This window comes from Capnocytophaga cynodegmi DSM 19736 (genome assembly GCF_000379185.1).
Classification (GTDB): Bacteria; Bacteroidota; Bacteroidia; order Flavobacteriales; family Flavobacteriaceae; genus Capnocytophaga; species Capnocytophaga cynodegmi.
Map to the genome: position 1 here is coordinate 57,672 of NZ_KB900738.1, position 56,446 is coordinate 114,117.

Here is a 56,446-nt window from a genome sequence, read left to right on the forward strand (position 1 = left end):
ACAAAATACCCAATTCCACGTTTGTCAATGATAATTCCATTATTTTTTAAGAACTCATAACTTCGGGCTATCGTATTCGGATTGACACTAACCTGTATTGCCAATTCACGAACACTTGGTATTTTAGTTTCGGGCTGCCATTCATCTAATAATATCTTTTGGCAAACAAAATCAACGATTTGAAGGTAAATGGCTTGACCATTATTTTTAATTTCCATAGTCATCGTGCTTCTTTTTCTTTAAATTTAAAATAAGAAACCATATAAAATAGTAAAGGAAGCCCTACTACAAACAAATTACTCTTCAAAATATAAAAAGCATAAGATGCTTTATAATAAACTTCATAAGAACCGTATGAATCTATTGTTATTCTATCTGTAACAAAGAAAATATCTTCTCTGCCTAAAATACCTGTAAGATAAAGATTAAAGATTATAAATAAAAATATACTTAACGAAACTGCTAAAAGGGATTTTAAAAAGGTAAAACGTTTAAATGTAAGTATTGATGAATAGAAAAAAGATTGTATCATAAAATAAGTAATAATAGATGCGACAATAAAACCTTCCAACGAATCTTTATCAAAAACACTATAAGGTTCTATGCTAATATTATTTTTTTCTATTATAAAAATACCTATTTTATACATCAGAAAGAATAATAACGAATAAGATATCAAATGAAAAACAGTATATATAATAAATTTGACTAACCACTTTTGAAAAATACTTGCCGGAAGGCTTATTTCTGCAATAATTTTGTTTTTCTTTTCTACAAAACGAAATGCCAAATAAGAAGATAAGATTCCAATAATTAAAATTGTAAAGGGATATATTGATATAAAATTTACTTCATAAAAAACTTCTTCTTTTGCTCTTATAAAATAAGAATATGCCATAATAGCAGGTACTATTAAGGTTGTAGCAATGAAAATATAAGTCAAATTCTTTGCATTTTCATTTAATTCTTTCTTAAATAACTTGTAAAATTGTTTCATATTTTTGTAGCATTAGAGTTAAACCAATCATTTATCTTTTTAGGATTTGAAATAACAGCTTTATAAAGCAATTCCAAATCTACTCTGTTTTCAATATCATCTTCATTGGGCAAAACGAGGATATTTCCAAAGAAATTTTCCTCGGCATAGAAGGCTTTTTCCATTTCTGATTTTTCGGAAGCTATTTTGAATGCTAATCGCCTCGAAATTTGCTCCATAGATTCGTTAAAGAGTACATTTTTTTCATCTAAAACAATCACTCGATCGATGAGGCTTTCCAAATCCTTCGCCTGATGCGTACTGATGACAAAAGAACGCTCATCACCCATTATTTCAGCCATAATTTTCCGGAATTGGGTTTTTCCCATAATGTCGAGTCCATTAGTAGGCTCATCCATAAGTACTACTGAGGTATTTGTAGCTAAAGCAAGAGCAACGAGTACTTTTTTTCTTTGTCCGTAACTCAATTGGTGAAGTTTTGCATTTTTTTGGATTTCAAATCCTTCTAAAAATCTATGGAATTGCTCTAAGCTAAATTTCGGATAAAAACACGATAGCCTTTGTTGGTATTTTTCCACCGAGGTATCAGGCAGATAAACCTCATCAGGGATTACAAAAATTTCTTGTAAAAAGCTCGTTTTTCGCTCCTTTGGAACAAATCCTAAAACTTGAATTGTCCCTCGATTAGGGAAAAGCAACCCTGCGATGTTGTACAAAAACGTGGTTTTCCCTACTCCATTTTTCCCAAACAAACCACAGATTTGTCCTCGCTCAATATGCAAATTCAAATCTGTAAAGATGGTTTTCTTACGAAAAGAAAAATCTAAATTTTTAACCGTTATCATAAAAAAGTGTTTTGGTGTATTACTTTACTATTACACTGCAAAAGTAATACAAAAAATCATACCTACAAATTTTTGAGTAAAAAAATAGTTTTTATTCGCTTCCAACACCTCGAACAGAAAGATTATCAGCATATTATTTTCTACAAAGGTTAAAAAATAATTCAATAAATTTCATTTCAAATTTTAACTCATTTAACTTTTGTTTTGCATCAAACAAAAACATCAAACAACTAAAAACTAAACAGTTAAACAAAAACACGCAAACAATTTAAGATTAATTTTACGAAAAATTTAACTAAATACTTAATTATGAATGTTTTGGTTGTTACATTCCAAAAGAAAAAACTTATCAACAATGTGGGAAAAAGTGGTAGAATGTGGGATTTTTTTTCTACTTTTGTCCTGTGATTATTTAGAAATGTATTACAGTGGGAATTCTTATAGGCACATACGAATGTAAAATAGACGCAAAGGGACGGATAACACTTCCAGCTCCTCTCAAAAAACAATTGGGAGATTTGGAAGCGGGGTTCGTACTTAAACGCTCTGATTTTCAAAGATGTATAGACTTTTATACAATGACCGAATGGAATTTGGAAATGCAAAAAGTAAATAGCCTAAACAGATACGTAAAAGAGAATAATGATTTCATCAGAAAGTTTATGTCAGGTGTAAAACTCATTGAAATAGACTCTGTTGGAAGAATGTTAATTCCGAAGGATTTACTGGAATACGCACAAATTGACAAAGAAATCGTTATGTCAGCATTAGGAAACCGAGTTGAAATTTGGGACAAAATAGCTTATGAAAAAGCCATTTATACAAGTCCAGAGGATTTCTCGGCATTGGCTGAAAAAGTTATGGGAGGCTTAGGAAATGATTAATACAGAAGGATATCACAAACCTGTACTACTTACAGAAAGTATTGATGGGCTGTCAATTAAGAAAGATGGAATCTATGTAGATGTTACTTTTGGAGGTGGCGGACATTCGCGTGAAATCTTAAATCAACTGGGTGAAAACGGACGATTATACGCCTTTGACCAAGATGCCGATGCTGCTAACAATGTTATTGATGACGAGCGTTTTACACTTATAAATCAGAATTTCAGATACATAAAACGATTTTTGAAATTCTATGGAGTTAAAAAAGTAGATGGTATTTTAGGGGATTTTGGAGTTTCATCTCATCAGTTTGATGTTCCCGAGCGAGGATTTTCAACACGTTTTGACGGCGTTTTAGATATGCGAATGAACCAAAATGCGACAATTTCGGCTCAAAACATACTGAACGAATATTCTGAAAGCGAATTAGTTATTCTATTTTCAAAATATGGAGAGCTGAAAAATGCTAAAGCTATTGCCAAAGCCATTGTTACCGCTCGTGTAGAACAAAAAATAGTTACTGGCAATCAATTACAGCAAATTCTAAAGCCTTTCTTGCAGAAATTTAAAGAAAATAAAACTCTCGCTCAAATCTATCAAGCCATTCGCATTGAAGTAAATGAGGAAATACAGGTTTTGGAAGAATTCTTATTACAACTTCCTGATATTGTGAAAACAGGCGGACGTATTAGCCTCATCAGTTATCATTCGTTAGAAGACCGATTGGTAAAACGTTTCATTCGTGATGGGCAATTTGAAGGAAGTCCCGAGAAAGATTTTTACGGCAATGTTGCTGTTCCTTTTAAAAAAGTAGGCGGATTAATCGTCCCGACAGAGAGCGAAATTGCTGAAAATAGCCGTGCCAGAAGTGCTAAACTCCGAATAGCTGAAAGACAATAAAAAATGGGAAAAGCTACAAATGAAATAAAAAATATCCTCAGAGGAAAGTTTTTGGTGGAAGGCAAAGAAGCTACCAAGAATTGGACGTTCATCGCTTTTCTGTTTGTTTTAGGAGTAGTTATGATTACAAGTTCTCATAATGCAGATAATAAAGTACATCAAATTGCAAAACTCAATGAAGAGGTAAATGAACTGAAAAGTCAATTTGTTGATGTTCGTTCACAATTGCAAAAGGTAAAATTAGAGTCTTCATTACTTAACAAACTTAAAAACAAAGGATTAAAACAACCTGAAAAACCACCTCAAAAAATAAAAGTAATTATTAAAGAATAACATTTGAAATTTTAAACCAAACTTAATTCATACAAAAATGGCAACAAAAAATGACAAAAGGATATTATCTCGCACATACATTGTTGCGACTGCTATGCTTTTGTTAGCGATTGTCATTTCTGTAAAACTTGTAAAAATTCAGATTGAAGGTGATGAATATCGGGCAAAAGCAGATGAAACTACACTTCGAGAAGCTGAAATAATTCCTAATCAAGGAAATCTATATTCTGATGATGGAAGCCTACTTGCCACGTCAGTAGTACGTTATGATATCCGATGGGACGGAATTGCTCCTTCAGAAAAAAACTTCAATACGCACATAAAACCCCTAAGTGATTCTCTTTCAAAGATGTTTGGCAAACCAAGCTCATACTATCAAAATTTACTCAAAAAAGAACGCAAACTAAAAAATCGCTACCTACTAATTGCACCACAATTGGGGTATAGCGATTATCTGCGTATTAAAAAATTTCCTCTTTTTGAGAAAGGTCCATACAAAGGAGGCCTTATTATTGATAAAAAAGTAAAACGCGAATATCCTTTAGGTGGAATCGCTCACCGAAGTATTGGTTACGAACGAACTGATGAAAACGGATACACTATTCGTGTGGGATTAGAAGGAGCCTATTCTAACTATCTCTTGGGTACAAAAGGGCGTCGTTTGGAACAAAAAATAGCCAAAGGGCAATGGAAACTTGCTAGTGGTTTCAATATCATCGAGCCAAAAGATGGATACGATGTAGTTTCAACCATAAATATTAATATTCAAGACATTGCTCATCACGCTTTACTTGCTCAGTTGGAAAAATTTAAAGCAAAGCACGGCTGTGTGATAGTAATGGAAGTTAATTCAGGAGAAATAAAAGCTATTTCAAATTTAGAATTGAATTCAAAAACAAATACTTATTCAGAACGATACAATTACGCAATTGGAGAAGTTCACGAACCTGGTTCAATCTTTAAATTAATGTCGGTTGTCGCTGCTATCGAAGAGCGTGGCATTGACACTACATACGTGGTTGATATCAAAAACGGAAGAGCGAATTACTACAAAGAAACCGTTGATGATTCACAAAAAAGATTTACAGGAAAGATAAATATTGCTAAAGCCTTTGCTGTTTCGTCAAATGTTGGTATGACCGAAATGGTTCATCATTTATTTTCTAAAAATCCAAAAGAATTTACCGATAAGCTATCGCAAATGGGATTAGACCAACCTTTAGGATTACCCATCAAAGGTGAAAGGACTCCGTACATTCCAAAACCCAAGGACAAAAACTGGAGCGGTATTTCCCTCGAATGGATGGCTTTTGGCTATGGCTTACATTTAACTCCTTTGCAAACATTAGCTTTTTATAACGCAATTGCAAACAATGGAGTAATGGTTAAGCCTCGACTCATAAAGGAAGTACGTGAATGGAATAAAACCATCGAAAAATTCAATGTGGAAATCATCAACGGAAAAATTTGTTCAAAAGAAACCGCACAAAAAGCAAAAGGATTACTCGCCAGCGTTGTAGAAAAACCATACGGAACTGCACATAAATTATACTCTTCCGACTTTTCAATGGCAGGAAAAACAGGAACTGCAAGAAAAAATTATGGTAGCAACGACAAATCGAAATGGAGTTACATCTCCTCTTTTGCGGGATTTTTCCCTGTTGAAAACCCAAAGTATTCGTGCATCGTGGTAATTCACGAACCTGACAGAAACGTGGGATACTACGGAGCTGATGTTTCAGGACCCGTATTTAAAAGTATCGCTCAGAAAATTTACACAAATTCACTGCTTATTGATACAATCGAAGATGTAGACAACGCTTCAGAGAAAACCAACACAAACTACAATCAATATTATACAAAAGCTCAAAAATATAAAACCATAATGCCCGATGTTATAGGAATGGCTGCAATGGATGCCGTTGCTTTACTCGAAAATATGGGACTAAAAGTTCGATTAATTGGCGAAGGAAAAGTGACAAACCAGTCGATTACAAGTGGACAAAAAATAGGAACGAACAAAAATATCGTTCTTACGTTAGAAAATAGCTAATCTAATGTATTTTCATTAGAAAGGCTAAAAGTTCTTTGACATAATGGGAATTTAAAGTGATGCAAGACAGATTATTTATCGTGTTGGCTTATAACAAAATAGGCTAACACTATTCATTACACATATATAGAAATTAATTTTTAACTGCGGTTGGATAATTTCTGACCGCAGTTTTTTAATTTCAAGTCTTAAAAAGTAGAATTCTGAAAAAAAAGTAATGTTTTTCATCTTTATAGCTTCTACTTTATCAAATTTCATATGATTTTATATAGTAATTATTCCATTTCTATCAGATGATGCTCCATTTCTATCAGATGATGCTCCATTTCTATCAGATGATGCTCTATTTTTATTAGATGATGCTCCATTTCCATCGGATGATGCTTCATTTCCATCGGATGACGCTCCGTTTCTATTAGATGATGCTCCATTTCTATCAGATGACGCTCCATTTCTATTAGATAGAACTATATTTCTTTCAAAAGAAGTAAATTTAGCTTCAAAAAATACTATTATGACAACAAAATACTATAAATTTTTCAACAAGGAGCTTGATTTATATCCAAAATTTATTGAGTTGGATAAAGACTACTATTGTACTCGACAAATTGTTCAAAAAAATAATACATTGATTAATAGTTCCATTGACGTTGAAGGAAAGTTTTTTCTTCCTGAGGGAAGTTTTAAAGATTATTTGGAATTTCTGACAGAAGAAATCACACAAAACCAATTTGAAGAACTTTGGCAACTTTCAAAAATACCTTATTTACAGCACTGGGAAACCTTAAAACAATCTGATTATATAGGAAAAAAAGTAAATGGTCGTCTTATTTGCCTTTATCCACAAGGAATTATCTTTGATATTGGTCAAAAATTCTATGCTATTGCTAATTATGATGTTTGTAAAGCTATTTTTGGAACAGAAAAGCTCTATCCTCAGCAAATTTTACCTTTTCAGATAACCAATTTTGATAATTTACATCTATGGATACAATTAGTTCCAGCAAATGACATTCAATTTTAGAATAACATATAAAAAATACTATAGAAATAACAAGTTATAAGTAAAAAACTAAACGAAAACACATTAAAAATAACTGATATTGACACGTTACAACAATTTTGGAGAAATGAAGGGAAAAAATTACTTCCTATCAATTGTATTTTATATACCGATGGAATTGTAATTGCATTAGATTTTGTTATTTTTTATGGTTCTCTTTGATAAATCATCAGTGATTAAATTAAAAAATTATATAAAACAATGAAAAAAATAATTTTAGCAGCAACAAGTTTTGCTTTTTTAGTGGCGTGTAATACCACTCCCAAAAAATCTGACAACACCTTAACAGAAACTCCCCTATCGCAAGAGGAAATGATTCAAAAAGACTCTCACAATGCCGAAAATTCACTGGATTGGGCAGGAACTTACAAAGGAATAATTCCGGCGGCAAGTAGCCCTGGCATCGAAGTTACTTTGACATTAATGGACAACCATACTTACAAAAAAACGGAAATTTATTTGGAAGAAAAAGATGGAATCTTTAATGAAGAAGGAACCTTTACTTGGTCGGAGGACGGATTTAAAATCACCCTCAACACCAAAGATGGCAACAAGCAGAGTTACAAAGTTGTAGAGGGAAGTATTATTATGTTAGATACCAAAGGCAACGAAATCACAAGCGAATTGGCATCTCATTACGTACTAAAAAAAATGGACGAATAAAGTAGATATTCGTAATTGTAACTACAAATTCTAACAAATATAAGATATCCGAAGAGGAGATTCTGATTCGGATATTTTCTTTTACTTAAAAAAATAATATCGTAAAGAATATTTTGATTATTCTTTTATATTTTTTTAGACAAAACAATCAATATGAACACAGAACAACTACAAAACATTGCAGAAATGGAGGAAATCCTCAACAGAATAGAAAATTTCACCCCGAAAGCGGAAGAGTTTCTAAAACAATGGAAAGAATTACTTCCCGAAGTGCAAAAACTCAACACCTATTACGCAAGCGACCAATGGCGACAAGATTATGACGATGCTAACGCGGGTAAAATCCCTGAAGGAATGCCCCACGGAGTACTTTCCGAAGACCTCGCGTACAATGCTTTGGGCGACCAATATTTCTTGGCGGTGGATTTCTTGAAATTGGTAACCAAAATCATCTCGAGAGAAGAATAGTATGAAAAAAATCCTATTACTTTCAGAAAATCACACGGATTATCATTTAGGGTTTGAAGTACAATCGCCTGAACCGAAATTCCTTTCGTGGGACACTACCTACGAGGAAGTTATCGCATCACCTTTAGTGGAGTGGGAGAGCCCTTTTGATTTGGATTATGAGGTGTATGAGTATTACTATTTTAAATATCCGGTGCGGGTGGGCAATTTGCTATTTTCCAAATTTGAATTTCGCATACACAACACCCAGCGTAGGGATATAGCCGTACGAGAATTCTATGCCTATGGAGACAGACAAGTAGAAGAATTTGATTTTTGGCAAGTGCATCAGCAATTAGAAAAACATTTGCCCCTCAATGAACACTATAAAACTCGTGAAGACCTCTATTCATTTTTTCAGAAAGACGGAATGACATTTCTTAGCGTTTATTACGGAGAACCTCAGCATCAATATGTGTTTTTTAATATTATCAATGCTCGTAAATATCCCGAATTAATCACTCCAATTGAAAATGAGGAGAATATACAACTTACCGACCTTGTTTTATTTCCGAAAGAATATATTGAAATAAATACGAACTATCTAAAAAACGAAATCGTAAAACGTCGTCCGCCTATTTTGATAGAAAAATTTGGAGATAAAGCCGTATTGTGGCGAGATGAAGTAAATAAACAACTCGGGGTAAGTGTAGGTGAATTTTGCAATGTTTTTCCGCTATCGGATATTAAAAAAGTGGACATTGACCGAATGCTACCAGCCAAAGGCGGTGGTGCCGATACTTTGCGGGTGTATTACAAAAAAAGAAAATACCCAATAGCAATTCTCAGTACCAAAGAATATGATTTGGACAATTATTTGCCCCAATTGGAAAAATTCTTTGGTATGCGTATTGAAGTAACAGGGTTTTATTATAATTGTTAAATCTTGGAAAAATCATAAAAATGGAAATAAAAACACACCATAAAAATAGTTCAAAAATTGCTGAAATTCTTTCAGAAAAAGTAATATTGACATCGGTTGATGATACTTTGGACTTAATAGGCAATCTGTCTTATCAGGGATTTTCGCAAATCATTATTCACGAAAAAAATATCTCAACAGATTTTTTCGATTTAAAAACTAAAATTGCGGGTGATATTTTACAGAAATTCACTCAATATCAGATGCCTTTGATTATTGTTGGGGATTTTTCAAAATACGAAAGTAAAAGTCTCAATAATTTTATTTTTGAAAGTAATAAAGGAAGGCAAATCAATTTTATAACATCAATTTCAGATTTTTTTAGTGAAGGCGACCTCAGCGATAGGACAAATAATACTATGTAAAGGCAAAAAATATTTCGCCCCAACAAATCAACATTTGCCCGATGATAATAGGGCGAAAGATCTTTCGCCCCTACGGGGGACATCAAACACCATTGGTTCAATCGTGCGTGGTTTTAAAATTGGTGTAACCAAATGGGTGCGTTCCAATACAAATATCCATCAAATTTGGCAACGCAATTATTACGAACATATTATCCGAAATGAGGCATCGTATTTCAAAATTCACGAATACATCGAAAATAATCCTGCAAAATGGACAGAAGATTGTTTTTATGGATAATGATTGTATGGTATCAGAAAATTGTTCCTTTTAAATTTGAATATTTATTGTATATCTACCTTTATTTTATCATATTATAATGAAAGAAAACTTATTAAAAATCTACGAATTGATGCGTGATAACGACATCAGTAGAGAAAATATTTATAGCAGATTTGGTGCGTGGCTGGGTGATGTCAATTTTATGTATCTGCCTTTTGCATCCGCACCTGATGATGTGCCTGATGATTATGATTATAAAGAGGAAATCAAGCATCTTAATCACATTTTTAGTATTTTCGGATTTGGCGAAGTTGATGCACAAGACATAGAAGCCATTGGGCGTGGCGAGGGATTTATGCTGTTGCATTTTCTGTTCAAAGTGCGTAAAAATATGGGATTAGCAAAGACCTACTATGTTTCATTTTCGTTGATGCAAATCGGAGACGATTTTGTATATATCCATTGCGATGATGTAGATGCACACCGTATGACTTACCGCGAAATGATGTTGAACAGCCATTATTTCGACCCTGAAACCGCCAATGAAACCGAAAAATATCACTTTGACGAATTGCTAAAATTCAGCGAAGTAGCGTATGAAACCCTGCGAAAGAAAATACAGCAAACCGACCCTATTTCGGATGAAGAGGTATTTGATGAATTGGTTGGGTTGCTTAATCACGATAACTATCTTTCCGAAAAAGATATTGCCGAACTGAAAACCGATTGGAAAAACATCCTCGAAAATCGTGAAGCCTTTGCCCAAAGGCTCATCGATGAGGGCATTTGGTTTGAGGAAGATTTGGAATACCTTGATGATTATCAGACCGATTATTTACTTTACTGGGCTTTTGTTGAGAAGTTAGATGTATTTAAAGATGATTGGAAGTTTGGCGTTAAGGAGTTGTGTCGGTTCATTTCGGAGAAAATCGGTCAGCCTTTTAAAATGACCTTCAAGGAAGTAGGCAACGACTGGGAAATAGTCCGCGACAGATTAGAAAACTTAACCGATTACACCTTGCTCGACCTTAGCAGTGGCAACGACGATTGTAATTTCATTATCGCTAAAAAGCAGGACAAACAGCGTATTTACACCCTTGCTGACCAACTTGGCTTGTGGGTAGATTAGCAGAAACACCATTTGCCCCTAATACCTTATGGGATTGAAGCGATAAGAAAATAAACAATATGAAAGAAATGGACGAAGATTTACAACAAATGACCCGAGAGCAACTCATTTCGGAGGTCGAAAAATTACGCAATGCCATTCGTAAGCACCGTGATTGCAGCGAACACGATTTGTGTTGGTTTCATCCTGATTTATGGAATTTACTTCCTGAAAAATATGAGGTGGATATATCTGTTCCGCAGTGGGATAAGTTTATGCAAGGATGTATCCAGTATCGAAAATCATTAGACAAACAATTGCCTAACGCACCCAGAACTAGTACTGATTTTGATGAAGCTGAAAAAAGGCATACCCAAGCCATTGACAGCACAGATATAGAAAACACATTAAAAGAACCCCCCGAGGCATATGCCGTGTTTCAAAAACTGAGTCCGTCTCACAAAAACGAGTATATCCAATGGATAAATGAAGCCCAAAAGCAAGAAACCAAAGAAAGGCGTTTGGAGAAAATGATAAGTATGTTACTAAACAAAAAGGAAAACCAATGAAAAAACTCATCGTTGTTTCGGATTTATGGGGTGTAAAACAATCACAATGGTGGCAATATTACACCGAAACCTTATCCAAACATTTTGAGGTTATCTTTTATGACGCTTGTCAGTTAGGGCAGATAGATGTAAGTCAATATACCGAGGTGGCACTGCATCAGCAATTTATGGACGGTGGCGTTCTACAATCTGTACAAAACTTAACCCACAAAGAAAAAGAAACCTTCGCCATACTAGGTTTTAGCATAGGTGGCTATATTGCTTGGAGAGCCTTACACAGCGGATTAAAAGCCAAACATTTGGTAGCCGTATCTTCCACTCGATTGCGGTATGAAACAATACCTCCAAAAGCTCAGCTTCACCTATTTTATGGTAAAGAAGACCAACATCTGCCCAGTACTGCGTGGTATGATACAATGAAAACATCGCCATACCTGTTTGATGAGGCGTATCACAACTTTTACCAAAAAGAACATATCGCCCAGCAAATCTGTGAGTATATCCAAAATAAGATGCTATAAGTCCTGATAATTCAAAGATATAAAAATGAAAATCAATGCCGTATAATGCTTAAAAATATTATCTTTGTTAGCCATAGGACATACAAGGTATTCCTTAATGAATGTATCATTTCTAAAAATTTTCAATTATGAGCATCAAGTACAAAGTTATCGAGAAAGGGCAACCGGGCGTTGCCGGAGGCGGAACCAAAAAGTTTTATGCCAATGTAGTAACCGAAGGAGAGCTATCGGTAGATGATTTGGTAAAGCAAATCGAAAAGTTTTCCGCTCTTAGTGAGGCGGACATTCGCGGGGTGATTATCGCTTTGGAAAATGTAATTCAACAAGGATTAGCCGATAGCAAAATCATTCGTTTGGAAAAACTCGGCAGTCTATACCCTACGCTCAGCAGTAATGGAGTAGCTACCGAAAAGGAGTTTACGGCTAACCAGATAAAATCCGTTAGTGTGAATTATCGCCCAGGTACCCGCATTGTAGAAGCAATGAAAGCAGCAGGTTTCGAGAAGAAAAAATAGTTTTCATAAAAACCAGCAGCAGTATTTCTAAAAACCAAGCGTGGTTTCACCTAAAACCACACTTGGTTTTATTTCAAACCTGCCGTGCTTTTGCCCAAAACCTGCGGTGGTTTTTTCCGTATGGGTAAATTATTCTTTGCTAAGTGTCATTAGCAAAGAATATTTAAAAACGTTTAATATTTTAAAAGGAATAAGGTATGAATTACGACAATTTTTTTCTTCCCGCCGAAGATTTCGAAAAAAGCAAACATTTTTTTGCTGATGTTTTGGGTTTGGAAATCAAATTTGATTTCTCCCAAATGGGAATGATTGCCTTTAAAGTGGGCAATGAAGAGGCTGCTATTATCTTAAAAGACAAGAAAAAATTTCCGAATGTGAAACCTACCATTTGGCTGGAAGTAGATAATGTAACGGAAGTGTACGAAGATTTAAAAACTAAAGGCGTGGAATTTTTAACACCACCTTTCCCCATAAAAACAGGTTGGGCGGTGGAGTTTTTAGACCCTTCGGGCAATGTAATGGGCTTTACGGATTATCGTTCTAATAATTGAATTTTTAAAAATAAATAAATGATAAATAAGGACAAAAAATATTTTACCCCTCAATGTAAGGGCAAAAAATATTTTGCCCCAACGAAACTCTGGCTGTATTTCATCATCACAATGTCGGTGTACTTACTGATGGTTTTTATCACTATCCCTACACTGAACCGCCTTGCCAACGGATTGGAAATCATTGATGTCCTTCCCTTTTACGATGGCGAATATGTGGTGCGTCTTTTGGAGTATTTAGAAAGCGAGGGCAGACATTACTATCTATATAAGCAATTACCTATTGATATGATATACCCGCTACTTTATGCCTTTACTTACAGACAGATATTAAAGCATTTCATTGATAAATTGGACTTCAAAAGGGTAAGATGGGTGGTCTTTTTACCCATTTTGGCGGCAGTGTTTGACTACTTGGAAAATATCAGCATCGGCATATCGCTTTACCGCTTTCCGTCGCTTTCGGATGCTGTTTTATCCGTATTGCCTTTTTTCAGTTTACTAAAAAATCTCTTTGTAGTACTGTATCTGTTAGCGTTTTTCGGATTGGGAATTATGGTTTTGGTAAAGAAAATAAAATCTTGATTGCGTCGCCTTTGGTCTTAATCGCACAGTTTATCAACCATTATAAACAAAAGAAGTAAAAAATGTTACAGTTAAAAATTCCTCCAGTTATCGTTCTTGCTGTTTTTGCGAGTATGATTGTCGCCATTCCGTATATTTTTCCATTCGATGCCTTTCAGTCGATGGGTTTATGCATCTTTTTTATTGTGCTAGGTGCAATGATTGCATTATCAGGCGTTTTGGAGTTTAGAAAATTAAGCACCACCGTCAATCCTACCACGCCCGAAAAGAGTAGTCGTATTGTGGATACGGGTATTTATCGGTTCAGCCGAAATCCGATGTATTTGGGAATGGCGACGGTGCTTGTAGGCTTAGTGTTTGGTTTTGGCAATTATTTTTCGTGGTTGGCTGTTGTGGGATTTGTGGTGTATATTACACAATTTCAGATACTCCCAGAAGAGAGGGTTTTAAAACAAATTTTTGGCAAACCTTACGAAGAATATCTGACGAAAGTTCGCCGTTGGTTATAATTTTATTTAGATAATAAAACTTCAACAAATGTGTTAGAATTATATAACTTTGTCCATTAGTAAAGAATTTAACAATGAAACTATCAAACAACACTATTTTAATTACGGGCGGTTCATCAGGTATTGGTTGGGCATTAGCAAAGCGTTTTTATGAACTTGATAATAAGGTGATTATCACAGGAAGAGACCCTAAAAAATTGGCTCAAATCAAAAGCCAATACCCAAACATTGAAACTTTTGCACGAACGATTTTCGGCAGAAGAAATAGAAGAACATCGCTATTTTTTACGCAATCGTTTTGAAATTGGCGGTTTGCGAAAAGACACGGGCAAAGCCGAAATTATTTTTCATTTTGAAAAAGAATTTAGCGACCTTTGCCACCGAGAACAGAAACAAAAAATCAGTGAATATTTTTTGACCGCCCTTCGTGTTTTTGCCCAAAAACAAAAGAAAATCAATTATAATTTTGAGTTGATGTTGGCTGATTTTGAGCGAATTGTGAAGGATTGGCAAAAATGAATTGAATCAAAACAAACAAGAAAAAAATGTACAAGACATCATTTAAAATATCAAAAATGGATTGCCCTTGCGAAGTGCAAATGATAAAAATGAAGCTTGCAGAGTTGCAAAATATTCATTCAATGGAATTTAGCATAGATAATAGACTGTTAATTGTTTTTCATAGTGGTAACTATCAGCAGATTTTTCAGCACCTTAAAAGCCTACAATTAGACACTTCTCTGATTGATAGCAGTGCTGCAGATGATTACTCAAAAACAAATGACACCAATGAAAGAGTATTGCTCTGGCGTGTTTTATATATCAATTTTTTCTTTTTTATTTTAGAAATGGCAACAGGATTTTTATCTGGTTCTATGGGGCTTATCGCCGATAGTTTGGATATGCTTGCTGATAGCTTAGTGTATGGACTTGCTTTATTAGCTGTTGGTACGAGTATCATTTATAAAAAACGCATTGCAAAAATAGCAGGTTATTTTCAAATATTTCTTGCCATTATCGGACTTGTAGAAGTCATTAAGCGATTTATTGGCAGTGAATCCATTCCTCATTTTCAAACGATGGCTTTTGTTTCGTTGCTGGCACTTATTGGTAACGCTCTTTGCTTGTATTTATTGCAAAAGAACAAAAGCCAAGAAGCTCATATGCAAGCCAGTATGATTTTTACTTCTAATGATGTCATTATCAATATAGGGGTGATTATTGCTAGTGGATTGGTTTATTTGACTAATTCTAAATCTCCTGACCTTATCATCGGAGCCATTGTATTTTGCATTGTTTGGCAAGGGGCAATAAAAATTTTAAAACTCTCAAAATAATGTAAATTAACTTTAATTAAAAAAGGAAATCATATGAAAAACGAATGTAAAATCATCGGCATAGTGGTACGCACGACCAATGCCAACGGACAAGCCGCAACAGATTTGGGCAAACTTTGGGGGCAATTTATGAGCGACACCATTTCAAAAATCCCCAATACCATTTCGGAGGAAATTATCGCCATTTACACCGATTACGAAAGTGATTATCAAGGAGCTTATACGGCGATTATCGGAAAGAAAGTCAGCTCATTAGATGAAATTCCAGACGGAATGATTGGGAGAGAATTTCCTGCTACAAAATTTCAGAAATTCATTGCCAAAGGAGAAATGCCCAATGCCGTTATGCAGACTTGGAAAACCATTTGGGAACAAGATGAAGTGCTGAATCGTGCCTACCAGTACGATTTTGAGGTGTATGGCGAAAAATCCCAAAACGGCAGTGAGTCCGAAGTGGAAATTTTCGTTTCAGTGAAGTAAAAATATAATGTAGGAATTAGCCGAAATCTAGTATTTGAAGTTTAATTATTAAATCAAAAATTATGAAGCTAACTATCAACGAAAATCTATACCTCAAATTGGTAAAACTATCGGATGCGTCGGATATTTTTAACACAATTGACCACCAACGCGAATATTTGGGCGAATGGTTGCCGTTTATTCCGTTTATAAAAGAAGTTGCCGATGAGGAAAATTTCCTAAAATCAGTTTTGGAAACAATGGAACACACCAAAGAATATGTGTTTTGTATTCGCAAAGATGGGAAATTTGTGGGGCTTATCGGTTTTATCAAACCCGATATTGCCAATCAGAAAACGGAAATTGGTTATTGGATTTCAAAGGATTATCAAAAGCAAGGTATTGTAACCCAAGCTACCAAAAGACTGTGCGAATTTGCCTTTAACGATTTGGGAATGAATCGAGTTCAGCTACGATGTGCGGTGGGAAATCTGCCAAGTAAAAGCATTCCAAAGCGATTGGGATTTACTTTCGAGGGCATTGAGCGACACGGCGAACGCGTTTCGGAAGGCGTTTTCAGAGATTTAGAGGTATATAGTATTTTAAAATCGGAAATTTAGTATAAAACAAACAACTAAATATGAAAACCTATATCGTCCTTTTGCGTGGTGTGATGCCCACAGGGAAAAACAAAATTCCGAGTATGGCTTTTCTGAAAGAAATTTTGGGAAAAGGCGGTTTCGTGAATGTAAAAACCTATATCCAAAGCGGAAATATTGTATTACAAACGGAGCTTTCCCCTGCGGAGGTGAGCAGGAAGGTACACGAAGTCATTAAGGAAAACATTGGAGCAGAACTCCCTGTGATTGTAAAAACCGCTGATGAAATTGCACAAGTTTTAAGCGAAAATCCATTTACCGAAAATCACGACAGCAAACGCGTTTTTTTTACCCTATTTAACGATGAGCTACCGCAAGCACTGGCAAACGAACTCAAAAAGCAGGATTTCGGAGAAGAAAAATTTGATTTTAGCGAAAAAGCATTGTATATGTATTTACCCAAAGATGCCAGCCGTAGCAAACTCAGTAACAATTTTTTGAAAAAGAAACTAAAAATCATTGCTACTACACGCAATTTTAATACATTGAGCAAGTTGGTAGCAATGGCTGAGGAAATGGAAAATCTTATTTTTATATAAATAAAATGAATATTATGGAAAAACCAAAAATAAAAATTTTAGATAACTCGGTATTAAGAGCTGAGCTATTTGAATTAACTAAAAATGTATCACAAATTCAACTTGCAAATTGGGCGATGAATTGTGCGAAACATATCCTAAATTTATCACCCATAGAAATCAATCTAAATGTTGTCAATTTGGGATTTCAAACCAATATACTTTGGCAGAATCAAAACGCGACTGTTCACGAAGTCCGTCAAATAGGATTTAAAATTCACGAAGAAGCCAGAAATACCGAAAATGAAATTGCAAAAAATGTTTTAAGAACTATCGGACAAGCAGTTGCCGTTGGACATATGAAAGAACACGCAATGGTATGTAGTGATTATGCTATAAAAACTATCCAACTTCATTCTGAAAACAATCTTGAAACAATAACATCAGAAAGGCAATGGCAGATTGACGAATTGAAAAAAATACTAAATGAAAAAATATAGTATTGGCAAAATGCGAAGATTTGAACGGCTTCAATTGGACATTTATGCTAAAAATTAGCACCACCACACGCAATTTGAATACATTAACGAAGTTGATAACGTTGGCGGAGGAAATGGAAAATTAATTCGTACTATTAGGAGACGGATATATCCGCTTTGATGATAACAAAAATGAAAAAATGGATTTTTATAAATATCAAAAACCTGTCGGAAAAATAGAAGATATTTCTGCATTACGCGATGAATTCATCACGATTTTCGATACCAAAAATCGTCAGGAAATTGTCTTGTTCTGTTTGTCATTGGCACAACATATTATAAATTTCACCAAGTTTGAGCCTTGCGATGAAATGTTATTGGCTTTTGAGGCAATGAAAGAGTGGCTTGAAGGAAAAACCAATTATCATAAGGCGAGAAACATAAGTTTTGAAATCGGTAGATTAGCAAAAGAAGAAAGTGATGTAGCAAAAGTAAAATTTTATCGAACGATGGCTCAAATTGCTGCAAGTCCGCACACCAAATTTCACGGACTATGGGCAACAGATTTCGCAATCACTCTTATCAATAAAATGTTTCCTAACAATATGGAAGTTGTGAGAAAGGAAAGAGAAAAGCATATTACCCTATTGAAAGCATCTTGTTTCAGCAACGACAAGGCTTTCAAAAGTTAGATTTTTATTACACAAAAACTATGAACCTAAAAGATATATTACAAAACATAGAAATCATCTCCCTTTCGGGGGAAATCAATACCCAAGTAGGTGATTTGGTGCAAGACTCGCGGTTAATTAAGCAAGGCGATGTATTCGTTGCTATAAAAGGTACGGCATCAGACGGACATCAATTCATTAGCAAAGCCATCGAAATGGGAGCAAAAGTCATCGTTTGTGAGGAGATTCCGCAAGAAACTATTTCGGAAATTGTTTATGTAAAAGTAAAGGATAGCGTTTCCGCTTTGGCAACGATGGCGAGTAATTTTTACGGAAATCCATCAGAAAAACTCAAGTTAGTGGGGATAACAGGCACAAACGGAAAAACCACCACCACGAGTTTGCTATATCAATTGTTTAGAAAAGTGGGCTACAAAGTGGGACTGATTTCCACCATCGCCATTTATGTTGATGAGCAGAAGTACGATACCAAAAACACTACACCCGACATTCTTACATTGAACAAATATCTGAAAATGATGGTCGATGCAGGTTGTGAATATTGCTTTATGGAAGTGAGTTCGCACGGCGTGGAGCAACGACGCATCGAAGGCTTACAATTTGCAGGGGGCGTGTTTACGAATCTCACACACGACCATTTGGATTATCACCAAACCTTTGCCAACTATCGTGATGCCAAAAAGAAGTTTTTCGACCAATTGCCCAAAACAGCTTTTGCTCTTACCAATATCGACGATAAAAATGGCAGTGTGATGTTGCAAAATACCAAAGCCCAAAAGAAATCGTACGCTCTGAAAACAATGGCGGATTATCGTTTGCAGATTTTGGAAAACCAGTTTTCGGGCTTGGTACTGAAAATAGACGGACAGGAAGTTTGGACAAACCTCATCGGGCAGTTCAACGCTTATAATCTTTTGGCGGTTTATGCTGTCGCCGATTTGCTCAGAATCGAAAAAATTCAGAACCTAACCGCTTTGAGTACTTTGCAGTCGGTGGGCGGAAGGTTTCAGTATTTTGTTTCGAAAGACAAAATCACCGCAATTGTGGATTATGCTCACACGCCCGACGCTTTGCAAAATGTTTTGGACACCATCAACAACATTCGCACTAAAAACGAGCAACTCATCACGGTGGTAGGCTGCGGAGGCAATCGCGACAAGAGCAAACGCCCTGTAATGGCGGATATTTCCACGAAGGAAAGTACCCGAGTAATTTTCACTTCAGACAATCCGCGAGACGAAGACCCACAAACGATTTTAGAAGAAATGGAAGTAGGCGTATCGGCAGAACATTACAAAAAATTCGTAACCATAGCCGACCGCCGTCAGGCAATAAAAACCGCTTGTCAGTTTGCTCAATCAGGAGATATTATCCTCATTGCAGGAAAAGGACACGAAACCTATCAAGAAATCAAAGGTGAACGCACCCATTTTGATGATATGGAAGAAGTGAGGCAATTTTTAAAATAACCAAAATATGAAACTAATCATAAATGAAAAATTATATCTCGAATTGGTACAATTATCTGATGCTGAAACCATTTTCAATACAATAGATACACAAAGAAAATATTTGGGCGAGTGGCTTCCGTTCGTTTCTTTTATAAAAAATGTTGCTGATGAAGAAAATTTTATAAAATCAGCTTTGGAAACGATGGAACAGGCCAAAGAATACATCTTTTGCATTCGAAAAGAGGGCAATTTTGTTGGGCTTATCAGTTTTATCAAAACGGACAAACTCAATCAGAAAACTGAAATCGGTTATTGGATTTCAGAAACATACCAAAAACAAGGGATTGCAACCCAAGCCACCAAGCGAATATGCGAATTTGCCTTTACCGAAATGGGAATGAACCGCGTACAAATCCGTTGTGCTGTCGGGAATTTGCCAAGCAAAAATATTCCAAAGCGATTGGGATTTACCTTTGAGGGCATCGAACGGCAAGGCGAACGCGTTTCGGAAGGTGTTTTCAGAGATTTGGAAGTGTATAGTATTTTAAAATCGGAAATGGTAGAATAACTCAAATTGGTTGGTAGAAACGATAAATAGTTTCAGAAAAAATATAAATAATTATAAATGAATTTTTTGTTTAAAATACTGCCTTCACTTTTAAAAATAGTGGCTTGCTTGTATATTTTTTATATTTTTCTGTTTGAAAAAGACTTGAGAAGAAGTAGCCCCATAAACTGGGAAACGCTAATGATGATAGGCATTATGATTTGGTTTGTCAATATCATCAGTGACTCTTGGAAAGAAATTAAATCACTTTGGCAGAAAAGAAAATAACGTTTTTCTCCGAATTTATCAAAACAATAAATAACAAACAAAATGAAACAAGAATTATATAAAAGCCTAACGAAAATTGAAGAAAGTATCGTTGGTGTTCGTCAGTTTACGATTCATAATTCGGCTTTCAAATCGAGTATTGAGGTGTATGATTATGCCTATCCGTTTGATTTTATGGAAGATATAGAGCAGTATCAAACTGAATGCAAACGAGAGGGGTATGAGAGTTTGTATCAGCTTGTTGCAGAATTTATGAAAAAGTGTAACATCACGCCTTTTGATGAATCGGAGTTAAATGAGAAAAAAAATCATACTTTTTTGCTATTTTATTTTCTGGTCAAACCTTCCGAAGAAATAAAGGAAAAAGGGTTCAATGCCGAAGTGAGAACTTTTTTTGCCGTGCCTTTTACGGAAAATGGCGAGGAAGCATTCCAAATTTTGGTTTCGAAAAATCGTTTTAGCGGAATTGTTCAAGAAATGAAATACGCCGAGCCTCTTTCGGAGGACGATGATAAAGAGGATTGGGCGATATTTGAAAAAGCCGTAGCAATAGTAGAGCGGGAACTAAACCTCGTTACGAATGCAGAACATATCGAACTCAGTAGTTTTGACGATGCGTTGAATGATTTTGTCGCTATTGCCAATATCAAAAAGCAGAAAACCTTTAAAAATCAGTGGAAAAAGCTAAAACAAAACCCTAAAAAGTATATCGACAAAATATTAAAAGCAGGTTTTTACGGCAATGCCAATCAGCAGCAAATCAATTATGAATTTCTGCTCAAGGAACATCTCGAAACTTATAATGACGACTTTCCTATTGAGATTGATGTCCTTACGGATTATATAGAAGAACGTTTAGGAGAAAAAATTCACATTACCGAAGAGGATATATTGTACCCCAAAAGTATTGCCGAGAAAATCGAAAAACAAACCGATTATACCCTTTTAAATGTAGAAAATCAGCTGGGCTATTATACTTTCTTTCTATGCCATAAAGAATATAAAGACTGGATTTTATCTCTGGCAAAGCAACTGGAACTACCAATTGACGATGATTTTTAACATTTTACATAAATACATCATATGTAAACATAATAAATAGTAAAAAATCTTTAAAACCAACAATAATATGACAAAACAAAAAATAAAAATCGCAACCCTTATAGTTCTCTTTATAGGATTATTACAATCTTGTACTGTGAATATGGAAATGACCTTTCACAAAGATGATGCTACAAGCATTCTTATGGAGTTTGACTCGAAAGAAATGATTGATATGATGCAATCAAAATCCGATTCTACGAGTAAAAAATCGAACCTTAACAAATTGTCCAAAGAATGGAAAAGCATCTACCAAATATCTGAGGAAGAAGGAAAACCTATCAGTAAAGATTCTATGGAAGTAGCTAAAAAGATTTTCTTGAAAGGTATTTACGATCAAGAACAAGAAACCGGTTTTGCTATCAAAATGGAACGACTAACCAAAAAAGAATTAGAGGGGTTTTCTGATTCCAAAAATGAAGAGGCTAAAATGCTTTCTCCGTTCGTAAAATCGGGAACAGACTGGGATGGAAAGAGATTAGTTATCGATATGAAAGACCTCACCTCAAAAGAAGAGAAAGAGGAGCAAGAAGATAACGAGCTAAGCGATAAAATGCAAAACTTTATGAAAATGATTGACATACAGTTCAATGTTACATTCAAATTTGATAACAGAATAGAGTCAATTAAAGGAAAGCACAGTAAGTTCAAAAAGATTGATGACCACACCGTTCAAGTGAGTTTGAAGCTCAATGAAGAACTTGATAGAAATGAAAAAAATGATGACAAAATCATCGTTGTAACTGAGTAATTTTTTGTAGAAACTATCAATTAATTGCTCGGAAAGAAGCCACATCTTTTCTATTGTATGGGCATAAAAGGCAAAAATATTAATCCCGAATAGGAACAAACCCCTATTCCCTAATTACTGATAACTAAATGTTATATTATTTATTTGATTATTTAGAAAAAGAATACAATTTGGCGGGAGCAGGATTGTTTCAATACCTTTCGTTCCGTGCGGGGATTGCGGCGATTCTCTCACTTTTAATTGCTACCATCTTCGGAAAGAAAATTATCCGTAGGCTGTACGCACTTCAGGTGGGAGAAACCATTCGTGATTTAGGTCTGCAAGGACAGAACGAAAAAGCAGGAACACCTACAATGGGAGGCGTGATTATCATCTTGGCAACACTTGTACCGGTGCTTCTGTTTGCTGATCTGGCAAATGTGTACATCATTTTACTCATAGTTTCAATGATTTGGATGGGAGTTATCGGGTTTGCGGACGACTACATCAAGGTTTTTAGAAAAAACAAAGACGGACTCAAAGGCAAATTCAAAGTTTTAGGGCAAATAGGTCTCGGACTTTTTGTCGGAGCGATGCTTTATTTCAACCCTAATGTAACCGTGAAGAACGAAAGCACAAAAGCAAGTACAGTAACCGAAGTTCAAATTCAGCAAGAAGAAATAAAATCTACCAAAACCACTATTCCGTTTATGAAAAACAACGAATTTGACTATGCCGACCTGATTTCGTGGGCAGGTGAAGGAAGTAAAGACTGGGTTTGGATGGTTTTTATTCCGATAGTTATTTTAATTGTGACGGCAGTCTCCAACGGAGCTAACCTCACCGACGGAATTGACGGACTGGCAGCAGGAAGTTCGGCAATCATTGTGCTAACACTCGGGATTTTCGCTTGGGTATCGGGGAATATCATTTTTTCGCAGTACCTCAACATAATGTATATCCCCAACGTAGGAGAAATAACCATCTTCATCGCTGCATTTGCTGGGGCTCTCATCGGATTTTTGTGGTATAACACCTATCCTGCTCAGGTTTTTATGGGCGATACAGGCAGCCTGACCATTGGGGGTGTAATTGCTGTGATTGCCATTTCAGTTCGTAAGGAATTGCTCATTCCGTTGCTGTGTGGTATCTTCCTGATTGAAAATCTATCGGTTATGATGCAAGTTTCTTACTTCAAATACACAAAAAAGAAGTATGGCGAGGGCAAACGCATCTTCCTGATGTCGCCTTTGCATCATCATTATCAGAAAAAAGGCTATCACGAAAGTAAAATTGTGATGCGATTCCTAATTGTGGGCATCATTCTGGCAATAATGTCCTTCGTGACCTTAAAAATTAGGTAATCGAAGTTCAGAAAGAAGTTCTTTATCGCTATAAAGAATAGAAAAAAGTCCGTAAAACAGAGAAAACGAATGATAAATCTGCTAAAATATTCGTCTTTAACACAGAAAATGTTTTCCGATGCAAAGAAAAGGGAAAATAGTATCTACAAAAGGTGTAAAGATAGCACTCAAATTGCAGGATTTTCCTCCCAAGGCGAACTAATTATCATTGGGAGGAAGTATTACTATCACTTTAACGAGGTAAAATCCGAATATCAGAAGGAATTGCATAACATTTTCTCTTCCGAATGGAAAAATGAATTGTATTATGGCTTTGCTAAGTTTTATGCCAAGAGCATCAAGCAAGAAAAGAAGCTCTATGTGTTGATACTTTTGGGAATAAACACAGAAAAACTTTCAGAAGAGAACCTACAAGAGGCAAAAGACATCGGATTTGAGAAAAAAGGTAGCATTTTTTGCGAAGAAGACACAGGAAATTTCATATATAAGTCAATTCACATTGCCGGAAAGTTCGCACCGAAGCGACAATGGAAAGAAAAGCTAAAAAATGAATTTCCGCTGAAGCAAAAATTTCATTTTACAATAGAAAAAGAATCGAAATTACCCAAAATAGGAATGTATGTAAAAGCCATCGTGTTGTTGCCTTTTGCTTTATTGTCCGATTTGATAGCAATCACCTTATTATATGGAACAATTGGGCTTGTTTTTCTCATTCTAAAGCTAAAAAATCTTTTAAAGAAGGATTAAATCAACAAAAATATACAGATATAACAGAAAATTGAGATTGTAGAATAGAAAATTAAGTCCGTAGAATACAAAATAAAGCTCGTACAGAACAAAATGAAGTCAGTACAATGCAAAATAAAGTCAGTACAATACAATATAAAGTGCGTACAGAGCAAAATGAAGCAAAAAACAATTAATAATTTTAATATAAAAGAAAAAATGAAACAAAAAATACTATTCATCATACTTTGTGCAAACATTTTTGCCTCGTGTGAGAACGTCAATCAATTGGTAAATAACATCAGTAACGAAATATCGGAAAGCTCTGAATGCATTGAGACAGAAATTTCTAAAAGTACAAACCAAATTAAAGACGAAGTTTTGAAAAACGTCAATTTGGAAGCCATCACCAACGAGTTACTGAACGTTAAGCATCTGGAAAGTATCGAAAATGTAGCTTTAAAGGTAGTTGAATATCAAAATATTGCTGAGAGAATTTCTCTTCTGCAGGAAAACATCACTGGAGGAGAGTTAGGAGCGTTGGAAATACTCGCAATCACGCAGTTTACTAAAAATGCTCAGCAAGAACTTATGAAATTAAAGGAAGGAAATACCTCAATTGAAACCAAAAAGAAGATAGACTCTCTTTTAATTAACTATGAAAATGTTTTAAACAACTATTCTCAGCAAAATATAAGGGGAAATAGTGAATTTAATAATCGTTTTCAGGAAGATATGGAAGAAGACAAAGACTTTGATAACTAACTTAACAATCAATGTATGAAAAATGACATCGATTTATAGTTCAAAATATAAAAAATGAAAAAATTAGTAATTTTAGGAGGAGGCGAAAGCGGTGTTGGGGCTGCAATTCTTGGTAAAAAGAAGCATTGGGATGTGTTTCTGTCCGACAAAGGCAAGGTAGCAACCAAATATGCTGAGGTACTCAATCAACATACCATTCGGTGGGAGGAAAATAAGCATACCGAAAGTGAAATCCTCTCGGCAGATTGTATCATAAAGAGTCCAGGAATTCCCGATACGGTAGAAATTATCAAAAAAGCAAAGGAAAAACATATCGAAATTATTTCCGAAATTGAATTTGCCTATCGCTATACCAAAGGAAAGATTATTGCCATCACAGGTAGCAACGGAAAGACTACCACAACCAGCCTAACGTATCACATTCTGAAAGAAAGCGGGCTTAATGTGGGCGTAGCAGGAAACATCGGGAAGAGTTTTGCTCAAATGGTAGCGGAAGATGATAAAGAATATTATGTTTTGGAAATCAGCAGTTTTCAACTGGACGGAATTACGAGTTTTAAGCCGCACATCGCCATCTTGCTGAACATCACCCCCGACCATCTGGACAGATACGATTATAAAATGAAGAATTACATCGCGTCGAAATTCAGAATTACCGAAAATCAGGACGAAAACGATTATTTCATCTACGATGCTGACGACCCTATTATCGAACAATACTTGAAAAACCATTCCATTAAAGCTCGGAAGATTCTATTTTCTTTAGAAAAGGAACAAAAAGAAGGAGCATTTTTTAAAAATAATACAATTTATACTATGATTGACAATAAAACTATTGAATTTGAAGTAGAAAGCACCTCACTAAGAGGAAAACACAACGCCAAAAACTCAATGGCAGGTTCCGTTGCCTCCCGATTATTGAACGTTAGGAAGCAATCTATTCGCGAAAGCTTAAAAGGCTTCGTGGGTGAGCCGCATCGTTTGGAAGAAGTGAAAACAGTGGAAGGCGTGACCTACATCAATGACTCCAAAGCCACAAATGTGAACTCGGTGTTCTTCGCTCTGGACACAATGAAAACGCCCGTAGTATGGATTGTTGGCGGTGTGGACAAAGGCAACGACTACTCTCCCCTACTTCCTTACGTACACGAGAAAGTGAGAGCAATCGTCTGCTTAGGGAAAGATAATTCGCCTATCTTGAAATCTTTTGGAAACGTCATTGATAACATCGTAGAGACCCAAAGTATGGAAGAGGCTGTATCTCTTTCAAAACAATTTGCAAAAAACGGAGATACTGTGCTACTTTCACCTGCGTGTGCGAGTTTTGACTTGTTCAAAAATTATGAAGAACGAGGAAATGAGTTCAAAAAAGAAGTAGAAAAACTATAACAAATGCGAAACTGGTTAGCACGAAATATAAAGGGAGATAAAGTCACTTGGGCTATCATACTGATATTTACGTTATTCTCATTTTTGGCTGTTTATAGTGCCAGTACAAATTTGGTTTACGTTATCGGTAAGGGAACCACGTTCGGACACTTTTTAAGGCACGGACTGATTGTCTTTATTGGCTTTGTCATCATTTATGTAATTCATAAAGTTCCGTATCGTTTCTCTCGTCCAGTTTCAAAGTTAGGATTATTCCTTTCGGCTTTATTTTTGATTTTTGCCGCTCTTAAAGGAACCACCATTGAAGGAGCCAATGCCAGTCGATGGATTCAAGTGCCTTTTGTGGGTATTTCATTTCAGCCTTCTACGTTTGCTTTGGTTATGCTGATGACGTATGTAGCCTCGTATTTAGCTGAAAATTATGGTAAAAAGCCTACATTCTCGGAATCTTTTCTTCCTTTGTGGCTGCCTGTGGCGATTATCCTTGGGCTTATCGTGCCTTCTAACCTTTCTACGGCTGTACTGGGAGCAGGTTCGGTAGGGATTTTAACTTTTATTGGGCGACATCCTCTGAAAAATATCTTTACGGCTCTGAGTATCGGTATAGCTCTTATGGCAATTTTCATTCTTACAGTGAAAGCATTTCCTGATAATTTTAAAAACACGCGGGTAAGCACTTGGGTAAGCCGTATTGAATCCTTTACAGCAGGAGAAGACGAGAAAGAAGGTTATCAAATTGAACGAGCTAAAATGGCTATTGCAAAAGGCGGACTAATGGGTGAAGGAGCTGGAAAAAGCACGATGAAAAACTTTCTACCACAGAGTTCTTCCGATTTTATTTATGCTATTATTACGGAAGAATATGGCTCGTTTGGGGCGTTAGTCATAATGGCTCTTTATGTACTTTTACTTTTGCGGATTGTCATCATTTCTCAAAATGCAAGAACGATATTTGGGCAGTTATTGGTTTTGGGAGTCGGTTTCCCAATTATTCTACAAGCCCTCATAAATATGGGAGTTGCGGTAGAATTATTTCCCGTTACGGGACAGAACTTACCGCTTATTAGTAGTGGAGGAACTTCCATTTGGATGACGTGTTTGGCATTAGGATTAATTCTTTCAGTGAGTACAAGCAAACGCAATAATAAACAACAAGCTATGGAAAAAGACAAAAACTTAGCCGAAGTTGAAGAGGAACTAGCTGAAGAAATTATGGAAGAAATCCAAAAGGCGGAAAAAAAGAAATTGGTAAAATAGTTTAAATTTTAATACTCAAACATTCAAACTATTATGAAAAGATTTATCATATCAGGTGGCGGTACAGGCGGACATATTTATCCTGCTATTGCTATTGCGAATGAAATAAAGCGTCGTTTGCCTGATGCCAAAATTCTGTTTGTGGGAGCTGAAAACCGAATGGAAATGCAAAAAGTGCCTCAGTCGGGGTATCCCATCGAAGGATTGTGGATTTCGGGTTTACAACGCAAACTAACGCTTGACAACTTGATGTTTCCGCTCAAACTTGTCAGTAGCTTGTGGAAAGCTCGGAAAATCATCAAAAAGTTTCATCCTGATGTGGTTATCGGAACAGGCGGATATGCCTCTGCCCCAACCCTTAAAGCGGCTCAATGGCTCGGCATTCCTACGATAATTCAAGAGCAAAATTCCTATGCCGGAGTGACCAACAAATGGGTATGCCAAAAAGCGGAAAAAATATGTGTGGCTTATGACGATATGGAAAAATTCTTCCCGAAAGAAAAAATCGTGAAAACGGGAAATCCTGTTCGGGCAGATTTGCTCAATATTTCCGAAAAAAGAAAGGAAGCTCAAACTTTTTTCTCTCTGAACCCAAATAAAAAAACACTTTTGGTTTTGGGCGGGAGTTTAGGAGCAAGACGTATCAATCAGCTCATTGAAAGCAATTTGCCTCTCTTTGAAAAACTTGATATCCAGGTACTTTGGCAGTGTGGGAAACTCTATTTTGAAGAATATAAAAAGTACAACTCTGAAAATATTAAAGTATTGCAATTCATTGACCGAATGGACTTTGCGTACGCCTCAGCTGATGCAATTATTTCCCGAGCGGGAGCAAGTTCTGTAAGTGAACTTTGCATTGTGGGCAAACCTGTGATTTTCATTCCGTCACCCAATGTCGCGGAAGACCATCAGACTAAAAATGCACAAGCAATAGCAAAAAAGCAAGGTTGTGTTTTAATCCGTGAAAGCGAGTTAGATAGCCAATTTGAAACAATATTTTCACAGCTAATTCTTGACGAAAATCAGCAGAAAAATCTCTCTGAAAATATCAAAAAATTAGCTCAACCCAACGCAACTAAAGACATCGTAGATATTATTTTTAAATTATTCAAAGATTAAATGATTTAAAGATTGAAAAAATCAAAAAAATTGAAAAGAAATACAAAAACAATAACTAATCATTTAATTTTTAAATCTTTTAGTCTTTCAAAACCTTAAACAAAAACGCAATGAAAGTCAATTTCAATAACATAGAAAACGTATATTTCATCGGGATTGGTGGAATCGGAATGTCGGCATTGGCTCGTTATTTCAAAGCCATCGGAAAGAATGTCTGCGGATACGACCGAACACCAACAGAAATTACCGATACACTTGAAAACGAAGGAATTAAAGTCCACTTTACGGAAGATGAAGCAAATATCCCATCAGATTTCAAAAGTGTGGAAAATACTCTTGTAGTGTACACACCTGCCGTCCCGAAAATGCACATTGAACTTGTCTTCTTCCAAAAGAATGGTTATCAAGTTTTTAAGCGTTCCGAAATTTTAGGAATGATTACTGAAAATAGTTTTTGTTTAGCGGTGGCAGGAACGCACGGAAAAACCACAACATCAAGCATTTTGGCTCATATTTTAGTGGAAAGTGGAGCTTCGGTAAGCGCCTTTTTAGGTGGAATTGCTGAAAATTTCAACAGCAATTTAGTTCTTAACGGAAGTAAATTTACCGTTGTTGAAGCCGACGAATTTGACCGCTCTTTTTTAAGGTTATCTCCTGATATTGCGTGTATTACTTCAATGGATGCTGACCATTTGGACATCTACGGAAGTAAAGAGGAATTTGAAAAAGGGTTTCGTGATTTCGCCGACAAAATCAAATCTGATGAAAATCGGATTATATGTAACGGACTGAAAATAAACGGAAAAACATACGGATTGGAAGATAATTCTGATTTCAGCTTTCAAAATATTCGTATCGAAAATGGTTTGTATCACTTTGATTTCCATTATGCAAACAACGTTCTTAAAAATTATGTGTTTCCAAAACCAGGCAGACACAATTTGTCGAACGCTTTGGCGGCGGTGGCAATGGGTGTACAAGCGGGATTTCCTGCTGAAAAATTATTGTCGGCATTGGCAACTTTTAAAGGAGTAAAACGTCGATTTTCATACATCATCAAAGAAAAGGATTTCGTTTTCATTGATGACTATGCACATCACCCATCGGAAATTAATGCACTTTTCCAAGCGGTGGACGAAATGTATCCAAAAATTGAAAAAACCATTGTTTTTCAGCCTCATTTGTTTACTCGAACTCGCGATTTTATGGACGAATTCGCAGAGAGTTTATCCAAATTTGACGATGTCGTATTGTTGGATATTTATCCTGCAAGAGAATTGCCCATTGAAGGAATCACGTCAGAAGTGTTGTTAGAAAAAATTCAAAGCAAACAGAAAGTTTTGGTCTCAAAATCGGATTTAATTCCGTTACTGACCAAAAAACAGCCCAAGTTATTGCTTACTGTTGGAGCAGGTGACATCGGGGCGGAAGTTGAGAGAATTAAACAATCTTTCTCTTAGACAATTGGATTTCAATCATTTATTTAAGAAATGAAAAATACACTAAGAAAAATATTAAAGATAGTAACCATTATTTTGCTACCTGTTTCATTGCAGATTTTCGCGTCGAATAGAAACCAAACTCGAACTATCAAGGAAGTAAAGGTTGATCATCAAAGTTCGGATATGTACATCACAGATGAAACAGTTCGTAGAATGGTGCTTAATCCACAAAATAAAACAGAAATAGGTTCATTGAAAATCAACGAGATAGAAAAATTACTGGATAATCACGCAATGATTGAGAAATCAGAAGTTTTTTGCACAATTGATGGAATACTGAACGTGAAGATAAAACAACGTCAGCCCCTTGCAAGATTTTACGAGGAAGGAAAATTCTTTTATATGGATTCACAGGGTAAGAAAATGCCTCTTTCTGATTCATTTTCTGCAAGAGTGCCTCTTGTTACTGGAAATATTGATGAAAAACATTGGGAAAATATTTATAATTTAATAAAATTCATACAAAATGATGAATTTCTCACAAAAAATATCACAAAAATAAATATAAAACGAAATAGTGAATACGAATTTGATATGCGAATAGCGAGTTTCGTTGTGATTTGGGGAGATTTAGAAGAAATGGAACAAAAAAAGGCGAATCTAAAAGCTTTCTACAAACAAATGGAAAAAAGCAATACCTTAAATGTTTATAAAATTGTTAATTTAAAATATTCAAATCAGGTAGTTTGTACGAAATAATTGTTTATTTTTGCGTTTTTGGAGTTTTTATGTTACTGAAAAAGTTAATTTTTTCAGAAAAAGGTCAGAATTTAACAGACAAATTCACTTATCACCTGTAATTTAACATCTTAACACAAAAAAAATATGAAACATAATGATATGAAACATAAAAAATATTACGTTGGTCTGGACATCGGAACAACAAAAATTGTTGCGATGGTTGGAGTCAAGAATGAATATGGAAAAATTGAAATATTAGGCTACGGACAAGCTAAAAGTGAGGGAATAAACAAAGGTGTAGTTCACAACATAACGAAAACAACACAGTCAATTCTTGAAGCAATTCGTGATGCAGAAGAAAAAACAGGATTACAGATTAAAGATGTTGTTGTGGGGATTGCAGGGCAACACATTTTAAGTCGTTCGCATAGTGATTATATCATTCGTCCTGATGCAGAAAAACTCATTGATATTGAGGATATTGAACAACTCAAACAGCAAGTATATCGCATAGGATTGTCTCCTGGTCAGAAAATAATTCACGTATTACCACAGGAATACAAGGTTGACGACCAAGACGATATCAGAGAGCCTATTGGAATGATTGGTTCCCGCTTAGATGCTTCATTTCATCTTGTTATTGGGCAGTTAAATTCTATTAAAAGTATTACGCGTTGTGTACAGCTTTCAGGGCTTACATTTACGAATCTTACACTTGAGCCTCTTGCCTCTGCTAATGCTGTTCTTAGTGAAGAAGAAAAAGATGTAGGTGTTGCTTTGGTTGATATTGGTGGCGGAACAACTGATGTGGCAATTTTTAAAGATGGAATTATCAGACATACAGCGGTAATCCCGATGGGGGGAAATATTATCACTGAGGATATTAAGGAAGGATGTGGCATTTTAGGAAGACAAGCTGAAATGCTAAAGGTAGAGTTTGGTTCGGCTTGGCCAGGAGAAAATCGTGATAACGAAATCGTTTCAATTCCTGGAATTAAAGGAAAAGAACCCAAAGAAATCACACTAAAAAATCTTTCAAAAATAATTCACGCTCGTGTAAGTGAAATCATCAATTTGGTTTTCAATACGATAAAAAGTTACGGACACGAAGAACACAAAAAGAAATTAATTGCAGGTATTGTGCTTACGGGTGGTGGAAGCCAATTAAAACACATTCAGCAATTGGTGGAATACATCACAGGAATGGACACTCGTATTGGTTATCCTAATGAACATTTAACGAATAACTCAAACGGAAAGGTAGTTTCTCCAATTTATGCAACCTCTATAGGACTAGTAATGAGTGCTATTGATTATGAAGCAGAAGAAATTATCCGACAGAAGTTAGAGGCTTTCAAAGAAGTTTCAACTCCCCAACCCGAAATTGAGCAACAAGAAATTCCTACTTCCCCAGATTTTGATATTCCTCAAGATGAAGATGCGGAAAATGAGAAAGAAATTAAGAAGAAAAAAGTAGGATTTTGGGAAGGAGTAGGCAAACGAATTAAAGATTTTTTAGATAGTAGCGACGAATAAATAATAAAACAAATAGTTATGAGTACAAATGATATGAACAACACAGGATTAAAATTTGACTTACCCAAAGGTAAAAGCAATATTATCAAAGTTATAGGCGTTGGCGGTGGCGGTTGTAACGCTGTAAATCATATGCACATTCAAGGAATAAAAGGAGTGGATTATGTAATCTGTAATACAGACGCTCAAGCCCTTGAAAATAGCCCAGTTACTAATAAAATCCAATTAGGAGTAACACTAACCGAAGGATTAGGTGCTGGTGCTGACCCTGAAATCGGCGAAAAAGCAGCTGAAGAAAGCTTGGAAGAAATCCGTAAGGTATTGGAAGGAAATACTCAAATGGTTTTTATCACAGCAGGAATGGGCGGTGGAACTGGAACTGGAGCAGCTCCCGTAATTGCCAAACAAGCAAAAGAAATGGGAATTTTGACCGTTGCTATTGTTACATCTCCTTTTACCTATGAAGGCTTAAAACGAAGCAAACAAGCACAAGCTGGAATTAAAAAACTAAGAGAATGCGTTGATTCTCTTATCGTTATAAACAACAATAAAATCTCCGAAATTTATGGTGATTTAGGCATCAGAGATAGTTATGCCAAAGCTGATGAAATCCTCTTAAAAGGAGCCAAAGGAATGGCAGAGGTAATCAGTAAGCACTACATCGTAAACATCGATTTGAATGATGCTCGTACTGTGCTTGGAGAGGGAGGAACAGCAATCATGGGGTCAGCAATTGCTGATGGCGAAAACAGAGCTTTTGAAGCTATTTCAGGAGCGTTAAATTCTCCTTTGCTAAATGACAACAAAATCACTGGAGCGAAAAATGCTTTATTGTTAATTGTGTACGGAAGTAAACAAGCAACTACCAAAGAGATTGAAGAAATCAGCAATTACGTTCAGATGCAAGCAGGTGAAAATATGGCTGACCTAATTACTGGTATTGGTGAAGATGAATCATTAGGTGATGCTTTGTCAGTTACTGTAATTGCAACGGGATTTGATGCTAATCAACAACACGAAATAGTAAATGGCGAAACCAAAAAAGTAATTCACGTACTTGATGATACACAACCAGTTGTGCACGACCTAACTGGACGAAATACACCAGTTGTAAACACAAATGACTGGCAACCAGCTTATTCAACTCCTGTCATTGCACCTTCTCCAGAAAAGAAACCAACCTCTCAGGCTTCTCTTTCTGAGCTATTTAACATCTGGGTTGATTGTGAGGTACTTTCTCCCGAGCAATTTTTTACCATTGTTGAAAAACCTAAAGCTACGTTGAACAACACTTCACACATAGCAAAAGAAAGAGCTCAACCACAAAGAGTTATCAAACAAGAACCTATCAGAGAAGAAATTAAAAAAAATTCTGATACTCCTGTTTTCTTCCATTTGAGTAGTGATATTAACGACAATTATGAAGAACCAAAACAAACCACTCCTACTATAAACCAAAGTGGAGAAATTCGTCACTCACTCGAAGATTATATGGAATTGGAAAAAAACCTTAATGAGGCTAAACCATTCTCTTCCAATATTACAATAGAAGAAAGCAGAAATGAGTTCATACTTTACAAAAAAGAAGAAACTGAACCTACGCCTTCAAACGTTGACGAGCAGGGACAAATAAGTATGTTTTTAGATGAAGAACCTCAGGAAATTGACCCTATAAATAGCAGAATTTCAGACGTTATGGCTAAACGTTCGAATCGTCTGCAAAATTATAATCATATTTTTGGTTCATCGAACAATTATTCTGAAAACAATCAGTCAAGAACTTCAATCAGTAAAGACAGTTCTGGCGAATACCAAATACGCAGAAATAATTCGTTCCTACACGACAACGTAGATTAAAAAATACCTCATAACAAATAAATTTTTAAATTTTTCTAAACTTTCCAGTACAGGTAGTACTGGAAAGTTTATTTTTTGACCATAACAAAATGAAAAACAACATATTATTAAAACAAAATTAAATAGCTTTTACCAATTCTTTCCTCAATAATCTTAAAAAAGATTCCTATTTATTTTTTTATTTTTAAAAAAGCAGTAACTTTGGAGGATAATTTTTAATCTTTCTAAAAATAGAAAACTATGTTTAAAGAAAATAAGAAAGTTATGGCTGAAAACACATCATCAGGAAGCAGTAACAGAATTGTTGCTGAAACAAAATTTAAAGGAGATATAATTTCTAAAACCGATTTTAGAATTGATGGTGAAATTGAAGGAAACTTCCAGACAAGTGGAAAATTAGTTGTCGGAAAGACAGGGCTTATCAAAGGCGTTGTTATTTGTGAAAATGCAGATGTTGAAGGAAAAATTGAAGGAACCTTGCGCGTAAGTGGCGTACTGAGCTTGAAATCAACTTCAGTTATTGAAGGAGAGGTTTTTACAGAAAAATTATCAATTGAACCGGGAGCTATTTTCAATGTTTCGTGTACTATGAAGGATTCTAAACCTCATATTTCAAATGAAAAATTACAAATTGCCGACAAAGCAACTAAATAAGTGGATAAAATTCTCCCAAGCGGGACTTCAAATGGCTATTACTATAGCCATTTGTGTTTTTCTGGGCGATTGGTTGGACGGAAAATTCCCCAATCTTTATCCTCTTTTTACTGTGGCTCTCTCTCTTTTGGGAGTTTTTGTAGCTATTTATTCCGTAATCAGGCAGGTTATGAATATGTCTGACAAATCTTAACTATATGAACATTTTTTTTCGTTTTCTTCTTCTTATAATTGCTTTAAGTGCTCTGACGTATTTTTCGCTTGAAGCCATTGTCAATAAATATGAAATCTCATCATTTTTAGGAATTAGCCAGATTAGTTTGTTTCATTTCAGTCTGTCGGTATGTGTCATAAGTGTTATCTACACAATTCACTCATTTTTAAAAAAATACACTGCCTTTGCCTTTCTGGGAACGGCTTTGATACGTATGATAGCCATCATCATATTCATTTTTCCTTTAATAAAAAACACAGAAAAAACACCTATCTCCGATGCCTTGTTTGTAGTAATTCCTTACTTTATTTTCACAATTGTAGAAGCTTTCTTCACGATAAAATTAATCAAACCGAAAGCAGAAAAGTAAATTTATCACGCTCAATTTTCTTTATATCCGAATCTTCTTAACTGCCTTGTATTGGAACGCCAATCTTTGTTTACCTTTACAAATATCTCAATATGAATTTGTTTACCAAAGAATTTCTCTAAATCTGCACGGGCCTGTGTCCCCACTTTTTTGAGAGCTTCGCCTTTATGACCAATAATAATTCCTTTTTGGGTTTCGCGTTCCACCATAATCACTGAACGAATATGAATAATTTGCTCTGACTCTGCAAACGCCTCTGTTTCAACCTCAACGGCATACGGAATTTCTTTTTTATAATTTAATAGAATTTTTTCGCGTATGATTTCATTTACAAAAAATCGTTCTGGTTTGTCTGTTAATTGATCTTTTGGGAAGAATGGAGGTGACTCGGGCAATAATTCCACTATGCGATTGAAAACTTCTGCAGTTTGAAAGCCTTCCAAAGCCGAAATCGGAAAAATTTCTGCCTTTGGAACTTGTTCTTTCCAGTAAGCAACCTGATTTTCTAACTCTTCTTGCGATGATTTGTCAATTTTGTTAATGAGAAGAAGAATTGGAACATTCATTTTATTTATTTTCGCGAAAAATGCTTCATCTTTGAGCTGCTTTTCCCCTACTTCCACCATATAAATAAGAATATCAGCATCTTCCAAAGCACTTTTCACGAAATCCATCATCGAATGTTGCAGTTCATACGCTGGTTTGATAATACCTGGAGTATCCGAAAATACAATCTGGAAATCGTCTCCACTAACAATTCCAAAAATACGATGCCTTGTTGTTTGTGCTTTTGACGTAATTATAGACAATCTCTCACCCACAAAGGCATTCATTAAAGTAGATTTTCCAACATTTGGATTTCCTATAATGTTCACAAAACCTGATTTATGCATAAAATAAAATATTTGAAAGCAAATTTAGCAAAAAAATAAACATAAAAAATGGTTTGCCGTTAAAAACAAACCATTTTAAACTTTAAAAATCACACATCTTATGATGGCTCTACACCTCCAACAAGAAAGTCTTGCCATTCTTTGAGTTCCTGCCATTTACCTTGATATGCCAACTCTGCCTGACGAGACCACGTACCAGGATTATGAATGATAAATCGGTCTCCTCCAATTGTAAGAATTTCTTTAAGTCTTTCCACTGACGTTTCTGAAAGTATCTTCCAAGTAGAAATTCCGTTTTCCTTAAATAATTCCTGAATTTTAGGACCTATTCCCTCAACGATTGTCAAATCATCTTCTTTTATTTTCTTGCCAAAAACAAGCCTTGCTGCCTCCTCATTGAACAAAAATGTTGTTATTGGCGTTTTTTCTAATTCTTTAATTTGGCTTTGGAATCCGAAAATCTCATTTTCTTTGGATTTGAGTTTTTCTTCCAAATCAAATCGTACTTTCTGAAAATCAGAACGTTCTCTTTCAAAATCATTCAGCATATTTTTACGAAGCGATTCGCAACTATCAACTTTGGTTTGAAGCTCTAAAACTTGACTTTCTTTGTATTTTAGTTTTTCTTCAAACTCAGTTTTCATTTTACGAAAATCAGAACATTCCTTTTCAAAATCTTTCCGCATACTCTCACGGATTGATTCGCAATCATCTAATTTTTTACACACACAATTTCTGCCAAGTAAATAACCTAACAAAGCACAAATAAGTCCGACGATAATAGGTATAATCCAACACAACATATTTTTTGTAATTTAGTTATTAATAATTTATTTTGATTATTCTAAAGTGATTTCAACTCTCCGATTTTTAGTTTTTCCTTCTTGAGTTTTATTACTCGCAATGGGTTTGTCTGGTCCGTGAGAAATTACCTCAACAAGTGATTCAGGAAAGTGATTTTTAACCAAATACGACTTCACAAAAGCTGCTCTTTCCTCTCCCAAACGTAAATTTGAAGGTCGTTTCCCCACATTATCTGTATGCCCAATAACTTGAACACAAGCTCCCTCTACGTGCGAAATGTAATCATTCAGTTTCTGAATTTTCTCACGCTCTTCCATTGTAAGATTAATATGAGATTCGCCCGTTTCAAAATACAATCGGATAGGATTTTCGCGAATATCTTTGGCAAAAGCCTTAAAAGATTCCATTTTTTCAGCCTGATTTTCAGGAGTTAATTCCGTTACCTGAAAAATTGTTACGATATTGATATCTTCCTGATTATTTTGTTTTGTTTGCTTTTCCAACTTATCTGATATTTTAATTTGTTGAGAAGGAAAACCTCTTTTCTCGAAGTACATTTTTACAGCGTTAGCCCTTGCTAAACCTATTGTAGGAAAAACAGAATGATTTGTTTCATCTGCAGAATACAAGCCAACAATTTCTAAAACTTTGAAATTATTCACTTTAAAATGCTCTTTTGATTGGTCAATTAAAGCATTTATTTCTGTATTTATGGGATTAATTTCGTAGGAATTTCTGGCAAACTTAAAGTTGTCTGAATGCTCTAACCTTAAGGAATCTGTCACAATTGAGAAGCCCAATGTTTTTTGTTTTTCTTTGAGAACTTCCTCTTTCACAATCTGTTCAGAAACATTATCCGTGTAACAAACTGCCTGACAACAAAAATGATACTGCAGATAGGCACCAAAAACAATGGTCAGTAAAATACCAAGTAAGTAAAAAAGTTGTTTCATAATCTTTTTGTTAAAATATAATCACAAAGTAACAAAAGATATACTAATAAAACAACCCAATTTTAACATAAAACTACTGAACAACAATATTTTAAGAAAATAATAAATTTAAAAACCTTGTTTATCAGTAAAGTACAGAAAAGAAGCTAAAAATCAGTAGATAAACTTTAACATTACTTTATGTTATATTTCTGTTTTTCAGCACATAAACTCACGAGAAATACTAAAATATGATGATATTTTGAAGAAATTACCTGTCATTTCAAATAAAAATCACACAGGTATTAATTATCTGTGTGATTTTTATTCTTATTAACCTATTAGTTTAGCGACATCTTTGGCAAAATAAGAAGCTATAATGTCTGCTCCTGCCCTCTTGATAGCGGTCACTTGTTCGAGCATTACTGCATCGTGATTAAGCCAACCTTTTTCGGCTGCGGCTTTAAGCATTGCATATTCGCCCGAAACTTGATATACCGCTACAGGAACTTCCGACATATTTTTTACTTCCCGAACAATATCCAAATAGCATAATCCTGGTTTAACCATCACAATATCTGCACCTTCTTCAATATCCATTCGTGTTTCTCTAATGGCTTCCAAACGATTGTGATAATCCATTTGATACGTTTTTTTATCCTTTGGAATATCTTGAACGTCAACAGGAGCACTATCCAACGCATCACGGAAAGGACCATAAAAAGAAGACGCATATTTGGCACTGTACGACATTATCCCAACATTCTGGAAATCATTATTTTCCAGCGTTTCCCGAATGTTTAATATTCTTCCGTCCATCATATCACTTGGTGCTACGAAATCGGCACCTGCTTGGGCATGTGATAAGCTCATTTGGCAAAGGGCATCTACGGTAGCATCATTGGTAATTTGCCCATTTTCGATAATTCCGTCGTGTCCGTAAACAGAATATGGGTCGAGTGCCACGTCGGTCATTACCAGCATTTGCGGAACAGCATTTTTTACCGTTTTGATGGCTCTTTGCATCAGTCCATTGGGATTTACAGCTTCTGTTCCTTTGTTATCTTTCAAATTATCAGGAACTTTCACAAACAACAACACCGATTTCAAACCTAATTTCCAAAGTTCTTTTACCTCTTTTTCAAGTAAATCCAAGCTATATCGGTAATAATTTGGCATTGAAGCGATTTCTTCTTTCACACCTTTGCCTTCCACCACAAAAAGTGGCACCAAAAAATCATCAGGCGTAACGATAGTCTCACGAACCAAACTACGAATGGCTTCGGTGGTACGCAATCTTCGGTTTCTTCTTAATGGATACATATTTTTATTTATTGTTAATTTCTAACTTCGTAAAAACTTCTCAATGGCAAAGTTACGTTATTATTTCGGATACATATTCTTTCAATTGCTGGATTTACAATTTTTATTGTTCGTTTGAATTATTTTTTAGAATTTTATTTCGCTTAGTAGCTTCCGATAATGAGAGAGCTATATTCATAAACGGATAAATATACTCCAACAGGTGTACGTTTTTCAAAAGTGGAAGCATTAAGTTTCTGCTCCTTACCACGCGATGTTTTGGCTAAAAGTACCTCACGATTGCGGATCTGCTCGTTATAATGAGCTTCTTTGTACTCCTTTTCGGTGGAAATGATGTGACGCCTAATGGTATTACCTTCAAAATACAAAATAGTATCGGGACGATGACGGTCGCCTTTTAAAATCACTCTATCCCAATATGAATCAATAGGTTCCAGACCAAAATACTTTCGTTGGTCATTTGTAAGTTCATACATTTCTTTTTGTTTTTCAGCAAATTGAATAAAAACTACATCACAATTTTTCAAGTTCAAAGATAGTAATTTCAGGGCGAACATTGAAGCGAACCTTTTGAGAATGCCCTAATCCACGATTGATGTAAAGTGTTCTTCCATTAGATAGATTGAATTTCCCCGATGTGTAATTTTTATTTTTCACAGGGAGTATCGGTGGAGGAAGAAAAGGAGGTTTGCATTGCCCTCCGTGTGTATGCCCAGAAAGAATCCAACCATCATAATCACTCCACACATCTAAGTCGCACACATCAGGATTATGACAAAGAACAACATTTGCTTTCGTAGGATTAAAATTTGAAAACGCTTTTTCTGCATTGGTTTGCTTTGCCCAATAGTCATCAAGCCCTATAAAATTTAATCCCTCTATTTCTATGGAAGAATTTTTGAGTACAGAAATTCCTTCGTTTTCAATTATTTTCGTGATTTCATCGGCAACTTCAGGCTCACTCCAATCAGAACCGTAATCGTGATTTCCCAAAATGGCAATTGTACCGAACCTCCCCTGAACGCTTTGTTCGAATACTTCTTTGAGCTTGTCATACATTACCTCTTCCTGATGAAGTGTAACATAATCCCCTGTATATACCACAAAATCAGGATTGTATTCTTTTGCTTTTTTTAGTGAATTTATTAGATAAGAATTATCTACCCGATTTCCTGTGTGAATATCACTTATTTGCATCAAGGTTTTTCCAACCAACGATTCAGAGAGGTTTTTGATGGGCATTTTTACACGGACAAACTCCAACCAATGAGGTTCAATTCGCCAAGCGTATAAACCGGTCATAGCTGTAATTCCTACAACTCCCAAAAAACTTTTCTTTATAAAACTCCTCCTGTTCACCTAATGATTTTTTATTAAAAAAACAAAGGAATGCACAACAATTTTTATGCCATAATATATAAAATCCTTCAAAAATATAAAGTATACTCAATCTTCTCTCTTTTTGATTTGGATAACATTTTTGGCTCTTTTCATATTCTTACAATTTTTCTTCAAAATAGCTTGAAAAATCAAAATGACGTAAAAAAGGCGTATCAAAAATTAGAGCAAAAAGCTGAAATCCTCATATCTTTGCGAAAAATAGGAAAACTATGAATATTGAAAAACTATCACAAAAAATTAAGGAATTACGAAAAATGAAATGTCTTTCGCAAGAGGAATTAGCAACCCAAGCAGGAGTTTCTCTCCGAACTATTCAGCGTGTGGAAAAAGCAGAAAACACACCTTCAGGAGAAACTTTAAAACGTATACTAACCACTTTGGGCACTTCATACGAAACACTTATTGCTGAGACTATAACCGAAAAACCCTTACGAACCCTACAAGGTGTAAACGAGTATCTGCATATTTTCAATGATAAACTGATAATCAATAGGTCTGTTATTCCTGAAAATATCACAAAAACTTATGAGAAATCTATTTCGTTTTTGTTTAAGACGTTAGGTGTTGTATTTATTGGAACATTATTATTTTCTATAATAGCCGTTGTACTTTTCTTTTTGGACAACACTGATTTGGCTATTTTTGCGACTGGTTTTGCAGCTATTTTTCTGATAGTAACTTTCCTCATAATGTGGTTTTCTTCGGGGACAGCTCCCTATATTGAGCGTAAACATATTGTAGCAACAAAAATAGAGAACACGAAACTCGGAAATATTCATTTCATAATAACTTACCGAGACGGGAAACGTATTAAAGAAAGAGTCATCGCTTTCGAAACTCGTGATTTAATGTATATTCAAGAAGGATTAATTTCTGAGAATCTTTTAGAAAATGATAAAGTAGGTCGGAACTATGACACTTTAATTATTATATTCTCCATACCTATATTATCTTCCTTAGCAAGATTTTCTGATAAATTTGATTTTCCTGTAGTTATTACCCTATGGAGCTTAACTGGTATTGTTTGTATAACAATCAAAGTCATCATAAAATCAATTCGAAATAACAAAAAATACGCCCAATCACTTTAATTTTTTAAAACACAAAACGCACCAAATAGCTCAATTTATTTGGTACGTTTTTTACATTTATAAAATCGTTTTACTCCATCATATACGTAGCATCAATGAGTGTATTTTGTTGGTTTTTAGATTGTAATGCATAGTTAAATCCTTTACGAACGCAAAAAGCCCCAATTTCACCACGTTTGCTCAAAGCAATAAAACCTACTTGCAGATGCTCCAATTCGGGCGTATTTTTATATAAATCATAAATGCGTTTGGTCACGATTTCACAAGCCTCTTGCGGAGATTTTCCGTGTCGCATCAGCTCTACCACCATCGCACTACCCGCCGTACGGATAACCGCTTCGCCCAAACCTGTTGCTGCGGCTGCTCCTACTTCATTGTCCAAGAACAGCCCTCCACCGATGATGGGTGAATCTCCCACTCTACCCGCCATTTTCCAAGCCATTCCGCTGGTGGTACAAGCCCCTGAAAGGTTTCCGTTTTCGTCCAATGCCAACATACTAATCGTGTCGTGGTTTTCAATATTGATAATTGGCTTATATTGAGAGGTTTTTAGCCATTCTTCATAGGCTTTCTTTGACTTTTCAGTCAGTAAATCTTCTTCTTTAAACCCTTGTGAAAGAGCAAATTGCTTAGCTCCGTCACCCACGAGCATTACGTGAGGCGTTTTTTCCATTACCAAACGAGCCACCGAAATGGGGTGTTTGATATTTTTCAAACAAGCTACCGAACCCGCATTGTTTTGGCTGTCCATAATACAGGCGTCGAGCGTCACGTCTCCTTCTCGGTCTGGGTATCCGCCATAACCTACCGATGTTTCTTCGGGGTCGGCTTCGGCAGTCATCACGCCTTTTTCAACTGCATCTAAGGCGCTTCCGCCCGAGGCGAGGATTTTCCAAGCAGCATCGTTGGCAGGTAATCCGTGATTCCAAGTACTGATAACCACAGGTTTAACATTTACAGATTTGTCTTGTTCAGAAATTTTTTCTGATGAATTTGACTTACAAGCCACTAATAATAAGGAAATTGTAAAAAAATAAATGGTTTTCATTTTTATAAATTTTGGTGAATCATTTTTATGAAAAATTCAGTTTCTTTTCGGAAAATATCAATTGGGTAAGAATGGCTCATCTTGTTAATCAAATGAATTTCAATATTTTGATTTTCAGAAATATCATTGCGAAGTAATTCTAAAGATTGCCAAGAAGGAAGCACTTCGTCTTGTAAGCCGATTACAATTTGCATATATTGGGTGTACGACCGATTGAAACGGGTAGCGATAGGCATTTCACTGCGAAAAGTTAATGCAGGATTGAAGAGCAAACAAGGTTTTTGCAAAGCCTGAGCCAAGTAGTAAGTCACTAATCCTCCGGCACTTGAACCAATTATAGCATCTACATCGTGATACGTTTCTTGCAATTTTTCAAACAGATTAGGAGTGTTTTTATAATCCAAAACAGGAGCATAAATCGTTGCGTATTGCTGTAAAACCGCTCTTCGGTCATCTTGCAAAAAGCTATCCAATCCGTGTAAATAAAGAATTTTCATTTTTTATCCGTTTTTATCATCAGTTAAATAATGATACTTTTTCTAACTTTTTCTTATCCAATATTTTAATCTTTTTTACACGCGTTTCAATCCATTCATTTTTGCTGAATTCGGAAAGCATTCTGATAAGAGATTCTGTTGCTGAGCCTATCATATTTCCAATTTCTTCCCGCGAAAGTTGAATATTGATATAACCCTGTTCATCAGTTCCAAAATTATCTTCCAAGAAAATTAGTGTATCCGCTAAACGCTGTTTCACAGTCTTTTGTGCCAAATCAACAATTGCGTTATCTGCTTTCTTTAATTCATCACACACATTACGAAACACTTCTACAGAAAATCCTGCGTTTGTAGCAAAAAAATTAAGCACCTCTTCCTTAGGGATAAAACAAACCTTCATATCTGTCAGAGCTACCGCACTCAGGTTCACGGGATCACAAGCAATAACACTGCGTTGTCCCAAAATATCCCCCTTGCCAACAAAGCGAACAATTTGGCTTTTACCATTGGAACTCAACTTACTAAGTTTACAAATTCCCTCTTTAATACAATAAACACCTGCGAGTACATTGCCTTCTTCAAAAATAGTTTTACCTTTTTTTATAGTTGAAGCTGTCTTGCACTCAGAAATGACTCGAAGCTCTCCCTCACTGAGTGTTCTTAACATCTTTTGATGCCTGACAAAACAATGTTCACAATTTGTATCTGATTGATTACCCATATGTTTTTGTATTTTATCGCAAAGATAAATTTTTTATGATAATTATCATATCTTTGCAAAGAAATAAAGCTTTGCTCAAATCAATTTTTTCATACGTACAAAGTGAACAAATACCCTAATTATGAATTGCTATCATTGTGGAAATGAATTTGATAACGAACCTCTTTCGGCTGATGACAAAATTTTTTGTTGCTTGGGTTGCAAAACGGTTTACGAAATTTTATCTGAAAATAATTTATCTTCATACTACGACATTGAACAAACACCTGGGGCTCGTCCTGAGGAATCTTTAGAGAAATATTCCTTTTTGGACAATCAAAAAATTGTAGAAAAATTACTTGAATTTAATGATGGAAACGTTCAAATTGTAAATCTGTATATCCCTCATATTCATTGTAGTTCCTGTATTTGGGTACTTGAAAATTTGGACAGATTGCACTTAGGTGTGGGAGGCTCTGTGGTTAATTTTCCTCAAAAAACGGTTCGTATCACTTTCAATTCTGAAAAGATTTCTCTAAAAGAATTGGTACTTTTGTTAGCCCATATTGGTTATTCACCATATATCAGTTTGGAAGATTATCAAACTAAAAAAAATAATCCTAACCGACAGATTTACTACAAATTAGGAGTAGCAGCTTTTGCTTTTGGAAACGTAATGTTGCTTTCTTTTCCTGAATATTTTGAAACTGACGAATTTTGGATTGAACAATACAAGCCTTTCTTTCGCTGGATAATGCTCCTTTTGTCTCTTCCTGTGATGTTTTACTCGGCTTCAGATTATTTCATCTCGGCATATAAGGGTATCAGAAGTAGAATTCTGAATATCGATATTCCGCTAGCTTTAGGTATTTTAGCAATGTTCGTACGAAGTTGCTATGATATTTTTACCGATTCAGGACAAGGTTTTTTTGACAGCCTTAACAGCTTGGTTTTCTTACTTTTAATTGGAAAATTCTTTCAGCAAAGAACTTATAGTTTTCTTTCTTTTGAAAGAGATTATAAAAGTTACTTTCCTATCGGAATTACCAAAATACTTCCAGATGGCACAGAGGAAAGTGTTCAAGTTTATGATATCAAACAAGGTGATAGACTACTTATTAGAAATCAAGAACTTATCCCCGTAGATGCTATCTTAATTCGAGGAGAAGCTAACATAGATTATAGTTTTGTTACAGGGGAATCTAATCCTGTGCAGAAAGTTAGTGGAGATAAACTTTTTGCAGGAGGAAAGCAAACACAAGGAGCCATTGAAATTGAAGTACTTAAGGAAATTTCTCAAAGTTACCTAACTCAACTTTGGAGTAATGAAATTTTCAATAAAGATAAAGATGATAAGTTTAAAACACTAACGGACAAAGTAAGTAAATATTTCACAATCATTATTTTAGGAATATCTTTTACCTCCTTATTTGTGTGGATTTATTTGGCATACAAAAATCTTGCTGAACCTGTAATGCCCCTAAATGTTTTTACTGCAGTCCTCATTATTGCTTGTCCGTGTGCGTTAGCTATTTCTGCTCCGTTTACTTTAGGGAATATGTTACGAATTTTCGGACAACGCAAATTATATCTGAAAAACAGCAAAGTCATTGAAAAAATGGCTAAAATTGACACCATTATTTTTGATAAAACGGGTACAATTACCACTGCTAACAAATCGGATTTAACTTATTCAGGAACAGAACTAACAACTGAAGAACAGATAATTATAAAAAAAATATTACGAAATTCCAATCACCCACTTAGTAGGCAAATTTATGACTACTTGGCTGTTTCAGATACTTCAACTTTCATTAGTAGTTTCACTGAAATAGCAGGAAAAGGAATCGAAGCTAATGTAAATAATATTCCAGTTAAAATAGGTTCAGCAGGATTTGTTGGAAAACAGACAGACAAAGATAATCTGAAAACAAGTGTACACATTTCATTGAACGGAACTTATAAAGGTTATTTTATATTTAGCAATTCCTACCGAAAGGGGATTTCGGACTTATTCAACTCTTTAGCAAACAGATATAAATTAGTAATCCTTTCAGGAGATAATGAAAGTGAGCGAGATACATTAGAAAAATTACTTCCTCCCGATTCTACAATTCTGTTCAATCAAAAACCAGATGACAAGTTAAATTACATCGAATTATTACAGAAAGAAGGCAGAAAAGTAATGATGATAGGTGATGGACTGAACGATGCTGGAGCGCTGAAACAGAGTGATGTAGGAATTGCTTTATCCGAAAATGTGAATGTATTTTCCCCTGCTTGTGACGGAATTATGGATTCTACAAAAATCAGCGACTTGGAGGCTTTTCTAAAACTTTCCAAAAAATCAATACAGATTATTAAAGGAAGTTTCCTACTTTCATTCATATATAATGTCATTGGAGTTTTATTTGCTGTATTAGGGCACTTATCTCCTTTGGTTGCTGCAATTCTGATGCCTTTAAGCTCAATTACTATTGTGCTTTTCACTACTCTAAACACAAATGTAGCAGCAAGAAAATTAAAATAATACTCATACAGAAACAAAAAGAGCAACTTTAATATTAAAGTTGCTCTTCTTAAATCTTGTAGCGGGAACAGGACTCGAACCTGTGACCTTCGGGTTATGAGCCCGACGAGCTACCTACTGCTCTATCCCGCGATTTCTGGGTGCAAATATACAACAATATTTTATACTACCAAAATTATTTGCAAAAAAATCTGTGAAACTACTCCACATACACGCGTTTTATCCTTCTTGAAAGCGATGTAATTAGCTCATAAGAAATAGTTTGTGCCGTTTCTGCAAGAATTTCAGCCGTATGTTTTTCATCAAAAATAATTACTTCATCGCCCTCTTTACAATCAATTTCTGTAATATCAACCATTAACATATCCATACAAACATTTCCTACAATGGGAGCTTTTTTACCATTAATATACACAAAACCAATACCTTTGCCGTAAATTCTGTTTAACCCATCGGCGTGACCCACTGAAATGGTCGCCGTTCGAGTAGGAGCATCTGCTTGAAAACCAAAATTATAGCCCACATATCCGCCTTTGGGAATATCGTGAATCTGAGAAATCAAACTCTTTAAAATCGTTATCGGACGAAAATTAGGCTGATATTCAGCGTCATTCCCAAAACCATACATTCCAATTCCACTACGAACCATATCAAAATGTGCTTGAGGATAGTTCAAAATTCCAGAAGTATTACAATTATGAAACAATACTTTATACGAGAAATATTTTTCGATAACTTTCTGACAATCTATAAATTGACGGATTTGCTCTTGCATACAATCTTCAGCGTTTTTATCTTCCGAAGCAAACAAATGCGAATATGCCGTCCTCACCCTAACTTGTTTTTTATCAGATAAAATTTGACAGACATTTTCAATTTGCTGAGGAAGAAATCCTAAACGATTCATTCCTGTATTACACTTAATATGAACTGGATAACTATCTAAATTGTTATCCATAGCAAAGCTAAGAAACATATCCAAAGTTCGATATGAATACAAAGTAGGTTCCAACTCATACGTTACAATTTCCTGAAAATGTGCTACTTGAGGATGAAGCACCAAAATAGGTTTTGTCACTCCTGATTTGCGTAATTCAACCCCTTCTGAGGCATAAGCTACAGCAAAATAGTCTGCTAAATCTTTTTTTTCTAAATATTTAGCTATTTCACAATGATTATTTCCATACGAAAAAGCCTTCACCACCGCCATAAACAGCGTACTTTCTTTTAATTTGCTTTTCAGAAACTTCACATTGTGCTGCAAATTATCCAAACGGATTTCTAAAGTAGTTTCTTGTACTGATGTATGTTCGTTTTGAGCTTCTTTCTCTATATTCATATACTAATTATTGTACTTACAATCTTATTTCTCCTACGTACCTACTGATTTTTCATTCTTTATTTGGCTGGAAGCTCTTTTTCAAAGGTGAGTTCCAATACATAATCGGGAGATTCAGGTATTTTTGGGAATTTTAGCAAGATTCCATCATTATCTTGAGTAAATTTAATCGATTTTTTGCCGTTATACTCAACAGCTTTGATAAGTTTATTACCCGAATAAGGCAAAAACAAGGCTTTGTCGGTCAAATCCAGCACGTGAACATAAAGTGTTTTTCCTTTCTGAGTAGTTACGCCCCAATGGCTGGGAGCTACCACACCCCCTCTTGTACCTTGAATGGTTGGTGCGTATGTTTTCATCCACTCGCCCATTTCTTTTAAGCGTTGAACAGCAACAGCAGGTATGTTTCCGTTAGGTTCTGGACCTACATTCATCAGTAAATTCGCATTTTTTCCTGCCGCCTTAACCAGATACTGAATCAAAGTTTTAGTGGACTTATAATTCTGGTCGATGATTTTATATCCCCACATTCCGTTCATCGTTTCACAGGTTTCTAACGGCAAACGGCTGATGTCTTGCCCTGACAATCCAGCTTTGTTCTCACCAGGAAGGTCTCGTTCAAATATCTGGATATCTTCTCCAGCAAACGGCGTAATGTGATGATTATTCCCGATGAGACAAGCAGGTTGTAATTTGTGTATCAAGGTGTATTGCTCATCAAGGTTCCACGTTTTAGCAGTCATTCCGTCTGGATAAATGTCTTTGTCCCACATTCCGTCAAACCAAATGGCACCTATCTTTCCATAATTCGTCAGAAGTTCAGTAAGTTGATTGTTCATAAATGCGTGATAATCTTCCCACTTGCCTTGTTTGGTTCTTCCTGTGCCTTTGCCAGTACGCCCAAGCGGATAATAGTCCTCCCGACGCCAATCTAAGTGCGAATAATACAGATGCAGACGTATTCCCTGATTTTGGCACTCTTGAGCAATCTCCTTGATGATATCGCGTTTGAAAGGTGTGGCTTTCACAATGTTATAATCACAATGTTTGGTATCAAACATCGAAAATCCATCGTGATGGCGTGTAGTTATCGTAATATATTTCGCCCCTGAAGCCTTAATGGCTGCAACCCATTCGGCTGCGTTGAATTTTGAAGGATAAAATCCAGCAGCTAACTTTTCATACTCTTGCCAATGCAAGTTTTTGTTGTGCATAACCCATTCCCCGTCGGCAAGCATACTATAAATTCCCCAGTGAATAAAAATTCCGAACTTATCATCTTGAAACGCTTCTCTTGCTTTCAAATTCTCTACCGATGGTTTGTAGCCTTTTTGCCCCCATACAAACATACAACTCAATAAAATTGCGATGTTTAGAAAGATTTTCTTTGTTGCCATATGCTTTGTTTTTGGTTAATCAATATAAAATATTTCTATCTTCATACAGAAGTACTCATAGGAGCTGTAAAAGTAGTAACTTTAGCTAAAAATCACAAATCTGATAAATAATATCATAAAAAAATCCCTCTCAACATTATCATTGAAAGGGATTTTAACAAAATGGAAAAATTATTTTTTATCTTCGAAGATATGTTTTGCGTAATTTACCTTCATTATATCAAAAATGTTACGAATAGATGTGATACGCTCTTTAAATTGGTCATAATTTTTCTGTGCTACAGGTGTCCATTGTACTTCAGAAAGAGCTGTCATACGTGGTGCAACCATATATTCGGCTTGTTCTGGGCTGTGGATATATTCTGTCCAGAGATTTGCCTGTACTCCCAAGATAAGTTTAGCTTGTTCAGGAGTAAACTCAGTAGGTACGGGGTCGTATGAATATGTTTTTTCAACAGTGGTAAGACAACAGATGCTCAAATAAGGTTGTTTGGTTTCTGCATCGACTGCATCTTGATAATGGTCGAAATAACAATACCCACCTGGCGTCATAATTGCTTTATGTCCAGCTTTTGCAGCGGCAATTCCGCCCTCTACACCTCTCCAGCTCATCACGGTAGCGTTAGGTGCTAAGCCTCCTTCCAAAATCTCGTCCCAACCGATGATTTGGCGACCTTTTCCGTTCAAGAATTTCTCTACACGGCTGATGAAATAGCTTTGTAACTTCTCTTCCTTGCTATGTTTTCTTCCATCGATGGCACTCGGTTCTGTATCATCTTTCAAACCTAATCGTTTGATTACTTCCTGAGCTTGTGCTGATTCTTTCCATTCTTTTTTAGGAGCTTCATCGCCTCCGATGTGTATATATTCGCTTGGGAAGATATCAATCACTTCGGTAAGCACATTTTCCAAGAATTGGAAGGTTTCTTCCTTCGGTGCTAAGACCTGATCGAAGACTCCCCAGTACTCTGCGACCTTGTAAGGACCTGTTCCGTTACCAAGTTCAGGATATGCTGCCAATGCTGCCAACATATGCCCAGGCATATCGATTTCGGGAATGACTGTGATGTGTCGTTCAGCGGCATATCTAACAATTTCTTTGGCTTCTTCCTGTGTATAAAACCCTCCGTAACGCTTTCCGTCTCCTTTGAAAGTAGCTCCCTCGTAAGCTCCAGGGAAATTCTTCCCGATGGCGGTCTGTTCACGCCACGCTCCCACTTCGGTTAGCTTTGGATACTTCTTAATTTCTAATCGCCAACCTTGGTCTTCTGTTAAGTGCCAGTGAAACTTATTCATTTTGTGCAAAGCCAAAAGGTCGATATATTTTTTGATAAACTCCATTGGGAACATATGCCTTCCAACGTCCAGATGCATTCCACGATACGCAAATCGAGGGGCGTCTTCAATCTTTACAGACGGAATAACGTAATGTACATCGTTATTTTCAGCAGTTACCTGTTTAATCATCTGACGAAGCGTTTGCAATCCGTAGAAAACTCCTTGAGCATTGTTACCACTAACGGTTATTAGCTTTGAATTTCCATCAATTTTGTAACCTTCCTTCTCAGTGACTTTCTGGTCGATGTGTAGGAAAATACCTTTGTCAAATTTCCCTTCTGTTCCAAAGGTAACATCGACACCTGTTTGCAATTTGATGTATTCTTTCAAGAACTCGGCTTCTTTTTGAAGCTCTTTGTCGAAATAAATCTTCGTCTTTCCATTTAGAAGAAAGCGTCCGTTTTGGATTTCCAACTTCTGTGGAAGCGGAACAACAGCATAATCAGTCGTTACATTTTGAGTTTCAGCATACGGATTCTTTTCCTCGCAAGAAACCAACGCAAAAGCCAATGCAATGGCTAATATACATCTTTTCATACGTATTAATTTATATTGTTAATTAATTTTTATACTTGTAATTGTGCTAAATGCAAAATAAATCTACAATTAATCAATATCTATCAGGTCAAATTTTATTCGAATTTATTTTTTTGTTATTCTTTTCCTTAGATGAAAAGAATCAAAAATCAAGGCTTTGAATATTTCGCTAAAAATCACATTCATTACGCTAAAAATCTCCAAACTTACTCCCTACGGTCGCTTCGAACAATGGATATTTTCTACGCTACATTCATTGATTTTCTTAACGCTTCATCTTCAATGCCACTAAATTTGAGTAAAAACAATAAGAATCATTAATATGTTTTTTCTTATATCTTCTAATTTATATTGTTAATTATTATTTTCGTTACAAATCGAATTTATTAAATATTATTCAAACATTGTGACAAATATACAATCAATTAAGACGCTAAGCTGAGTAAAATTTAAGCTATTTATGCACAAGACTTCAACTTTGCTTAGTTTGATAGTACTCATTATATTGCTTAACTTCACATTTTTTAATTTAAGGCTGATAAGTTGTTTGATTTGTTAGGTACAAATCTACAATTTTTTATTAGTTTGTGAGATGTATTTCTTATAAAATATTTTTAATACAATAAAAGACGCTCGATTGAGCGTCTTTACTTTAAATTAGTTCCTCATAAACTTGCCAAGACTTTCCAATAATTGGGGTTGGTCTTCCAGTGCGATTTTAGCAATGCTATAAAATTCGCGTACCCACTTCTCTAACTCGGCAAATGCGGCATCTTTGTTCTTGGTTGCCTGTTGGCTTTCACCTTTTTCATTGGTATATTGCAAATAGGCTTGTCGTACTTCCGTTAGTGCTTTGAGTTGCTCAGCAATATGCTCATCGGTAATTTTAAGTCTCTTTAAAGGTGTACGAAGTTCCTCCTTTGCTTGTAATTGCTTATAGAAGGTATCAATATCCTCAAGTAATCCATTAATTCGGATACTCATAACGCCTTTAATTGCCAATACAATAAGGATAGTATCTTCCTCTTTAAAGATGATTTTTGCTTTTTTGCGGTCGGTGGTGTACGTTTTTTTCAGCTCTTCAAACTTTTTGCTGAACGTGTCGTAGGCTATCTTTTCTTCAGCTGATTCTGTTTTGTTCAGGTCAAGTTTTTGTGCTGCATTGTCGTAAAGAACCTTGCCTTTAGCAATTTCTTGGTCATCATAGCCGTACTCTGCCAGCTCATTTTTGAGCAGTTCGTTCTTGCTGATGTTCTCAAAAATGGCTCCATAGTTGTGGAACGCTTCGATTGTAAGTCTTTTTTGCCCCATAATTATTATTTTTTAAAGTTTTTTATTTATTTTTATTATCTATTTCATCTTTTTACAGCAAAAATTGTTCCAAATTACTTCTTTTTTGATAGAAAATAGCTTCATTTCCTGACGTATCAAATTAATTTTCCTATAAACTTGCTTTATCTCCTATTGTACGGACTTTATATTACTCTGTACGCACTTCATTTCCTATTGTACCTACTTCATTTTGGTCTGTACTATGTTCATTTTAACCTGTACGAAATTTATTTTGTGTTGAAATAACTCAAAAAAGATATGTTTGTTCAAAAACTAAGGTACAATCCTAATTCCATCAATAGGTTTTCCATTTTTATACGATTCTCTGTTTATACTGATAATCGTTGAAGCATCAAACCATTTAAGTATCTTTTCTTTTTCTTGTTGAGAAATATCTCCATAGATAGATAATTCTTTAATAGGAATGTTTTTTAACCATTCGGGGATAGAAACTTTCTTATTGAAGTATAAATCCAATTTATTTATCTCCTTTAATTCTTTGAGTATTTCAGGAACTTCATCTACTCTTAATTGTATTTTGTATGAGTCATTATCACTTTTAATTTTTTGAAGTAAAAAGGAATTATTTACATCTTTTTTCCGAACCATCCAACTGATTTGAGGTGTTAGGGCAAAGGTTTTGGGGTCTTGTTTGAGCCCTACGAATCCACTCCAAAGTTCCAACATTGTTTCAGTAGTTTGTCCGTTACCCGTTTGGATGTATTTTACATCTATTTTTACCATTTCCTCAGGAAGGCTTGAAGTTCCGTTAAGCGATTTTAAATTATTACGCTTTCCGTCCTTGTCATAAGGAAAGAATTTAACAATCCAGCCATCAATAACCTTTGGTGCCCCGTATTGTTTTTTTGTGTGATACTTAAACATATTCTGCCAAAACTTTTTGTTCACCTTTCCTTCGGAAGCATTAATAAATTCTTTCAAAAGAGGTTCTATTTCATCAATCCACCAAGCCAAATCGTATTTTTTGAGCTTTTGTGCCTTATCGAGTACCTTTTTCCAATCTTCTGTGTTTCCTTGTAAAGTGATTTCAGGGATACCGCAAGCTATATATAGCACCACAAACTCGAAATAAGGCTCCATCGCTTTCATTACATTGATTTGTGAAGCTACTTTTTCGGTAATTCCCGTAGTTGAGAAGTTTGCAGTGAGCAAATCTATGATTTCTTTACCTGTATGTTTTGCCATTTGCGAATCAAATTCGTTAAAAACGGCTTCCCATCGGGTAGGATTTGTCTCGTGGAGCAAATCTGTTTCGGACAGAACCACCAAAGAAGTCTTTCCTTTGAAATCTACAAAGTATTTTCTGTATTTTTCGGGATTGGAATGAATATGCCGAGCGAAACCTTGGCTAATTAACAACCACATCATATCGGGCGAAAGCACAAAGGGACGATGGTCGGCGTAAGCAGTGTACATTCCGTTAAAAAATGAGTGATATCCAAAGCTGACCAAGCTATCGGGAGCGTTACTTTTGGCTAAAATATCGTACTGTACCTTTAGTTTTCTATCTTTAACGTCCCATTTTCTAAGCTCGTAATCCTTTAAAATCAACTCTTCATAAATTTCTTCATATGCTTTTACATCAAGTGCCTTTTCAGGCTTAGAAAGTTCTTCAACCTGAAAGGTCACTCCCTCCTGAGCCAAAGAAAACACCACAAAGTAGCTCATTACCAAAGTTAGTATTATCTTTTTCATTTTTCTGATGTTTAAAAAATCAATCAAACATTTCAGGGTCTTTATTTGCTCGGTTTTTCATATATGAATATAAAAGGTACGCAAGCAAACTTAGTACAATAACAGGAAGAAAGCTACCTATTATTAAACTAATTTCATAAGTACTATCGGGAGCTTCAGCAATTTTTTGTTTAATTTGTTCTAAATGCTGTTCTTGCTTTGGGTTTTGTAATAAAAGTATCATCGATTTTTGAATTTTGCTAACATTTGTTTGGTTTGTTGGGAAAGTACGAGTTTTCCTGAGATTTCAGCATTCTTCGGAAGCTCCTCGAGCCAATGTTCGGTGTGTTGCCAAGTGATACGTTTCATCTCGGAAAGTGCTACTGGATTGGATTGCAACAATTTTTCTAAGAAATATCCGATAGCTTCGTCCATTTCTTTGCTATTTTCAAACACCCTTGCGTAAAGTCCTTTTTGCTGAGCCCAATAGGCGTTCTTCCATTGGTCGGGAGCCATAAAAAGCTCATTAAGTGCGGCTTGTCCAGCTTTTCTTAGGATTACAGGAGCAATCACAAAAGGACCAATACCCAGCGAAAGCTCCGATAAGCGAATGGTGGCAGCCTCAACCGCAAACACATAGTCACACGCTGCGATAAGTCCTACCCCTCCGCCAACAGCTTTGCCTTGTACACGCCCAATGATGAGCTTTTTGCATTCACGCATCGCCAAAAAAAGATTAGCAAAACCATTAAAAAACCGATTCCCCTCAGCTTCAGTTTCTATTGCTAACAATTCATCGAACGAAGCTCCTGCACAGAAAGCTCTGTCGCCTTCACTTTTGAGCAAGATGATAGCAACTTCAGGATTGTTAGAAAGCACGTTTAACTCTTGAGCAAGTCGCTCCAAAAGTTCCAACGGAAAAGAATTCGCATTGGGATGCCCAAACTCAATGGTGGCAACTTTATTTTCAATTTTAGCATATAAAGAGCCGTTTTGTCTGTCTGTTGTCATAATTTCATTTTTTTTCAAAAGTAGTAATATTTTTACAGATTATCGTGCTTTGGTTTATTTTTTTAGATTTATCAATTAAAACTCATTACTGAAACGAATAACCCCCTTAATGAAAAACCCCCAAGAGAAAATTTCTTTTCCTTAGGGATTTTCACGATTTATGAATATTTGTCTAAACTATACAGGCTTTATCTCATAATTTCATTTCGTTGATTGTTTCTTGCCTTAGTAAAGCCTTACTAAAAAACGATTTATAAAGTTGTTGGACAAACAAAAGGACTAATTTTCAACTCTTCTGAAGCTTTTATACTTTTAAATCCTCCTTGTATGTCAATCAAATTGTCGTATCCTCTTGCTTTAAGGATAGAAATAAACACCATAGACCTATAACCACTTGCACAATGCACAAAATATGTCCTGTCTTTATCTATTTCAGAAATGTAGTTGTTGATATAATCAAGTGGTGTATTCTTTGCACCTATTACGTGTTCAGAAATATGTTCGTTGGGCTTACGTACATCCAAAATTTGTACATCGGGATTGTCCTTTATTCTTTGTACTAACTCTTTGGGTGTAATTGACTCTATGCGATTTATCTCTTTTCCTGCTTGTTTCCACGATTCAAATCCTCCTTCAAGAAAACCAATGCTATTATCATAACCTACACGTGCCAATCGGGTTACCACCTCTTCTTCTCTTCCTTGCTCTGCCACGATAAGAATTTCTTGCT

General features: G+C 35.5%; 67 protein-coding genes and 1 tRNA gene (2 of these 68 only partly in view). 46 read left to right on the plus strand and 22 right to left on the minus strand.

Features of this window, described 5'->3' with window-relative positions; translation table 11 throughout:
• The 3 genes in view from YW9_RS0111365 to YW9_RS0111375 are tightly spaced (at most 2 nt apart) and all read right to left on the minus strand, a layout consistent with a single transcriptional unit that may run on beyond the window.
• A protein-coding gene (locus YW9_RS0111365) for a GntR family transcriptional regulator (RefSeq protein WP_040354210.1) crosses the window boundary here: on the minus strand, positions 1-218 show its 5' portion. The gene continues 175 nt to the left of window position 1, outside the view; only the first 218 of its 393 coding nucleotides appear in the window; it begins with the start codon at positions 216-218; its stop codon lies off the left edge, out of view.
• Between the two features lie 2 nt (positions 219-220).
• Complete coding sequence (locus tag YW9_RS0111370; protein ID WP_018280297.1) at positions 221-997, minus strand: hypothetical protein; 777 nt, start codon at positions 995-997, stop codon at positions 221-223.
• Complete coding sequence (locus YW9_RS0111375) at positions 994-1,842, minus strand: ABC transporter ATP-binding protein (protein ID WP_018280298.1); 849 nt, start codon at positions 1,840-1,842, stop codon at positions 994-996. The genes YW9_RS0111370 and YW9_RS0111375 overlap by 4 nt, the downstream gene beginning before the upstream one ends.
• Before the next feature lie 428 nt (positions 1,843-2,270).
• On the opposite strand from YW9_RS0111375, the gene mraZ reads away from it, so the two are divergent.
• The 4 genes from mraZ to YW9_RS0111400 are packed head-to-tail and all read left to right on the plus strand — an operon-like array spanning position 2,271 to position 6,013.
• Positions 2,271-2,726, plus strand: coding sequence for a division/cell wall cluster transcriptional repressor MraZ (gene mraZ, locus YW9_RS0111385; RefSeq protein ID WP_018280300.1), 456 nt, complete (start codon positions 2,271-2,273; stop codon positions 2,724-2,726).
• Positions 2,719-3,627 carry a 16S rRNA (cytosine(1402)-N(4))-methyltransferase RsmH gene (gene rsmH / locus YW9_RS0111390; RefSeq protein ID WP_018280301.1) on the plus strand — a complete coding sequence of 303 codons (909 nt, stop codon included), beginning with the start codon at positions 2,719-2,721 and terminating at the stop codon, positions 3,625-3,627. The genes mraZ and rsmH overlap by 8 nt, the downstream gene beginning before the upstream one ends.
• A 3-nt stretch (positions 3,628-3,630) precedes the next feature.
• Positions 3,631-3,960: an FtsL-like putative cell division protein gene (locus YW9_RS0111395; RefSeq protein ID WP_018280302.1), complete on the plus strand. Its 330-nt coding sequence runs from the start codon at positions 3,631-3,633 to the stop codon at positions 3,958-3,960.
• Between the two features lie 37 nt (positions 3,961-3,997).
• Positions 3,998-6,013, plus strand: coding sequence for a penicillin-binding protein (locus YW9_RS0111400; RefSeq protein WP_018280303.1), 2,016 nt, complete (start codon positions 3,998-4,000; stop codon positions 6,011-6,013).
• Between the two features lie 275 nt (positions 6,014-6,288).
• Here YW9_RS0111400 and YW9_RS13515 read toward each other — a convergent pair whose 3' ends face one another.
• Positions 6,289-6,465, minus strand: a complete 177-nt coding sequence (locus YW9_RS13515; RefSeq protein ID WP_018280304.1) for a hypothetical protein — start codon at positions 6,463-6,465, stop codon at positions 6,289-6,291.
• 62 nt (positions 6,466-6,527) lie between these two features.
• Between YW9_RS13515 and YW9_RS12890 the strand changes: the two genes are divergently transcribed.
• From YW9_RS12890 to YW9_RS0111595, 39 genes are all read left to right on the plus strand, one after another.
• On the plus strand, positions 6,528-7,037 hold the full coding sequence (locus YW9_RS12890; RefSeq protein ID WP_018280305.1) for a hypothetical protein: 510 nt from the start codon (positions 6,528-6,530) through the stop codon (positions 7,035-7,037).
• A gap of 240 nt (positions 7,038-7,277) precedes the next feature.
• Positions 7,278-7,739 carry a copper resistance protein NlpE gene (locus YW9_RS0111415; protein ID WP_018280306.1) on the plus strand — a complete coding sequence of 154 codons (462 nt, stop codon included), beginning with the start codon at positions 7,278-7,280 and terminating at the stop codon, positions 7,737-7,739.
• 153 nt (positions 7,740-7,892) lie between these two features.
• Positions 7,893-8,207 (plus strand): DUF4298 domain-containing protein, encoded by a 315-nt coding sequence (locus YW9_RS0111420; protein ID WP_018280307.1) that lies wholly within the window; start codon positions 7,893-7,895, stop codon positions 8,205-8,207.
• Between the two features lies 1 nt (position 8,208).
• A complete protein-coding gene (locus YW9_RS0111425; protein ID WP_018280308.1) occupies positions 8,209-9,129 on the plus strand; it encodes a hypothetical protein in 921 nt (306 codons plus the stop codon).
• A 20-nt stretch (positions 9,130-9,149) separates the two neighbouring features.
• The gene (locus tag YW9_RS0111430) at positions 9,150-9,533 is read left to right on the plus strand and encodes a DUF4180 domain-containing protein (protein ID WP_040354214.1); all 384 of its coding nucleotides are present in this window, start codon (positions 9,150-9,152) and stop codon (positions 9,531-9,533) included.
• A 34-nt stretch (positions 9,534-9,567) separates the two neighbouring features.
• A complete protein-coding gene (locus tag YW9_RS13520) occupies positions 9,568-9,813 on the plus strand; it encodes a transposase (protein ID WP_155848778.1) in 246 nt (81 codons plus the stop codon).
• 79 nt (positions 9,814-9,892) lie between these two features.
• A complete protein-coding gene (locus tag YW9_RS0111440; RefSeq protein WP_018280311.1) occupies positions 9,893-10,924 on the plus strand; it encodes a hypothetical protein in 1,032 nt (343 codons plus the stop codon).
• Between the two features lie 59 nt (positions 10,925-10,983).
• Complete coding sequence (locus YW9_RS13645) at positions 10,984-11,472, plus strand: YdeI/OmpD-associated family protein (RefSeq protein WP_018280312.1); 489 nt, start codon at positions 10,984-10,986, stop codon at positions 11,470-11,472.
• Positions 11,469-11,993: a dienelactone hydrolase family protein gene (locus YW9_RS0111450; RefSeq protein WP_018280313.1), complete on the plus strand. Its 525-nt coding sequence runs from the start codon at positions 11,469-11,471 to the stop codon at positions 11,991-11,993. The genes YW9_RS13645 and YW9_RS0111450 overlap by 4 nt, the downstream gene beginning before the upstream one ends.
• A gap of 128 nt (positions 11,994-12,121) precedes the next feature.
• Entirely contained in the window at positions 12,122-12,508 is a 387-nt protein-coding gene (locus tag YW9_RS0111455) for an HU family DNA-binding protein (RefSeq protein ID WP_002664579.1), read from the plus strand.
• A gap of 197 nt (positions 12,509-12,705) precedes the next feature.
• Positions 12,706-13,059 (plus strand): VOC family protein, encoded by a 354-nt coding sequence (locus YW9_RS0111460; RefSeq protein WP_002664576.1) that lies wholly within the window; start codon positions 12,706-12,708, stop codon positions 13,057-13,059.
• A gap of 18 nt (positions 13,060-13,077) precedes the next feature.
• On the plus strand, positions 13,078-13,644 hold the full coding sequence (locus YW9_RS0111465) for a hypothetical protein (protein ID WP_051074755.1): 567 nt from the start codon (positions 13,078-13,080) through the stop codon (positions 13,642-13,644).
• Between the two features lie 62 nt (positions 13,645-13,706).
• Positions 13,707-14,153 carry a methyltransferase family protein gene (locus tag YW9_RS0111470; RefSeq protein WP_002687308.1) on the plus strand — a complete coding sequence of 149 codons (447 nt, stop codon included), beginning with the start codon at positions 13,707-13,709 and terminating at the stop codon, positions 14,151-14,153.
• A 74-nt stretch (positions 14,154-14,227) separates the two neighbouring features.
• Complete coding sequence (locus YW9_RS12905) at positions 14,228-14,455, plus strand: SDR family NAD(P)-dependent oxidoreductase (protein WP_018280315.1); 228 nt, start codon at positions 14,228-14,230, stop codon at positions 14,453-14,455.
• A complete protein-coding gene (locus YW9_RS12910) occupies positions 14,391-14,672 on the plus strand; it encodes a hypothetical protein (protein WP_095917179.1) in 282 nt (93 codons plus the stop codon). Before YW9_RS12905 ends, YW9_RS12910 begins: the two co-directional genes overlap by 65 nt.
• A 26-nt stretch (positions 14,673-14,698) precedes the next feature.
• Positions 14,699-15,490, plus strand: coding sequence for a cation transporter (locus tag YW9_RS0111485; protein ID WP_002664567.1), 792 nt, complete (start codon positions 14,699-14,701; stop codon positions 15,488-15,490).
• Between the two features lie 33 nt (positions 15,491-15,523).
• Positions 15,524-15,970 (plus strand): GyrI-like domain-containing protein, encoded by a 447-nt coding sequence (locus YW9_RS0111490; RefSeq protein ID WP_018280318.1) that lies wholly within the window; start codon positions 15,524-15,526, stop codon positions 15,968-15,970.
• A 62-nt stretch (positions 15,971-16,032) separates the two neighbouring features.
• Positions 16,033-16,569 carry a GNAT family N-acetyltransferase gene (locus YW9_RS0111495; protein WP_018280319.1) on the plus strand — a complete coding sequence of 179 codons (537 nt, stop codon included), beginning with the start codon at positions 16,033-16,035 and terminating at the stop codon, positions 16,567-16,569.
• 20 nt (positions 16,570-16,589) lie between these two features.
• Positions 16,590-17,147: a DUF1697 domain-containing protein gene (locus YW9_RS0111500; RefSeq protein WP_026194007.1), complete on the plus strand. Its 558-nt coding sequence runs from the start codon at positions 16,590-16,592 to the stop codon at positions 17,145-17,147.
• Between the two features lie 14 nt (positions 17,148-17,161).
• On the plus strand, positions 17,162-17,626 hold the full coding sequence (locus YW9_RS0111505; RefSeq protein ID WP_018280321.1) for a putative immunity protein: 465 nt from the start codon (positions 17,162-17,164) through the stop codon (positions 17,624-17,626).
• 2 nt (positions 17,627-17,628) lie between these two features.
• Complete coding sequence (locus tag YW9_RS13820) at positions 17,629-17,751, plus strand: hypothetical protein (RefSeq protein ID WP_262481897.1); 123 nt, start codon at positions 17,629-17,631, stop codon at positions 17,749-17,751.
• A 54-nt stretch (positions 17,752-17,805) separates the two neighbouring features.
• Positions 17,806-18,297: a putative immunity protein gene (locus tag YW9_RS0111510; RefSeq protein WP_018280322.1), complete on the plus strand. Its 492-nt coding sequence runs from the start codon at positions 17,806-17,808 to the stop codon at positions 18,295-18,297.
• Between the two features lie 20 nt (positions 18,298-18,317).
• A complete protein-coding gene (locus tag YW9_RS0111515; protein ID WP_018280323.1) occupies positions 18,318-19,766 on the plus strand; it encodes a UDP-N-acetylmuramoyl-L-alanyl-D-glutamate--2,6-diaminopimelate ligase in 1,449 nt (482 codons plus the stop codon).
• A gap of 7 nt (positions 19,767-19,773) precedes the next feature.
• Positions 19,774-20,316, plus strand: coding sequence for a GNAT family N-acetyltransferase (locus YW9_RS0111520; RefSeq protein ID WP_018280324.1), 543 nt, complete (start codon positions 19,774-19,776; stop codon positions 20,314-20,316).
• Between the two features lie 309 nt (positions 20,317-20,625).
• Positions 20,626-21,645, plus strand: a complete 1,020-nt coding sequence (locus YW9_RS0111525) for a DUF7821 domain-containing protein (protein WP_018280325.1) — start codon at positions 20,626-20,628, stop codon at positions 21,643-21,645.
• Positions 21,646-21,712: 67 nt separating this feature from the next.
• The gene (locus YW9_RS0111530; RefSeq protein ID WP_155848779.1) at positions 21,713-22,435 is read left to right on the plus strand and encodes a hypothetical protein; all 723 of its coding nucleotides are present in this window, start codon (positions 21,713-21,715) and stop codon (positions 22,433-22,435) included.
• Between the two features lie 128 nt (positions 22,436-22,563).
• Entirely contained in the window at positions 22,564-23,778 is a 1,215-nt protein-coding gene (gene mraY, locus YW9_RS0111535; RefSeq protein WP_018280327.1) for a phospho-N-acetylmuramoyl-pentapeptide-transferase, read from the plus strand.
• A 69-nt stretch (positions 23,779-23,847) separates the two neighbouring features.
• Positions 23,848-24,525, plus strand: a complete 678-nt coding sequence (locus YW9_RS0111540) for a hypothetical protein (RefSeq protein WP_231555644.1) — start codon at positions 23,848-23,850, stop codon at positions 24,523-24,525.
• Between the two features lie 198 nt (positions 24,526-24,723).
• Positions 24,724-25,269, plus strand: a complete 546-nt coding sequence (locus YW9_RS0111545; RefSeq protein ID WP_231555645.1) for a hypothetical protein — start codon at positions 24,724-24,726, stop codon at positions 25,267-25,269.
• A 54-nt stretch (positions 25,270-25,323) separates the two neighbouring features.
• A complete protein-coding gene (gene murD / locus YW9_RS0111550) occupies positions 25,324-26,658 on the plus strand; it encodes a UDP-N-acetylmuramoyl-L-alanine--D-glutamate ligase (protein ID WP_018280330.1) in 1,335 nt (444 codons plus the stop codon).
• Between the two features lie 3 nt (positions 26,659-26,661).
• Positions 26,662-27,915 (plus strand): FtsW/RodA/SpoVE family cell cycle protein, encoded by a 1,254-nt coding sequence (locus YW9_RS0111555; RefSeq protein ID WP_013998221.1) that lies wholly within the window; start codon positions 26,662-26,664, stop codon positions 27,913-27,915.
• A 33-nt stretch (positions 27,916-27,948) separates the two neighbouring features.
• Positions 27,949-29,034 (plus strand): undecaprenyldiphospho-muramoylpentapeptide beta-N-acetylglucosaminyltransferase, encoded by a 1,086-nt coding sequence (murG, locus tag YW9_RS0111560; RefSeq protein WP_018280332.1) that lies wholly within the window; start codon positions 27,949-27,951, stop codon positions 29,032-29,034.
• A 110-nt stretch (positions 29,035-29,144) separates the two neighbouring features.
• Positions 29,145-30,494, plus strand: coding sequence for a UDP-N-acetylmuramate--L-alanine ligase (murC, locus tag YW9_RS0111565; protein ID WP_018280333.1), 1,350 nt, complete (start codon positions 29,145-29,147; stop codon positions 30,492-30,494).
• Positions 30,495-30,524: 30 nt separating this feature from the next.
• Positions 30,525-31,235, plus strand: a complete 711-nt coding sequence (locus YW9_RS0111570; protein WP_018280334.1) for a cell division protein FtsQ/DivIB — start codon at positions 30,525-30,527, stop codon at positions 31,233-31,235.
• 141 nt (positions 31,236-31,376) lie between these two features.
• Positions 31,377-32,753, plus strand: coding sequence for a cell division protein FtsA (gene ftsA, locus YW9_RS0111575; RefSeq protein ID WP_026194009.1), 1,377 nt, complete (start codon positions 31,377-31,379; stop codon positions 32,751-32,753).
• Positions 32,754-32,771: 18 nt separating this feature from the next.
• Positions 32,772-34,610: a cell division protein FtsZ gene (ftsZ, locus tag YW9_RS0111580; RefSeq protein ID WP_018280336.1), complete on the plus strand. Its 1,839-nt coding sequence runs from the start codon at positions 32,772-32,774 to the stop codon at positions 34,608-34,610.
• 240 nt (positions 34,611-34,850) lie between these two features.
• Positions 34,851-35,264, plus strand: a complete 414-nt coding sequence (locus YW9_RS0111585; protein ID WP_018280337.1) for a bactofilin family protein — start codon at positions 34,851-34,853, stop codon at positions 35,262-35,264.
• The gene (locus YW9_RS0111590) at positions 35,227-35,457 is read left to right on the plus strand and encodes an AtpZ/AtpI family protein (protein WP_018280338.1); all 231 of its coding nucleotides are present in this window, start codon (positions 35,227-35,229) and stop codon (positions 35,455-35,457) included. The genes YW9_RS0111585 and YW9_RS0111590 overlap by 38 nt, the downstream gene beginning before the upstream one ends.
• 4 nt (positions 35,458-35,461) lie before the next feature.
• Positions 35,462-35,848, plus strand: coding sequence for a hypothetical protein (locus YW9_RS0111595; RefSeq protein WP_018280339.1), 387 nt, complete (start codon positions 35,462-35,464; stop codon positions 35,846-35,848).
• 11 nt (positions 35,849-35,859) lie between these two features.
• Here YW9_RS0111595 and era read toward each other — a convergent pair whose 3' ends face one another.
• The 6 genes from era to YW9_RS0111625 form a co-directional block, all read right to left on the minus strand.
• Complete coding sequence (gene era, locus YW9_RS0111600) at positions 35,860-36,741, minus strand: GTPase Era (protein ID WP_018280340.1); 882 nt, start codon at positions 36,739-36,741, stop codon at positions 35,860-35,862.
• A 98-nt stretch (positions 36,742-36,839) separates the two neighbouring features.
• Positions 36,840-37,544 (minus strand): hypothetical protein, encoded by a 705-nt coding sequence (locus YW9_RS13195; protein ID WP_231555486.1) that lies wholly within the window; start codon positions 37,542-37,544, stop codon positions 36,840-36,842.
• Between the two features lie 36 nt (positions 37,545-37,580).
• Complete coding sequence (locus YW9_RS0111610) at positions 37,581-38,498, minus strand: OmpA family protein (protein ID WP_018280342.1); 918 nt, start codon at positions 38,496-38,498, stop codon at positions 37,581-37,583.
• Between the two features lie 312 nt (positions 38,499-38,810).
• The gene (hemB, locus tag YW9_RS0111615; protein ID WP_018280343.1) at positions 38,811-39,800 is read right to left on the minus strand and encodes a porphobilinogen synthase; all 990 of its coding nucleotides are present in this window, start codon (positions 39,798-39,800) and stop codon (positions 38,811-38,813) included.
• A gap of 143 nt (positions 39,801-39,943) precedes the next feature.
• Positions 39,944-40,276, minus strand: coding sequence for a hypothetical protein (locus tag YW9_RS0111620; RefSeq protein ID WP_155848780.1), 333 nt, complete (start codon positions 40,274-40,276; stop codon positions 39,944-39,946).
• A 37-nt stretch (positions 40,277-40,313) separates the two neighbouring features.
• Complete coding sequence (locus YW9_RS0111625; RefSeq protein ID WP_018280345.1) at positions 40,314-41,102, minus strand: metallophosphoesterase; 789 nt, start codon at positions 41,100-41,102, stop codon at positions 40,314-40,316.
• 308 nt (positions 41,103-41,410) lie between these two features.
• On the opposite strand from YW9_RS0111625, the gene YW9_RS13200 reads away from it, so the two are divergent.
• On the plus strand, positions 41,411-42,292 hold the full coding sequence (locus YW9_RS13200) for a helix-turn-helix domain-containing protein (RefSeq protein ID WP_018280347.1): 882 nt from the start codon (positions 41,411-41,413) through the stop codon (positions 42,290-42,292).
• Between the two features lie 70 nt (positions 42,293-42,362).
• Here YW9_RS13200 and YW9_RS0111640 read toward each other — a convergent pair whose 3' ends face one another.
• The 3 genes from YW9_RS0111640 to YW9_RS0111650 are packed head-to-tail and all read right to left on the minus strand — an operon-like array spanning position 42,363 to position 44,504.
• Positions 42,363-43,340: a N(4)-(beta-N-acetylglucosaminyl)-L-asparaginase gene (locus tag YW9_RS0111640; protein WP_018280348.1), complete on the minus strand. Its 978-nt coding sequence runs from the start codon at positions 43,338-43,340 to the stop codon at positions 42,363-42,365.
• A 2-nt stretch (positions 43,341-43,342) separates the two neighbouring features.
• Positions 43,343-43,837, minus strand: coding sequence for a YqiA/YcfP family alpha/beta fold hydrolase (locus YW9_RS0111645; RefSeq protein WP_018280349.1), 495 nt, complete (start codon positions 43,835-43,837; stop codon positions 43,343-43,345).
• A 19-nt stretch (positions 43,838-43,856) separates the two neighbouring features.
• A complete protein-coding gene (locus tag YW9_RS0111650; RefSeq protein WP_018280350.1) occupies positions 43,857-44,504 on the minus strand; it encodes a Crp/Fnr family transcriptional regulator in 648 nt (215 codons plus the stop codon).
• Positions 44,505-44,679: 175 nt separating this feature from the next.
• Between YW9_RS0111650 and YW9_RS0111655 the strand changes: the two genes are divergently transcribed.
• Positions 44,680-47,067 (plus strand): heavy metal translocating P-type ATPase, encoded by a 2,388-nt coding sequence (locus YW9_RS0111655; RefSeq protein ID WP_018280351.1) that lies wholly within the window; start codon positions 44,680-44,682, stop codon positions 47,065-47,067.
• Between the two features lie 59 nt (positions 47,068-47,126).
• Here YW9_RS0111655 and YW9_RS0111660 read toward each other — a convergent pair.
• The 4 genes from YW9_RS0111660 to YW9_RS0111680 all read right to left on the minus strand — a co-directional run bounded on the left by YW9_RS0111660 (position 47,127) and on the right by YW9_RS0111680 (position 51,678).
• Positions 47,127-47,199, minus strand: a tRNA-Met gene (locus YW9_RS0111660).
• A gap of 67 nt (positions 47,200-47,266) precedes the next feature.
• Positions 47,267-48,406, minus strand: coding sequence for an alanine racemase (alr, locus tag YW9_RS0111665; protein ID WP_018280352.1), 1,140 nt, complete (start codon positions 48,404-48,406; stop codon positions 47,267-47,269).
• Positions 48,407-48,465: 59 nt separating this feature from the next.
• Entirely contained in the window at positions 48,466-49,803 is a 1,338-nt protein-coding gene (locus YW9_RS0111670) for an alpha-L-fucosidase (protein ID WP_018280353.1), read from the minus strand.
• A gap of 171 nt (positions 49,804-49,974) precedes the next feature.
• Positions 49,975-51,678: a beta-N-acetylhexosaminidase gene (locus YW9_RS0111680; RefSeq protein ID WP_040354197.1), complete on the minus strand. Its 1,704-nt coding sequence runs from the start codon at positions 51,676-51,678 to the stop codon at positions 49,975-49,977.
• 132 nt (positions 51,679-51,810) lie between these two features.
• Here YW9_RS0111680 and YW9_RS13525 point away from each other — a divergent pair, with 132 nt between their 5' ends.
• Complete coding sequence (locus YW9_RS13525; RefSeq protein ID WP_155848781.1) at positions 51,811-51,999, plus strand: hypothetical protein; 189 nt, start codon at positions 51,811-51,813, stop codon at positions 51,997-51,999.
• Positions 52,000-52,335: 336 nt separating this feature from the next.
• Here YW9_RS13525 and YW9_RS0111685 read toward each other — a convergent pair whose 3' ends face one another.
• From YW9_RS0111685 to YW9_RS0111705, 5 genes are all read right to left on the minus strand, one after another.
• Complete coding sequence (locus YW9_RS0111685) at positions 52,336-52,989, minus strand: hypothetical protein (protein WP_018280356.1); 654 nt, start codon at positions 52,987-52,989, stop codon at positions 52,336-52,338.
• 294 nt (positions 52,990-53,283) lie between these two features.
• Positions 53,284-54,726, minus strand: a complete 1,443-nt coding sequence (locus tag YW9_RS0111690; RefSeq protein ID WP_018280357.1) for a DUF4419 domain-containing protein — start codon at positions 54,724-54,726, stop codon at positions 53,284-53,286.
• A gap of 19 nt (positions 54,727-54,745) precedes the next feature.
• A complete protein-coding gene (locus YW9_RS0111695; protein WP_018280358.1) occupies positions 54,746-54,949 on the minus strand; it encodes a hypothetical protein in 204 nt (67 codons plus the stop codon).
• Positions 54,946-55,716: an enoyl-CoA hydratase/isomerase family protein gene (locus YW9_RS0111700; protein ID WP_018280359.1), complete on the minus strand. Its 771-nt coding sequence runs from the start codon at positions 55,714-55,716 to the stop codon at positions 54,946-54,948. Before YW9_RS0111700 ends, YW9_RS0111695 begins: the two co-directional genes overlap by 4 nt.
• A gap of 251 nt (positions 55,717-55,967) precedes the next feature.
• Positions 55,968-56,446 carry the end of an MBL fold metallo-hydrolase gene (locus YW9_RS0111705; protein ID WP_026194013.1) on the minus strand. The gene runs 937 nt beyond the window's last position, so the window shows 479 of its 1,416 coding nt (coding positions 938-1,416); its start codon lies beyond the right edge, outside the window; the stop codon is at positions 55,968-55,970.

What these genes read in the sequence shown, in the direction of transcription:
- YW9_RS0111370 (WP_018280297.1), bottom strand. Translation starts at nt 997, where the DNA reads ATGAAACAATTTTACAAGTTATTTAAGAAAGAATTAAATGAAAATGCA.
- YW9_RS0111375 (WP_018280298.1), bottom strand. Translation starts at nt 1,842, where the DNA reads ATGATAACGGTTAAAAATTTAGATTTTTCTTTTCGTAAGAAAACCATC.
- rsmH (WP_018280301.1), top strand. Translation starts at nt 2,719, where the DNA reads ATGATTAATACAGAAGGATATCACAAACCTGTACTACTTACAGAAAGT.
- YW9_RS0111395 (WP_018280302.1), top strand. Translation starts at nt 3,631, where the DNA reads ATGGGAAAAGCTACAAATGAAATAAAAAATATCCTCAGAGGAAAGTTT.
- YW9_RS0111400 (WP_018280303.1), top strand. Translation starts at nt 3,998, where the DNA reads ATGGCAACAAAAAATGACAAAAGGATATTATCTCGCACATACATTGTT.
- YW9_RS13515 (WP_018280304.1), bottom strand. Translation starts at nt 6,465, where the DNA reads ATGGAGCGTCATCTGATAGAAATGGAGCATCATCTAATAGAAACGGAG.
- YW9_RS12890 (WP_018280305.1), top strand. Translation starts at nt 6,528, where the DNA reads ATGACAACAAAATACTATAAATTTTTCAACAAGGAGCTTGATTTATAT.
- YW9_RS0111415 (WP_018280306.1), top strand. Translation starts at nt 7,278, where the DNA reads ATGAAAAAAATAATTTTAGCAGCAACAAGTTTTGCTTTTTTAGTGGCG.
- YW9_RS0111420 (WP_018280307.1), top strand. Translation starts at nt 7,893, where the DNA reads ATGAACACAGAACAACTACAAAACATTGCAGAAATGGAGGAAATCCTC.
- YW9_RS0111425 (WP_018280308.1), top strand. Translation starts at nt 8,209, where the DNA reads ATGAAAAAAATCCTATTACTTTCAGAAAATCACACGGATTATCATTTA.
- YW9_RS0111430 (WP_040354214.1), top strand. Translation starts at nt 9,150, where the DNA reads ATGGAAATAAAAACACACCATAAAAATAGTTCAAAAATTGCTGAAATT.
- YW9_RS0111440 (WP_018280311.1), top strand. Translation starts at nt 9,893, where the DNA reads ATGAAAGAAAACTTATTAAAAATCTACGAATTGATGCGTGATAACGAC.
- YW9_RS13645 (WP_018280312.1), top strand. Translation starts at nt 10,984, where the DNA reads ATGAAAGAAATGGACGAAGATTTACAACAAATGACCCGAGAGCAACTC.
- YW9_RS0111450 (WP_018280313.1), top strand. Translation starts at nt 11,469, where the DNA reads ATGAAAAAACTCATCGTTGTTTCGGATTTATGGGGTGTAAAACAATCA.
- YW9_RS0111455 (WP_002664579.1), top strand. Translation starts at nt 12,122, where the DNA reads ATGAGCATCAAGTACAAAGTTATCGAGAAAGGGCAACCGGGCGTTGCC.
- YW9_RS0111460 (WP_002664576.1), top strand. Translation starts at nt 12,706, where the DNA reads ATGAATTACGACAATTTTTTTCTTCCCGCCGAAGATTTCGAAAAAAGC.
- YW9_RS0111465 (WP_051074755.1), top strand. Translation starts at nt 13,078, where the DNA reads ATGATAAATAAGGACAAAAAATATTTTACCCCTCAATGTAAGGGCAAA.
- YW9_RS0111470 (WP_002687308.1), top strand. Translation starts at nt 13,707, where the DNA reads ATGTTACAGTTAAAAATTCCTCCAGTTATCGTTCTTGCTGTTTTTGCG.
- YW9_RS12905 (WP_018280315.1), top strand. Translation starts at nt 14,228, where the DNA reads ATGAAACTATCAAACAACACTATTTTAATTACGGGCGGTTCATCAGGT.
- YW9_RS0111485 (WP_002664567.1), top strand. Translation starts at nt 14,699, where the DNA reads ATGTACAAGACATCATTTAAAATATCAAAAATGGATTGCCCTTGCGAA.
- YW9_RS0111490 (WP_018280318.1), top strand. Translation starts at nt 15,524, where the DNA reads ATGAAAAACGAATGTAAAATCATCGGCATAGTGGTACGCACGACCAAT.
- YW9_RS0111495 (WP_018280319.1), top strand. Translation starts at nt 16,033, where the DNA reads ATGAAGCTAACTATCAACGAAAATCTATACCTCAAATTGGTAAAACTA.
- YW9_RS0111500 (WP_026194007.1), top strand. Translation starts at nt 16,590, where the DNA reads ATGAAAACCTATATCGTCCTTTTGCGTGGTGTGATGCCCACAGGGAAA.
- YW9_RS0111505 (WP_018280321.1), top strand. Translation starts at nt 17,162, where the DNA reads ATGGAAAAACCAAAAATAAAAATTTTAGATAACTCGGTATTAAGAGCT.
- YW9_RS0111510 (WP_018280322.1), top strand. Translation starts at nt 17,806, where the DNA reads ATGGATTTTTATAAATATCAAAAACCTGTCGGAAAAATAGAAGATATT.
- YW9_RS0111515 (WP_018280323.1), top strand. Translation starts at nt 18,318, where the DNA reads ATGAACCTAAAAGATATATTACAAAACATAGAAATCATCTCCCTTTCG.
- YW9_RS0111520 (WP_018280324.1), top strand. Translation starts at nt 19,774, where the DNA reads ATGAAACTAATCATAAATGAAAAATTATATCTCGAATTGGTACAATTA.
- YW9_RS0111525 (WP_018280325.1), top strand. Translation starts at nt 20,626, where the DNA reads ATGAAACAAGAATTATATAAAAGCCTAACGAAAATTGAAGAAAGTATC.
- YW9_RS0111530 (WP_155848779.1), top strand. Translation starts at nt 21,713, where the DNA reads ATGACAAAACAAAAAATAAAAATCGCAACCCTTATAGTTCTCTTTATA.
- mraY (WP_018280327.1), top strand. Translation starts at nt 22,564, where the DNA reads ATGTTATATTATTTATTTGATTATTTAGAAAAAGAATACAATTTGGCG.
- YW9_RS0111540 (WP_231555644.1), top strand. Translation starts at nt 23,848, where the DNA reads ATGATAAATCTGCTAAAATATTCGTCTTTAACACAGAAAATGTTTTCC.
- YW9_RS0111545 (WP_231555645.1), top strand. Translation starts at nt 24,724, where the DNA reads ATGAAACAAAAAATACTATTCATCATACTTTGTGCAAACATTTTTGCC.
- murD (WP_018280330.1), top strand. Translation starts at nt 25,324, where the DNA reads ATGAAAAAATTAGTAATTTTAGGAGGAGGCGAAAGCGGTGTTGGGGCT.
- YW9_RS0111555 (WP_013998221.1), top strand. Translation starts at nt 26,662, where the DNA reads ATGCGAAACTGGTTAGCACGAAATATAAAGGGAGATAAAGTCACTTGG.
- murG (WP_018280332.1), top strand. Translation starts at nt 27,949, where the DNA reads ATGAAAAGATTTATCATATCAGGTGGCGGTACAGGCGGACATATTTAT.
- murC (WP_018280333.1), top strand. Translation starts at nt 29,145, where the DNA reads ATGAAAGTCAATTTCAATAACATAGAAAACGTATATTTCATCGGGATT.
- YW9_RS0111570 (WP_018280334.1), top strand. Translation starts at nt 30,525, where the DNA reads ATGAAAAATACACTAAGAAAAATATTAAAGATAGTAACCATTATTTTG.
- ftsA (WP_026194009.1), top strand. Translation starts at nt 31,377, where the DNA reads ATGAAACATAAAAAATATTACGTTGGTCTGGACATCGGAACAACAAAA.
- ftsZ (WP_018280336.1), top strand. Translation starts at nt 32,772, where the DNA reads ATGAGTACAAATGATATGAACAACACAGGATTAAAATTTGACTTACCC.
- YW9_RS0111585 (WP_018280337.1), top strand. Translation starts at nt 34,851, where the DNA reads ATGTTTAAAGAAAATAAGAAAGTTATGGCTGAAAACACATCATCAGGA.
- YW9_RS0111590 (WP_018280338.1), top strand. Translation starts at nt 35,227, where the DNA reads ATGAAAAATTACAAATTGCCGACAAAGCAACTAAATAAGTGGATAAAA.
- YW9_RS0111595 (WP_018280339.1), top strand. Translation starts at nt 35,462, where the DNA reads ATGAACATTTTTTTTCGTTTTCTTCTTCTTATAATTGCTTTAAGTGCT.
- era (WP_018280340.1), bottom strand. Translation starts at nt 36,741, where the DNA reads ATGCATAAATCAGGTTTTGTGAACATTATAGGAAATCCAAATGTTGGA.
- YW9_RS13195 (WP_231555486.1), bottom strand. Translation starts at nt 37,544, where the DNA reads ATGTTGTGTTGGATTATACCTATTATCGTCGGACTTATTTGTGCTTTG.
- YW9_RS0111610 (WP_018280342.1), bottom strand. Translation starts at nt 38,498, where the DNA reads ATGAAACAACTTTTTTACTTACTTGGTATTTTACTGACCATTGTTTTT.
- hemB (WP_018280343.1), bottom strand. Translation starts at nt 39,800, where the DNA reads ATGTATCCATTAAGAAGAAACCGAAGATTGCGTACCACCGAAGCCATT.
- YW9_RS0111620 (WP_155848780.1), bottom strand. Translation starts at nt 40,276, where the DNA reads ATGTATGAACTTACAAATGACCAACGAAAGTATTTTGGTCTGGAACCT.
- YW9_RS0111625 (WP_018280345.1), bottom strand. Translation starts at nt 41,102, where the DNA reads ATGACCGGTTTATACGCTTGGCGAATTGAACCTCATTGGTTGGAGTTT.
- YW9_RS13200 (WP_018280347.1), top strand. Translation starts at nt 41,411, where the DNA reads ATGAATATTGAAAAACTATCACAAAAAATTAAGGAATTACGAAAAATG.
- YW9_RS0111640 (WP_018280348.1), bottom strand. Translation starts at nt 43,340, where the DNA reads ATGAAAACCATTTATTTTTTTACAATTTCCTTATTATTAGTGGCTTGT.
- YW9_RS0111645 (WP_018280349.1), bottom strand. Translation starts at nt 43,837, where the DNA reads ATGAAAATTCTTTATTTACACGGATTGGATAGCTTTTTGCAAGATGAC.
- YW9_RS0111650 (WP_018280350.1), bottom strand. Translation starts at nt 44,504, where the DNA reads ATGTTAAGAACACTCAGTGAGGGAGAGCTTCGAGTCATTTCTGAGTGC.
- YW9_RS0111655 (WP_018280351.1), top strand. Translation starts at nt 44,680, where the DNA reads ATGAATTGCTATCATTGTGGAAATGAATTTGATAACGAACCTCTTTCG.
- alr (WP_018280352.1), bottom strand. Translation starts at nt 48,406, where the DNA reads ATGAATATAGAGAAAGAAGCTCAAAACGAACATACATCAGTACAAGAA.
- YW9_RS0111670 (WP_018280353.1), bottom strand. Translation starts at nt 49,803, where the DNA reads ATGGCAACAAAGAAAATCTTTCTAAACATCGCAATTTTATTGAGTTGT.
- YW9_RS0111680 (WP_040354197.1), bottom strand. Translation starts at nt 51,678, where the DNA reads ATGAAAAGATGTATATTAGCCATTGCATTGGCTTTTGCGTTGGTTTCT.
- YW9_RS13525 (WP_155848781.1), top strand. Translation starts at nt 51,811, where the DNA reads ATGAAAAGAATCAAAAATCAAGGCTTTGAATATTTCGCTAAAAATCAC.
- YW9_RS0111685 (WP_018280356.1), bottom strand. Translation starts at nt 52,989, where the DNA reads ATGGGGCAAAAAAGACTTACAATCGAAGCGTTCCACAACTATGGAGCC.
- YW9_RS0111690 (WP_018280357.1), bottom strand. Translation starts at nt 54,726, where the DNA reads ATGAAAAAGATAATACTAACTTTGGTAATGAGCTACTTTGTGGTGTTT.
- YW9_RS0111695 (WP_018280358.1), bottom strand. Translation starts at nt 54,949, where the DNA reads ATGATACTTTTATTACAAAACCCAAAGCAAGAACAGCATTTAGAACAA.
- YW9_RS0111700 (WP_018280359.1), bottom strand. Translation starts at nt 55,716, where the DNA reads ATGACAACAGACAGACAAAACGGCTCTTTATATGCTAAAATTGAAAAT.